Raw genomic sequence first — 55,797 nt, forward strand, 5'->3', positions numbered from 1 at the left:
CCAGAGCGGCATCACGACCTGCGGGGTGTAGGAGACGGCCGTCTCCGCGGCGGCGGCCCCCATCCGCACCCGCAGGTCGCGGTCGGCGATCACCTCGCCGAGCGCGGCGGCCAGGGCGTCCGTGTCGCGCGGCGGCACCAGCACCCCGTCCTTGCCCGGGGTGAGGACGTCGGCGGGCCCGGTGGGGCAGTCGAAGGCGACGATCGGCAGGGCGTGGCCCATGGCCTCGATCATCGCCATCGGCAGCCCCTCGATCCTGGAGCTGAGCGTGTAGACGGATGCCCTGGCCAGCTCGTCGTGGATGCGGTTGCTGCGCCCCATCAGCCTCACCTGGTCACCCAGCCCGGCCTCGTCGATGCGCTCCTGCAACCGCTCCTTCAACGGGCCGGTGCCGAAGATGCGCAGCTTCCATCCGGGATGCTCGCGGGCGACGGTCTCGAAGGCGGTGATCAGCAGGTCGAAGCCCTTCTGGGGCACCAACCGGCCGACGGCGATCACGACGGGGTTCTGCTGCCGGCTGTGCTCGCGGTCGTCCATGTGCACCGCGTTCGGGATGCGCACCACCGGCGTTCCGGGGAGGAGGGTGGTGTACTCCTCGCGGCTGGTCTCGGTCAGCACGGCGATGGTGTCGAAGCGGCCGTAGTGGCGGGCGATCTGCTCGCGCACGGCCTCGTGGTAGGAGGCCAGGTTCATGTGCTCCTGGGCGACCCGGATCACGCTCGCCGGCGTGCGGCGGGCCGAGATCAGGTTGAGCGCCGGGCGCGTGGTGACGAGGACGCCGTCGGTGAGCGAGGAGACGTAGTCGATGACCGCCCCCTCCACGCGCTCGGTGAAGTACTCGGCGGCGAACTCGCCGTACGGGACGATCTTGCCGCGGGCGCGCCGCCACACCTTCCTGGCCAGCGAGTCGGGTACGACGCCGTCGCGCTGGTCCACCAGCGCCGACAGCCCGACCCGGGGGTCGATGGCGAACTGCGGCTCGTCGCGGCGGCGGACCACGCTGACGATCTCGACGTCGTGGCCCGCCTCGGCCATGGCATTGGCCTGGTTGACCACGGTACGGATGGTGCCGCCCATGCCGTACGCGTGCAGCAGCATGTAGCGGATCTTCACGAGAGGTACTCCCAGGTCCGGCACATGACCTTGAGCCCTTCGGGGATCTCCTCCGCCCGGGGCAGCTCGCGGCCCCGTTGCACCATGCCCGACTGGATCTTGTCCTTCCAGTCGCCGAGACCCTTGGTCACCACCTCGGGCCGGCCGTAGGACAGCAGCTCGGGAGCCCAGGGCAGGCCGAGGAAGTCGCAGATGCCGCGCGAGATCCGCTCCGGGTCGGCGGTCAGCTCCTCGTAACGCACGGTCAGGCCGGGCAGCGCGGTGCGGGCCCGCTGCACGGCCTTCATGTACCGCAGCGCGTCGGCCGCGGCCTCGTCGGGGGTGCGCTTGTCAGGGCTGGCCTCGTGCCAGGAGGTCGCGATCGAGGCGGGGTGACGCAGCAGGAAGAGGAACCGGGCGTCCGGCCAGCAGGCGGACAGGCGCTCGTAGGCGAACGCGTTGGCCGGGGTCTTCTCGACGATGAACCGTTTGCCGCTGCGTACCAGCTCGCGGTGGAGCACCCGATCCCACAGCAGATGTTCGAGATCGGCCTTGGTGTGTCCGAGGGCGGACATCGCCCTCTCGGCCAGCGAGGTATCGAATTCCACTCGCAACCGGCGTACGTGCAGCTCATGGGGAGCGTGCAGGTCCGGGTGAGCGTTGAGCATCGCCCGCAGCAGCGTGGAGCCCGACCGGACCGGCGAGATGATGAACACCGGTGCCCGCAGCAGGCGGTCGGTCTCGGGATCGGCCGGCGGACGGAACGGCGTCTCCGGCCGCTTGGCCGGGACCTTCGCCGGCGAGCCCGCCGTTTGCCCTGCTTTACCTACTCGGTTGACCTGGAATCCTGTGTACCTGGCCAGCGCGCCGTTTATTGTGCGCTGCCACTTCATGCCGAGGGAGATTACCCGGCTTACCTGGAGATTGCCTGTGTGATGCACCAGGTCGGAGGGCCTGTGCGGGCGAAATGACGGTTTCGCCGGGCCTGTGGCGTCAGGAGGGGTGAGGGAGGCGTCAGGGAGCGCAGATCACCGAGAACCAGACGACCTTGCCGCCGCTGGCGGCGGCTACGCCCCACTCGTCGGCGATCGCGGCGACGATCTGCAGCCCCCGCCCCGAGGGCGCGTCCAGGTCGGGTGAGCGCTGGGCGGGGATGCCGTCGCCCGGGTCGAAGACCTCGCCGTACAGCCGGTCCGCGCGGGTCTCCAGGCGCAGGGCGTAGGCGGAGCCGCCGTGGCGTACGGCGTTGGTGACCAGCTCGCTCACGATGAGCAGGCAGTCGTCGATGATGTGCGTGAGGCCCCAATGGATCAGGTCGGAGCGGACGAGGGAGCGGGCCTCGCCGACCCCCGCGGGCACGGACGGCAGCAGGTATTCCACCGTGCGGACCGGCGGGGCGGACAGGGACCCTGGCTGGAGGGCCATACGCATCACATCTCTCGACCTTTGGGAGCGCTCCCAATTCCACGATAATCGTTCACCTTCGCTCTTGTGAATGCGTGAGGGGAAGATTCTCGGCGGAAGGGGCGGATTCTCAGGGGATGGGGTCCACGGCTTCTCGGGGGATGCGGCTCACGGCTGCTCAGGGGATGCGGGCCACGGCGCCGAAGTTGCCGGACGAGCTGGGCTCGTCGCGGCAGGCGAGGTCGCCGCCGCCAGGACGCCACTCGGGCACCCACACCAGACCGGGCTCCATCAGGTCGAGCCCCTCCAGCAGGGCCGCCACCTCCTCACGCGACCGGATCGCGAGGTGGGGCAGCGTCATCGCGAGCATGTCGCGGATGGCGGGCAGCAACTCCGGCGGGATGCCGTCGAACGTGGTGTGCAGCAGACCGAGGAAACTGTCGGCGGGAGCGGTGTGACGCAGGCGCTTGATGACGTAGTGGGCGTGCTCGTCGTCGTCGAGGCTGTAGGCCGACAGCAGCAGCACGGCCATGGGGCGGTCCCAGTCGAGGAAGGTCTGCACCACGTGGTCGCGCAGCACGTCGTCGATCTCCCTGGCGTCGCCCTCCACCACGCGCACCAGATCGGTGAACGGTTCGATGGTGGCCTGGGCCATGGCGACGACCATCGGATTGTTCTCGACATACAGCACGCGCGGGTCCGAGGCGGCGGAACGACGGGCCAGATCATGTAACCGATTGCCGGCCGGAAGGCCACTGGGGATGCCACTACCGACGATCATGAATTGGTCGATGCCCTCGACGGTGGCAAGATGGCGAATCATCCGGGAGAGAAACTCGAGCACCGCGCGGGCCGCGTTCGTCAGGGCGGGGGTGGCTTGATCAAAATGGCGCACCGTGTCCTTGTCGGCCAGGAAGTTGTTCTTCCCGCCGGCCGCCGCGTCGAAAAGGCGGGTGATCCTGGCCTGTGTGGTTTCGAGCTTGGCCAAGTTTCGGACAGCACGCTGATGCATGAGCGTTGCCCCTTTCCCCTCGCCGCTACCCTTTTTCCGGTATGCGATCTATGGACCTCACTCGATGACTCGAACCATATGTTCCAACAATTCCAGTGAATGACAACACGATAGACCGGTTATCTTGGGAAATGTTTGTTACCAGAATCATCGTGGGAAGGATCCGCGTCTGGGGGCATCCGTCCGGCTTTGATCAATTTCGCCGGTGAACGGCGGCTGACTGCCGGTTCCGTACCAGGTCAGAAGGGTTGTTCGGCCGCGAATTGGCGATCTAGGATCGCGAATGGGCGCCTCGGGGAGCCCGGTTGAAGATCGTTCCAAGGTGTAGGCGGTCGGGAGATCGTTCCCCGCGGTGAAGATCGTTTCCGCTCCGCGCGGCGGCGTAATCCGGTCATCGTGCCGCCGGCGGCCTCGATCCCGCACCCCGCCGAAACCCCGCCGCCCCCCGAACGCGAAGAACCGCGCCCCGGGGTGGCGGGGCGCGGCTCAGAGTTTCGGCGGCGGCGGGCTCAGTCGGTGCCGAGCTCCATGGCGGCCTGGTCGAGCAGCTCCTCGTCGTCGGAGACATCGCCCGGCGACGGCACCTCGCCACGGGCGGCGATAGCCTCGGCGCCGCCCTCGGGCATCGCGCCGATCAGGTCGGTCGCGGCCACCTGCGTGGCGCCCAGCAGCGTCTGGTGCGGGCTGCCGACCATGCCGAGCCCGGCGTACTGCTCCAGCTTGGCGCGCGAGTCGGCGATGTCGAGGTTGCGCATGGTGAGCTGGCCGATGCGGTCGAGCGGCCCGAACGCGGCGTCCTCGGTGCGCTCCATGGACAGCTTGTCGGGGTGGTAGCTGAACGCGGGGCCGGAGGTCTCCAGGACGGAGTAGTCTTCCCCGCGCCGCAGTCGCAGCGTCACCTCGCCGGTGACGGCCGTGCCGACCCAGCGCTGCAGCGACTCGCGCAGCATCAGCGACTGCGGGTCCAGCCAGCGGCCCTCGTAGAGCAGCCGGCCCAGCTTGCGGCCCTCGCTGTGGTAGCTGGCCAGGGTGTCCTCGTTGTGGATGGCGTTGACCAGCCGTTCGTAGGCGGCGTGCAGCAGCGCCATGCCGGGAGCCTCGTAGATGCCCCGGCTCTTGGCCTCGATGATCCGGTTCTCGATCTGGTCGGACATGCCCAGCCCGTGCCGGCCGCCGATGGCGTTGGCCTCAAGCACCAGGTCGACGGGGGAGGGGAACTCCTTGCCGTTGATCGTCACCGGCCGGCCGCGCTCGAAGCCGATGGTGACGTCCTCGGTGGGGATCTCCACCTCGGGGTCCCAGAACCGCACGCCCATGATCGGCTCGACCAGCTCGATGCCGGTGTCGAGGTGTTCGAGCGCCTTGGCCTCGTGGGTCGCGCCCCAGATGTTGGCGTCCGTCGAGTACGCCTTCTCGGTGCTGGCGCGGTAGGGGAGGTCGCGGTCGAGCAGCCACTCCGACATCTCCTTGCGCCCGCCGAGCTCGTGGACGAAGTCGGCGTCCAGCCACGGCTTGTAGATGCGCAGCGACGGGTTGGCGAGCAGGCCGTAGCGGTAGAACCGCTCGATGTCGTTGCCCTTGAAGGTCGAGCCGTCTCCCCAGATCAGCACGCCGTCGTCGAGCATCGCGCGCACCAGCAGGGTGCCCGTGACGGCCCGGCCGAGCGGGGTGGTGTTGAAGTAGGTGCGGCCGCCGGAGCGGATGTGGAACGCCCCGCAGGACAGCGCCGCGAGACCCTCCTCCACCAGGGCCGCCCGGCAGTCGACCAGGCGGGCGATCTCGGCGCCGTACGCGCCGGCGCGACCGGGCACCGAGGCGATGTCGGGCTCGTCGTACTGGCCGATGTCGGCGGTGTAGGTGCAGGGCACCGCACCCTTCTCGCGCATCCACGCGACCGCCACGGAGGTGTCGAGGCCGCCGGAGAAGGCGATCCCGACCCGTTCGCCTACTGGGAGAGAGGTGAGCATCTTGGACACGAGTAGAAGTATATACATACGACTGCATGACCATTCAATGAGGCTCGCGAAGAAACCGGGCCGGTGTGTCGAAGGTCTCGTCCGGGCGAGCGGGCTCCCGGTGCGCGCCACCGGGGTGCCGAGGTGGCCCGGAGGCAAACTTTAAGTCACTTGCTTGACTCGGTCTCCCCTGCTTGGTTGGCTGATACCGCCTCAAATCGACAGGCGGCGTCACTGTGAGACAGGCCGAACGTCAAGGAAGGTCATCGATGAAGATCACCACGGACGAGGCGGTCCCCGAGTTCCCCGGCGTCAGGGCCGCGACGTGCCCGTTCGACCCACCGCCCGAGCTGCGGGAGCTGCGCCGCCACGGCCCGCTGGCCAAGGTGCGGCTGTGGGACGGCAGCACGCCGTGGTTCGTGACCACGCACGCCGAGCAGAAGGCGCTGCTCGGCCATCCGCAGGTCAGCGCCGACGTCACCCGGCCCGGCTATCCGATCCACACCGCCGGCATGGGCGGGGGCTCGCTCAGCTTCATCCTCATGGACGACCCCGAGCACGCCCGGCTGCGCCGCATGGTGCAGGGCGCGTTCACGGTCAGGCGGGTCGAGGGCATGCGCCCCGCCGTGCAGCGGATCGTGGACCGGCTGATCGACGACCTGCTGGCCGGGCCGAAGCCGGTGGACCTGGTGGAGGCGTTCGCGCTGCCGGTGCCGTCGCTGGTGATCTGCGAGCTGCTCGGGGTCCCGTACGCCGACCACGACTTCTTCCAGGACAACAGCAAGACCGTCATCAAGCGCAGCGTCACGCCGGAGGAGCGCGCGGTCGCGTTCGGGAGCCTGTTCGAGTACCTGGACGGGCTCGTGGGCAAGAAGATCGAGCACCCGGCCGACGACCTGCTGTCCAAGGTGGCCGCCCGGGTCGGCGCCGGCGAGCTGACCCGGCAGGAAGCGGCCCAGATGGGCGTGCTGCTGCTGATCGCCGGGCACGAGACCACCGCCAACATGATCGCGCTCGGCACCCTCGCTCTGTTGCGCCATCCGGCCCAGCTCGCGCTGCTGCGCGAGAGCGAGGATGCCACGCTGGTCGCGGGGGCGGGGGAGGAGCTGCTGCGCTACCTCAACATCACCCACAGCGGCCGGCGCCGGGTCGCGACGGCGGACATCGAGATCGCCGGCCAGGTCATCAGGGCGGGCGAGGGCATCATCATGCCCAACGACATCGGCAACCGCGACCCCGAGGTCTTCCCCGACCCCGACGAGCTGGACGTGAGCCGCGACGCCCGCCGCCACGTGGCCTTCGGCTTCGGCGTGCACCAGTGCCTCGGCCAGCCGCTGGCCCGGCTGGAACTGCAGGTCGTCTACGGCACCCTCTACCGGCGCATCCCCACCCTGGCCCTGGCGGCGGAGATGGAGGAGATCCCGTTCAAGCACGACGGCCAGGTCTACGGGGTCTACGAGCTGCCCGTCACCTGGTGAGAAGGGGCGGACCGGGACCGGGCGCGCGCGGGCGATAATGATCCCGACCCCCGGCCCCGACCCCCGAGGAAGCGCCTTGAGCCGTGCAGCGGAACCCGACGGGAGCTCCGTGAGCCGTTCCGCCGGATCTGACGGGAGCGCCTTGAGCCCGGCGGCCGGACCTGACGCGAGCGCGCTGCTCGACCGCGTGCGCGCGCTGGCGCGCGGCGGCGAGCGGGTGCTGATCGGCATCGCGGGCTGTCCGGGAGCGGGCAAGTCGACGCTGGCCGGTTGGCTGGCCGGCGCGCTCACCGAGACCGGGTTGCCCGCCGTCTGGGTGCCGATGGACGGCTTCCACCTGGCCGACGTCGAGCTCGAACGGCTCGGCCGGCGCGGCCGCAAGGGCGCCGTGGACACGTTCGACGGCCACGGCTACCTGGCGCTGCTGCACCGCCTGCGCGCCGAAAAGAGCGACGTCGTCTACGCTCCCTCGTTCGACCGCGAGATCGAGCAGCCCATCGCCGGCGCCATCCCGGTCCCGCCGCAGGCCAGGGTCGTCGTCAGCGAGGGCAACTACCTGCTCCTGCCCGGTGAGCCGTGGCGGCGGGTGAAGGCCGCGATGACCGAGGTCTGGTACACCGACCTCGACGACCGGATCCGCCTGAAACGCCTGACCGGCAGGCACGTCCGGTTCGGCAAGACCCCCGACGAGGCCGTGCGCTGGGTCGCCGAGGTGGACGAGCCGAACGCCGCGGCCATCCGCGCCACCCGCGACGCCGCCGACCTGCTGGTGGACTTCGACCGGCTGGGCATCTCCTGAGCCGGCCCAGGGCGGTCCTGGCCGCGCACGCCGATTTCCGCCGGCTGTTCCTGGGCAACTCCGTCTCGCTGCTGGGGTCCAGCGTCACGACGGTGGCGCTGCCCCTGACGGCGGTGCTCCACCTGGACGCCTCGGCCACGGAGATGGGCCTGCTCGGCGCGGCCGGGCTGTTACCGCACCTCGTCCTGGGGCTGCCCGCCGGCGTGTGGGTGGACCGGCTGCCGTACCGCCGCACGATCGTGCTGGCCGACGCGGCCAGGGCGCTGCTGCTCGGGGCGCTGCCCGTGCTGGCCGCCCTCGGTCTGCTGCGGATGTGGCACCTGTACGCGGTGGTGACGCTGGCCGGGGTGGCCGGGCTCTTCGAGGCGGTGGCGGCGCAGTCCTTCACCCCGTCGCTGGTCCCGCGCGAGCGGCTGCTGGCCGCCAACAGCACGCTCATGCTGAGCAACGCCACGGTGAACACCACCGGCTCGGCGGCGGGCGGTCTGCTGGTGTCGGCGCTCACCGCTCCGGTCGCCATCGCCGTGGACGCGGCCTCGTTCGCGATCTCCGCCCTGCTCAAGACGCGCATCGGCGTGGCGGGCCGGCCACCGGCGGCGGGGGAGCGAAGCCGCGTGCGGCTGCGCACCGACATCGCCGAAGGGCTGCGCGCGGTCTTCGCCGACCGGGTCATGCGCGCGGTGATCCTGGCCGCCACCGTGGGCGCGCTGGCCGGCCAGGCTCAGGCCGTCGTGCTCGTCCTCTACCTGGTCCACGACCTGAAGCTCACGGCGGGCCTGATCGGCGTCCTCGTCGCGGTCAGCGGCGTGGCGAGTGTCGCCGGCGCGCTGGTGGCCACCCGCGTCACCCACCGCTTCGGCCCAGGGCCGACGTTCATCGCCGGCATGGGCCTGGCCTCCGCCGCCGGGCTGGTGCTCGCCGCCGCGGCCGGCCCGTTCGCCGTCACGCTGGCCGTCCTCGTCGTGTCGCAGGTCCTGCGCGGCAGCGGCCCCTCCCTGTTCGGGGTCAACCAGCAGACCCTGCGCCAGGCCCTGATCGCGCCCGGCCTGCTCTCCCGGGCCAACGCCACCTGGCGGTTCCTGGCCTACGGGGGCCAGGCGCTCGGCGCGCTGCTCGGCGGCGCGGCGGGCACGGCGCTCGGGCCGCGGGCCACGCTGGTCGTCACGTCCTGCCTGATGCTGGCCGGCACCGCGATCGGGCTGGCCTCGCCGCTGCGCTCGCTGCGCGAACTGCCCGGCCGCTAGTGATGCCCGATGGGGGCTAAGACGTACCGGTAGAACTCGTAGCCCGCGAAGGCGATCACCGGCACCCCGAGAGCGATGAGGATCCGGCGCGGCAGCGGCATCCGGAAGGCGGGGGAGGCGATCGACGGCTCCGCATCCCCGGCGGGGACGACCGGTGCCCTGGGCAGCGGCGGGGGGTCGGGGGCCGCCGTCAGCTCGGGATGGCGGCTGAGGTAGTGAGCGGGGAACGAGGTCAGGTGGTAGGCGCCGCACGCCGGGCAGGCCATCCCCGACCAGGGCGGCTGCACGGTCACTCCGGCGCTCAGCCAGACCTGGACCTCGTTGCCGTGGTCGTCGGTCATGTGACGGACAAGGTAGTCCTCCTCCCAGACGTACAGGCAGCGCAGGCACTCGAAAGGCCAGGACTCTCGGGACTCGAACCCGTCGCGCACGAGGAGCCTCCTCGGTCGGGCGATGAGCGGTCACTTCGAGTGTCCGCCCGCCCCCGCCTCGTCATGCAAGCGCAGGTTATGACACGGTGCGCTACAGAATGCTCACCTTGCGTCATGTTAGGGCTGGGGGTTTGCGGGCGCGTTCTGAGCGGTATGTGCGCTACGGAGAGGTGATGGAGCATCACCTGGAGTGGCCGATCGGGGGGTTGGGCCATGACGACATCCACCGCGCTCGACGAGGTGCACATTCTGTGGACCTCGGAGGGGCTGAGCTGCGACGGCGACACCGTGTCCGTCACGGCCGCCACGCTGCCCAGCATCGAGGACGTGCTGCTCGGCCTCGTGCCCGGCCTGCCCAAGGTGCACCTGCACAACAAGGTGCTGGCCACCGAGGTCGGCGACGCCTTCATGGCCGCCTTCCACCAGGCCGACCGGGGCGAGCTGGGGCCGTTCATCCTGGTGGTCGAGGGGTCGATCCCGAACGAGCGGATCAACGGTGACGGCTTCTGGACGGCCATGGGCAACGACCCGGCGACCGGCGAGCCGATCACCGTCAACGAGTGGATCGACCGGCTGGCGCCCAAGGCGTGGGCCGTGGTCGCGATCGGCACCTGCGCCGCGTACGGGGGCATCCACGCCATGGCGGGCAACCCCACCGGCGCGATGGGACTGACCGACTACCTGGGCTCCGGCTTCCGCTCGGCGGGCGACCTGCCGATCGTGAACGTGCCCGGCTGCCCGGTGCAGCCCGACAACTTCATGGAGACCCTGACCTGGCTGCTCTACCAGGCGGCCGGCCTCGCGCCGACGATCCCGCTGGACGAGATGCTCCGGCCCACCTGGCTGTTCGGCAAGACCGTGCACGAGGGCTGCGACCGGGCCGGCTACTACGAGCAGGGCGACTTCGCCCGCGACTACAACTCGCCCAAGTGCCTGGTGCGGGTCGGCTGCTGGGGCCCGGTGGTCAACTGCAACGTCACCAAGCGCGGCTGGATGGACGGGGTCGGGGGCTGCCCCAACGTGGGCGGCGTCTGCATCGCCTGCACGATGCCCGGCTTCCCCGACAAGTTCATGCCGTTCATGGACGAACCCCCCGGCGCGTCGGTGTCGGCGACGGTGAGCGCCGGTTACGGCTCGCTGATCCGCAGGCTCCGCTCCATCACCAACCGCTCGGCCAACAAGGAGCCGAAGTGGCGGCACAACGGGCGCAAGCTGACCAGCGGGTACGACCCCCGCTGGGGCAACTAGGGGGAACGGCAAGGTGACAACCCGTACCGCGGGACGCGGCCAGGCGAAGGGTACCGAGCGCGAACTGGTCGAGATGTCCTGGGACCCGATCACCAGGATCATCGGCAACCTCGGCATCTACACGAAGATCGACTTCAACAACCGCGAGGTGGTCGAATGCAGGAGCACCTCGTCGCTGTTCCGCGGCTACAGCGTGTTCATGAAGGGCAAGGATCCGCGCGACGCGCACTTCATCACCAGCCGCATCTGCGGCATCTGCGGTGACAACCACGCGACCTGCTCGATCTACGCCCAGAACATGGCGTACGGCGTCAAACCGCCGCCGCTGGCCGAGTGGATCATCAACCTCGGCGAGGCCGCCGAGTACATGTTCGACCACACGCTCTTCCAGGACAACCTGGTCTTCGTCGACTACTGCGAGCAGATGGTCAAGCAGACCAACCCGAGCCTGCTGCGGCGCGCCGAGACCACCGAGGCGCCGAACGCCCGCATCCACGGCTACCGCACGATCGCCGACGTCATGCGCGCGTTCAACCCCTTCGAAGGCGACGTCTACCGCGAGGCGCTGCAGGTCAGCCGGGTCACCAGGGAGATGTGCTGCCTGATGGAGGGGCGCCACGTGCACCCGTCCACGCTCTATCCGGGCGGCGTCGGCACCGTCGCGACACCCCAGGTGTTCACCGACTACCTGGCCAGGCTGCTGCGCGTGCTCGACTTCGTCAAGAAGGCCGTCCCGATGAACGACGACCTCTTCGACTTCTTCTACGAGGCGCTGCCCGGCTACGAGGAGGTCGGCCGGCGCAGGGTGATGCTCGGCTGCTGGGGCGCTTTCCAGGACCCCGCCGCCGTCGACTACGACTACCGGAACATGGCCTCCTGGGGCCGCAAGATGTTCGTCACGCCCGGCATCGTGCTCGACGGCGAACTGCTCACCACGAGCCTGGTCGACATCAACCTCGGCATCCGCATCCTGCTCGGCAGCTCCTACTACGACGACTGGCAGTCCGAGGAGACGTTCGTCACCCACGACCCGCTCGGCAACCCGGTCGACCAGCGCCACCCGTGGAACCAGACGACGCTGCCCAAGCCGCAGAAGCGCGACCTGGAAGGCGGCAACTACAGCTGGGTGATGAGCCCCCGCTGGTACGACGGCCGCACCGGCGACCACCTCGCGCTCGACACCGGCGGCGGCCCGCTGGCCAGGCTCTGGGCGACCGCGCTCGCCGGGCTGGTCGACACCGGCACCGTCCGCGCCACGGGCGGCTCCGTGGAGATCAACCTGCCGAAGAGCATGACCCTGCCGGAGATGAGCTTCGAGTGGAAGGTGCCGCGCTGGGCCAACACCATCGAGCGCAACCGGGCCCGCGTCTACTTCGTCGCGTACGCGGCGGCCATGGCGTGCTACTTCGTCGAGCAGGCGATGGGCGAGGTCAGGGCCGGGCGGACCCAGGTGTTCAACGACTTCGACGTGCCCGACGAGGCGATCGGCTGCGGCTTCCACGAGGCCGTGCGCGGGGTCCTGTCGCACCACATGGTGATCAGGGACGGCAAGATCGCGAACTACCACCCGTACCCGCCGACGCCGTGGAACGCCAGCCCGCGCGACAGCTTCGGCACGCCCGGCCCTTACGAGGACGCCGTCCAGGGGCTGCCGATCTTCGAGGAGAACGGGCCCGAGTCGTTCAAGGGCATCGACATCATGCGTACCGTGCGCAGCTTCGACCCGTGCCTGCCGTGCGGCGTGCACATGTACCTGGGCGACGGGAAGGTGCTCCAACAGGTGCACTCGCCGACGTTCGGCGCGGCCGGATAGGCGGCGGGGGCCATGACGGAGCGGATCGAGCGCATCGAGGCGCTCCTCGACGAGGCAGAGCCGGCCGCGATCGAGCTGGTCGGGGAGCTGCTTGAGCTGTACGGCGACGGGCTGGCGCGGGTGATGGCGCTGGCGGGCGAGCCACTGGCGGCGGAGCTGGCCGGCGACGAGCTGGTCTCTCACCTGCTCGTCCTGCACGACCTGCATCCGCTGCCCGTACGGGCCCGCGCCGAGGCGGCGGCGGCCGGGGCGGGGGCCGAGCTGCTGACCCTGGAGGACGGCGTGGCCCGGTTGCGTGTACGCGCCTCGGGCTGCCGCTCGTCGGCCACGGCGGGGGTGGAACGGGCGGTGCGCGCGGCGGCGCCCGAGGTGGAACGGGTGGAGGTCGAGCTGGACGAGCGGCCGGTGATCCCCGTCGAAACGTTGACCGTACGACGCGGGGCGGCGGCGCAGTGAGCGACGCAGCGGGCGGCGGCGCCGTGGTCGGTAAGACGCGTGCCGGCGGCGGCCTGCGCCTGCACGACCTCACCCGCCGCCGGCGCACCACCGCACCCGCCACCGCACCCGCCACCGCACCCGCCACTGCACCCGCCACCGCACCCGCCACCGCACCCGCCACCGCACCCGCCACCGCACCCGCCACCGCACCCGCACCGGACGACGGCGGGCCGGGTGGGGAGGAGCGGTGTGAGTTGTGCGGGGAGCCGGTACCCGAGGGCCACCGGCACCTGCTCGACCTGACCACCCGCGAGCTGTGCTGCGCCTGCCGCGCCTGCCAGGTGCTCTTCGACAACGCCGCAGCGGGCGGCACCCAGTACCGCCTGGTGCCCCGGCGGCGCGAGCGGCAGGACGGCTTCACCTGGTCCGGCCTGAGCGCCCCCGTCCGCACGGTCTTCCTGGTACGCGACTCGGGCGCCGGCCGCAGCGTCATGTACTACCCCAGCCCGGCGGGCGCCGTGGCGGGCCCGGCCTGGGACGACCCGCTCATGAAGCTGCTGGAGCCCGACGTCGAGGCGCTGCTGCTCGACCGCGACCACGGCGCCTGGATCGTCCCGCTCGACGACTGCTACCGGCTCGTCGGCCTGGTCCGCTCCCACTGGCGCGGCCTGACCGGCGGCCCGGCCGTACGCGAACGGATCGCCCGTTTCTTCACCGACCTCAGCGACGACAGGAGCCCCGCATGAGCGCGCGCAAACCCATCAGGACCGGCCATCCGGACGTCAAGCCCGACGCGCCCGCCCACGTCAAGGGCATCAAGGAGGGCAACGCCACCGGCAACTATGACAAACAGGACGGCCACCTGCCCGACGGCCGCTCCACGGCCAAGCGCTCGACCGGCATCAACCCCGGCAAACACGACCCGATCGACCCCAGCATGCCGAACCTGTCGCCCGCCTGACATGCCCTCCGCGCCGCCAGAGCTGAGCATCGAGGTCGAGGGCGTCGAGCCGGCCGGGCCCGCCGCCGTGCCCGCCCTCGACTTCACGCTGACCCTGCGAGCCGCCGGCGGGCACGAGGTCCGCTCGCTCACGCTCGCCACCCAGATCCGCATCGACGCCACCCGCCGCCGTTACGACGAGCGTGACAAGGAACGGCTGGCCGAGCTGTTCGGCCCGCCGGACGAGTGGTCGCGCAACCTGTCCAGCCTGCTGTGGACGCAGACCGTCACCCAGGTGCCCGGCTTCACCGGGAGCACGAAGGCCCGGATCACCGTGCCGTGCACGTACGACTTCGAGGTGGCCGCCGCCAAGTACTTCCACGGGCTGGAGGACGGCGTGGCACCGCTGGACTTCCTGTTCACCGGCACCGTCTTCTACCTGGACGGCGGCCGGCTGCAGGCCGCGCACCTGCCCAGACGGGCCGAGGCGGCCTTCGCGATGCCGGTGCGGGTGTGGCGGGAGCTGATGGAACGCCACTTTCCCGGCGGTGCGTGGGTGCGGCTGGGCCGGGAGGAGTTCGACCGGCTGTACGCGTACAAGGTGCGGCACACGCTTACCGGCTGGGACGACGTGATCCGCTCACTGCTGGCGAAGGGCTGACGACATGACGGTGAGCGGCACGGACGATTTTTTCGAGGCGGAAGGCGGCGGGGCCGAGCACGTCAGGCGGATCGCGCGGGCGGTGCTCTACGAGGGCTACCTGCTGTGGCCCTACCGCGAGTCCTCGCTGAAGAACCGGCACCGCTGGACGATCGGCGGCGTCCATCCAGAAGGGTGCGGCGACCGGTCGCGGATCCGTACCGAGTGCCTGGTCGAGGCCGATCCCGGCGCGACCGTCGCGGTGTCCGTACGGTTCCTGCACGTCGTGGCCAGGATCGGCGCGGCCGGGCGGGGTGAGGAGGCACGCGAGCGCGAGGTACACGTACCGGACCTGACCCTCGGCGGCGACCCGGCCCTCGCGCGGATCGACCTCGCGGCCGGCGAGGAACGCGCGGCGGGGGAGCAGGGCGCGGCGCGGGAGGCGCGCACGGCGGGCGAGGAGCGGGCGGCAGAGGTGGTGCGCCGGTGGGAGGCGCTGTGCGGGCACGTCGAGGTGCGGGCCGAGCGGCTGGGGCCGAGGCTCTTCCGGGTCACGGCCGACGTCGTCAACACCACGCCATGGCCGCCGGGCGGCACGCGGGAGGAGACGACGGCTCGCACGTTCGTGTCCGCGCACGTCGTCCTGCACGCGCCGGACGGGCGCTTCGTCTCCCAGACGGACCCGCCGCCGGACCTGCGCGAGCACGCCGAAGCCTGCCGCAACGACGGCCTGTGGCCGGTGCTGGCGGGGGAGGACCTGCACACCGTGCTGTCGGCGCCGATCATCCTGTACGACCAGCCGCAGATCGCGCCGGAGAGCCCCGGCGACCTGTTCGACGCGACCGAGATCGACCAGCTCCTCACGCTTTGCGTACTGGCGCTGAGCGACGGCGAACGGGAGGAGATCCGGGCCGGCGACCCACGCGCGCGCGAGATCCTCGACCGCTGCACGGCGCTCACCCAGGAGGAGCTCATGCGCCTCAGCGGCACCTGGCGCGGCGGAGGCCCGGCGGCGGCCGGTGAAAGGGGAGGGACACATGGGTGACTTCTGGACCCGGATGGAGGGGCGCGGCCCTTCCGTGGTGGTCGTGGACGGGGTCGAGGTGCGCGCGGGCAGCCGGGTGCGGCTGCGCCCGAGGGGCACCGCCGACGTGCTCGACCTGGTCCTGACGGGCAGGGAAGGCGTGGTGGAGGCGGTCGAGCAGGACGAGGAGGGCGCGTTCCACTTCGCCGTCACCGTGGACGACGACCCCGGCAGGGACCTGGGCGAGGCCCGGCTGCCCGGCCACCGCTTCTTCTACGCGGCCGAGGAGATCGAGCCGCTCGGCGAGCGGACGTTCCGCGTCCTGGTGGCCGGGATCGGCAACGTCTTCCTGGGCGACGACGGCTTCGGCGTCGAGGTGGCCCGCCACCTGTCGGCCGCGCCCCGCGCACCCGGCGTCGAGGTCGTGGACTTCGGCATCCGCGGCATGGACCTGGTCTACGCGCTGCAACGCGACTACGACGCCGCGATCCTCGTCGACGCGGCCCCCCGCGGCGAGCCACCCGGCACCCTCACCGTCCTGGACCCGGTAACCCTCGCGGAACGAGACGGGAGCGCCGGGCAGCCGCTGGAGACACACGGCATGGACCCGGTCAAGGTGCTGCGGCTGGCCGCGGAGCTGGGCCCGGTGCCGCGCCTGATCCGGATCGTGTGCTGCGAGCCGGAGAGCGCCGGCGAGGCGCTGTACGAGCTGAGCGCCCCCGTGCAGGCGGCCGTCCCGGAGGCGGCCGGTCTGGTGAATGCCCTGGTTATGGAAATGATTGCGGAAAGCGCCGGACGGGGCTGCCGCGATCGTGCTCACGGATGAGGTGACGTGGCATGTGGAAGTCGCGGATGGTGCGGTTGCTCCTGCTCTGCGGGCTGGCGGCGATCGTGGTCCACCAGTGGCCGGAGATCCGCCGGTACATCAGGATGGAGCGGATGTAGGTGCACGAGATCGGGCTGTGCGAAGGACTCGTCGATCTGATCCACAACCAGGCGGCGGGCCGGCCGGTGGCCTCGGCCCGGGTACGCGTGGGGGCCAGGCACGCGGTCGTCGAGGAGGCGTTCGGGCAGGCGTTCACCATGGCCGCCGCGGGGACGGCCGCGCAGGACGCGGTGATCGATCTGGTCATCGTGCCGGCCACGATCGAATGCGTGCCCTGCGGCGGGCGGTCGGAGTCGATGGACGCGCTGGCCGCGTGCCCGGCCTGCGGCAGCGGCGACGTGAGCGTCAGCGGCGGCGACGAGCTGGTGCTGGAGTCGGTCTGGTTCGGCGGCGAGGGGACGGCGGCCGATGTGCCTGGGCATTCCCGGTGAGCTGGTCGGCCCGGCCGGCGGGCACGACGACCTGGCCGTGGTCGAGGTCAGCGGGGTACGGCGGAGGGTCAACATCGGGCTGCTCGACGGGCAGGAGCTGAACCCCGGCGACTGGGTGCTCGTGCACGTGGGATTCGCGCTGTCCAAGATCTCCGAGGACGAGGCGCAGGCCGTGCTCGCGTACCTGGAAGGGCTCGGGCAGCCGTACGAGGACGAGATCGACGCGTTGCGCGCGTCGGACATCTCCTGAGGAGGGCACATGCGCTTCGTCGATGAGTACCGCGACGCGGACCGGGCGCGCGCCCTGGCCGCCGGGATCGCGGCACGGTGCCGTCCAGGACGGACGTACGCGTTCATGGAGGTGTGCGGCGGACACACGCACACCATCTACAAGCACGGGCTGGAAGACCACCTGCCGCCGGAGGTGTCACTGGTCCACGGTCCTGGCTGCCCGGTGTGCGTGATCCCGATGGGGCGGGTGGACGACGCCGTGCACATCGCCGGGCAGCCCGGCGTGATCATGACCTCGTTCGGCGACCTGCTGCGCGTGCCCGGCGGTACCGGATCCTTCCTCGACGCCAAGGCGGCGGGGGCGGACATCCGGATGGTGTACTCGCCGCTCGACGCGCTCAAGATCGCCAAGCAGAACCCGGACCGGCGGGTCGTCTTCATGGCCATCGGCTTCGAGACCACCGCGCCGTCCACCGCCATGACCGTGCTGCGGGCGGCGGCCGAGGGCGTGAAGAACTTCTCCGTCTTCTGCAACCACGTCATGATCATTCCGGCGATCAAGGCCATCCTCGACTCGCCGGACCTGCGCCTCGACGGCTTCATCGGCCCCGGCCACGTGTCCGCGGTGATCGGCTGCGAGCCGTACGCGTTCATCGCCCGCGACTACCGCAAGCCGCTGGTCGTGGCCGGTTTCGAGCCGGTGGACATCCTGACCTCGGTGCACATGCTGCTCGGCCAGCTGGCCGAGGGGCGGTGCGAGGTGGAGAACCAGTACGCGCGGGTGGTGCCGTGGCAGGGCAACCCGGTCGCGCTGGAGGCGATCGGGCGGGTGATGCGGCTGCGGCCGCACTTCGAGTGGCGCGGGCTGGGCTTCATCGCCCACTCGGCGCTGGCGATGGCCGAGGAGTACGCGGCCTTCGACGCCGAACGCGTCTTCGACCTGCCCGGGATACGCGTCGCCGACCCGCGCTCGTGCCAGTGCGGCGAGGTGCTGAAGGGCGTGCTCAAGCCCTGGGAGTGCAAGGTGTTCGGCACCGCCTGCACCCCGGAGACGCCGATCGGGACCTGCATGGTCTCCTCGGAGGGGGCCTGCGCCGCCTACTACAACTTCGGCCGCTTCACCCGCGACAGGACCCGCGGGCCGGCCGGCGAGCGAGAGGTGAGCCGCGCGTGACCGCAGAACGGCAGGCGCCCGGCAGCGAGCGAAAGGTGAGCCCGGCGTGAGCACGGAACAGCAGATGCCCGGGGTCGGGCGAAAGGCCGGGCGCGCGTGAGCACGGAACAGCAGGTGCTCGATCGGATCGAGCGGGCCCGGCGGCGCAGGCCGGTCGTCAGGGAGGAGCGCATCACGCTCGCCCACGGCGCAGGAGGGCGGGCCACGCAGACGCTGGTGCAGGCCGTCTTCCTGGACGCGTTCCGCAACCCGCTGCTCGAACCGCTGGAGGACGGCGCCACCCTGCGCCTCGGCGCGGACGAGGAGGGCGTACGGGTCAATCTCGCCTTCACCACCGACTCGTACGTCGTCTCCCCGCTCTTCTTTCCCGGCGGCGACATCGGCGACCTGGCCGTCAACGGCACCGTGAACGACCTGGCCATGTGCGGCGCCCGCCCGCGTTACCTGTCGGCCGGGTTCATCCTGGAGGAGGGCCTGCCGGTCGAGGACCTGCGCATGATCGCGGCCTCTATGGCCGCCGCCGCTGCCGCCGCCGACGTGCAGATCGTCACCGGCGACACCAAGGTCGTCCAGCGGGGCCGCGCCGACGGCTGCTACATCACCACCACCGGCGTCGGCGTCATCGAACGGCCCGTCACGCTCTCGGCCGCCGCCGCTCAGCCCGGCGACGCGGTCCTCGTCTCCGGCCCGATCGGCGCCCACGGCGCCGCCGTCATGCTGGCCAGGGGCGACTTCGACATCGAGGCCGCGATCGTCTCGGACACCGCGCCGCTGCACGGCGTCGTCGCCGGGCTGCTGGACGCCCTGCCCGGCGGCCGGGTCAGGACGCTGCGCGACGCCACGCGCGGCGGCGTGGCCACGGTGCTGAACGAGGTGGCCGCCGCCTCGAACGTGGCCGTGGTGCTGGAGGAGGCGGCGATCCCCGTACGCCCGGAGGTGACCGGCGTCTGCGAACTGCTCGGCCTCGACCCGCTCTACGTGGCCTGCGAGGGCCGTTTCGTCGCTGTCGTGGACGGCGAGCACGCCACCCGCGCCCTGGACGCCCTGCGCGCCCATCCGCTGGGCGAGCAGGCCGCGATCATCGGCACGGTGGCTCCTGAGCCCGCCGCCATGGTCCTGCTCCGCACCGCCGTCGGCGGCACCCGCGTGGTCGAGGTCCTCGTCGGCGACCCGTTGCCCCGCATCTGCTGACCCCCTCACCGACGGCCGGCCACCGCATGCCGGGCGGCCCTGCTAAGGCGTTTCGGCCGCGACCAGTTCGGCGAGCAGGTGGTACAGGGTCGCCTGGGCCTCCTGGATGCGGTGCACCGACGACGACGGCACCACGAACAGGTGCTCGGCCAGCCCTTCCGCGGCCAGCCGCCCACCGCCCGAGCCGGCGAAACCGATCGTGATCATGCCCAGTCGCCCGGCCTCGGCCAGCCCGCGCAGCACGTTGGCCGAGCCGCCGCTGGTGGACAGTGCCAGCGCCACATCGCCCGGCCCGCCGAGCGCGGCCAGCTGGCGGGCGAAGACCACCTCGAAGCCGACGTCGTTGCCGAGCGCCGTCACCAGCGCGCAGTCACAGGCCAGCGAGATCGCGGGCAGGCCCCGTTCGACGAACAGCTCTGCCACGGACTCGGCGTCGGTACTGCTCCCGCCGTTGCCGAACGCGAAGACCCGCCCGCCCCCGCTCAGCGCCGCCGCCACCGCCGACGCGCACGCCGCCAGGCCGGGACCGAGCTCGTCCAGGACGCGCAGCCGCAGCTCCAGGCTCTCGCGCGCCTTGGCCGCCGTGGACGCGGTCAGGTCCAGCGGATCGCGGCGCAGGAAGGGGTAGAGCGTCGTACCGGTCATCGTTCCACCACCGCGATCGCCTCCTTGGCGTGCACGAGCACGGTGTCACCGGGCCGTGCCGCGACGAGCGCCACGCTGATCTCCTCGGTGCCGTCACCGGTGTCGGCCAGTGCCAGCCCGTCGGGCAACAATCGCGCGATCCGCACGGGTACGGCGACGTCGCCGCAGGTCACACAGCGCTCGCAGGCGTCGGCGGCATCGCCGGGAACGTTCACGAGGACTCCAGGAACACGTGGACCAGCTCCCAGAGCAGGTGATAGGTGGTGACATGCAGCTCCCTGGCGATCAGAGGATCCGAGGTGCGCGCGACCAGCACATGATCGGCCACGACACCGCCGGGGTCGGCGGCCAGGACGACCGTCAACATCCCCAGCCCCCGCGCCACTTCCAGCACCCCGCCGTCGCCGATCCCGATGCCGATCGCGATGTCCTCGGGATGGCCCAGCGTGCGAAGCCGGACGGCGTCCACCGCGAGCGCCGGCAGTGCGCGCTTTCCCACGATCACCGGATGGGTGAACTCCACCGCCACGTGCGCCGCGTCCGCCGGGGCGCCGAAGGCCAGCAGCCGCCCGCCGCGCCCGAAGCGCCCGGCCATGGCCTGCGCCGCCCGTACGATCTCCGCCGCGTCCTGTGCCAGCGCGGCACCGGGAGCGGCGCGCTCGGCGCGGGCCCGGCCGAGCCGATCAGAGCCGAGCGAATCAGAGCCGAGCCGATCAGGGTCGAGCAGATCAGACATGTTCCCATTTCAGCCCAGCACGCGGGCGCGCCGCCCGCAGGGACACCTCAAGCTTCGGCCATCCGCCCCCCTGATTACGTCCCCCAGGCCCGTCATGGGGGGCAGCGCCGCTGGCGGCGGCTCCTGAGGCTGCGCTACGGTATGGCCCGGTGTGCCGGGAAGGCTGGTCGGCGGCGTCCTTGGCCGGGTGGCCCGACGGAGGCTCTGCGATGGACGACGACGGCCGGTGCGGCCGGCGGGAGGTGCGATGACGCGCCGTCCCGCCCTGGCGGGCCGCGGCGGGCATCCCACGGTGGTCATCGCCGCCGGGTTCGGCGCCGCCGTGCTCGTGGGCACGCTCCTGCTCGCCCTCCCGCAGGCCACCGCCGAGGGCGACTCCTCCCACTGGCTCACCGCGCTGTTCACCGCCACCTCCGCCGTCTGTGTGACCGGCCTGGTGGTGGTCGACACCGCGACCCACTGGTCGGTCTTCGGCGAGGTCGTCATCGCCCTGCTCATCCAGGTGGGCGGCCTGGGCATCATGACGCTCGCCACCGTGATCACGGTCATCGTCTCCGGCCGGTTGGGCCTGCGCGCCCGCCTGTCCGCGCAGTTGGAGACCAAGTCCGTGGTCGCCTCCGACCTGGGCCACGTGCTGCGCAAGGTGGTGGTGTTCAGCCTGATCTGCGAGGCCGTGGTCGCCGTGGTGCTGGCCGGCCGCTTCGCCATCGGCTACGGCGAGCCGCTCGGCCGCGCGGCCTACCTGGGCGCCTTCCACGCGGTGTCGGCGTTCAACAACGCCGGCTTCGCCCTGTGGCCGGACAACCTGATGCGGTACGCCACCGACCCCTGGATCTGCGTCACGATCGCGCTGGCCGTGATCGTCGGCGGGCTCGGCTTCCCCGTCGTCTTCGAACTGCTGCGCACCTGGCGCCGTCCCCGCCGCTGGTCCCTGCTGACCCGGATCACCGTGGGCCTGAGCACGGTGCTGATCGCGGGCGGCACGCTGGCGTTCCTGATGACCGAGTGGCGCAACCCCGCCACGATGGGCCCGCTGAACGACGGCGACAAGCTGCTGGCGGCCTTCTTCACCGCCGTCATGCCGCGCTCCGGCGGCTTCAACACCCTCGACATCGCCGCGATGAACCCGTCGTCGTGGCTGCTCACCGACGTGCTGATGTTCATCGGCGGCGGCAGCGCGGGCACGGCCGGCGGCATCAAGGTGACCACGCTCGGCTTCCTGCTGTTCATGGTCTGGTCCGAGCTGCGCGGCGAGAGCCACGTCAACATCGGCCACCGCCGCCTGCCCGCCGCGACCCAGCGGCAGGCGCTGTCGATCAGCATACTGGGCATCGTCGTGGTGACGTTCGCGACCTGGCTCATGCTCATCATGACGCCGTACGGATTCGACCGCGTGCTGTTCGAGATCATCTCGGCCTTCGCCACCAACGGCCTGTCCACGGGCATCACCGCGGACACCGGGCTGGCCGGACACGTGCTGCTCAGCGTGCTGATGTTCATCGGCCGCATCGGGCCGCTCACGCTGGGCTCCGCGCTCGCGCTGAAGCAGCGCATCCGCCGCTACGAGCTGCCCGAGGAACGCGTCATCGTCGGTTGAGACGCGCCCGCCAGCCGGTGGTCAGCGGTGGCGTGGCCACACCCGTGCGAGGAGGATCGTCAGCCCGGCGATCCCCCCGCCCGCGTACGCCGCGGCCACCGCGACGGGCAGCGCGGGGAGGAGGAAGGCGCCTGCCACGCATCCGGCGCCCAGCAGCATCATGGCCACGGCGCCCGCGCGCCGCACCCGGTCCCCGGCGGGGTCGGGGCGCGTGGGACGCAGCCGCGGCAGGACGCCGCCGAGGCCCGCGATCACCAGCCCGAACGCGGCCGTCACCACCTGCGGCAGGGGAACGTGGTGACCGGCGGTCTCCAGCAGCAACCCGGTGTGCAAGACGGTGATGAACGGCGGCAGCAGCACGAAGACGGCGTTCGTGGACGCGGCCTGCGCGCGCGGCGAGGAGACGAGCGCGGGCGGCAACCAGGCCCGCAGACGGCCGGCGACCACGGAGGCGAGCGCCATGATCACGGCCAGCGCGACCACGGCCGCCGGCAGCGCCGCCGCCAGGACGATCCGCGGCACCTGAATGCGTCCACGGCGCCCCCTGGCCTCCTGCGTCGTCACCAGCTCCGGCAGCGAGTCCCACAGCGCCCACGCGACGGCGACCATGGCGATCAGGCTGACCACGGTCACCACGACCCCCGCCCACGGCACCCGCCTCACCGCCCCGTCCAGCCCGTCCCGTCCGGCCTCTGCATCGACGTTCATGCCGCCCCCCATCGCTCGAAGTGCTGCGATCGTAGGTTTCGGTGATCAGGGCGGAACATCCGTCATCGGGCACCTGCCGGTCATGTCCGTACCCATGCCGATCGTCACCCGCCAGAACATGACCATCGGCACTCTCAACCGGACGATCGCGGCGATTATGCTGCGGCTATGCAGCAGCCGAGATCGATGCGGGAGCTGGAGCGCTGGGTCGGGTTCTCCGGCGGACGCGCGCCCATCGTGTTCAGCGTGCTGTTCTGGGCCGCGGCCGGCATCTGCGCCGTGGTCCTCGTCGGCGCCCTCCCGGTGATCGACCAGGTGCCGCCGGGCGACCGCGCGCTGTACGCGGTGATCTCCTGGACGGGAGCCGGGGCTCTGGTGCTCGCGGCCGTCCTGTGGCCGCTCCTGCCCTGGCGCAGGGAAGCGCCGCCGTCACGCCGGGCGGCGAGCGTGGCGTTCCTGGTCGTGTCGCTGCCGCTGCTGTCGCCCGGCGGGGCCAGCGCCCCGATCATCGTGGGCCTGGCGGTCGGCAACGCCCTGGTCGTCTTCGGCCTGCGCGGCGCGCTCGCCTACACCGCCGTCGCCGGGCTGCTCGGCTTCGGCGTCAGCGCGTTCAACCCGCGCCAGACGCTGATCGGGGCGGCCGTCAACGGCACGCTCATGCTGCTGCTCTGCCTGGTGCTGCTCCTGGTCGTGATCGCGCTCTTCCAGTCGCACAGCCGCGCGGAGGAGACCCGCCGCCTCCTGGCCGAACTGGAACAAGCCCATGCCGACCTCGAACGCGCCCACGCCGAGCTCGAACGGCATGCGGCACGCTCGCGTGAGCTGGCGGTGGCCGAGGAGCGTGCGCGGATGGCGCGGGACATGCACGACTCGGTCGGCCACTATCTCACCGTCATCAACGTGGGCCTGCAGAACGCCCAGCGCTACCGCACCGTACGCCCCGAGGCCGCCTGGGACGAGGTGAGCCAGGCGCGCGAGCTGACGCTGGAGGCGCTGACCGACACCCGCCGCTGGGTGCGCGCGCTCAAACCCCTGCGCATGGAGGGCCTGAAAGGGCCCGCAGCCTTGCGGGTCCTGACCGAGTCGTTCGGCTCGGACGACACCGGCGTCGCCTTCACCATGACCGGCACCTGGCCCGACGTGGACGAGAACCGCGAGCTGGTCTGCTACCGGGTCGTCCAGGAGGGCCTGACCAACGCCCTGCGTCACTCCCAGGCCCGCCACATCGAGGTCGCACTCGACTGCACGCCGGACCGGGTCCAGGTCTCCGTCACCGACGACGGCACGGGAGCCGCGCCCGGCGCGACCGAGAACGGGTTCGGCCTGCGCGGCCTGCGCGAACGCCTGCACGGCGTCGGCGGCGCACTCGACGTCGCCGGCCGCGCGGGCGAAGGCTTCACCCTCAGGGCGACGGTGCCGCTCTGATGGCCGACCCGACCCGCGACCCGACGCCCAACCCGATGCCCGACCCCGTCGGCGATGGGGCCGCTCTGGTGGGGGCCGTTCGTGTCCTGCTCGTGGACGATCACATCCTGATGCGCGAGGGGCTGCGCAAACTCCTGGAGATCGAGCCGGGCATCGAGATCGCCGCCACCGCCGCCGGCGGCGAGGAGGCGCTGAGCCTGATGGCGCGGACCCCGGACGGCGAGCGGCCCCAGGTCGCGCTCGTGGACGCCCGCATGCCGGGCATGGACGGCGTGACGCTGGTCGCCCGGCTACGAGCCGAGTTCCCCGAGGTCGCGCCGGTGATCCTGACGACGTTCGACGACGACGACTACATCTTCGGCGGCCTGCGGGCGGGCGCGAAGGGCTACCTGCTCAAGGACGTACCGCCGGACGAACTCGTGGCGGCGATCAGACGGGCGGCGCGCGGCGAGACCGTCCTGGGCGGGGCCGCGAGCGAACGGCTGGTCAGCGCGCTGCGCGCGGCGCCCGTACCGGCAGCGCAGGCGGACACGGACGGGCCGCCCGGCGGTCTGTCCGAGCGCGAGTACGAGATCGCCAGGCTCGTCGCCGCCGGCGCGGCCAACCGTGAGATCGCCCGCAGGCTGCACATCACCGAGGGCACCGCCAAGAACCACATCTCCAGCTGCCTGCGCAAACTAGGCCTGCGCGACCGCACCCAGCTCGCGCTCTGGGTGTCAGGGAACGCCCACCCCACAAGCGGCTGACCGACCCCGGCGCCGGTAGGTTCGGCGGATGGCTGACGCGATTTTCGAGCACCCCCGGCTGGCCGCCGTCTACGACCCGCTGGACCCCGACAGGAGCGACCTCGACGTCTACGTCGCCGTCGCCGCCGAGCTGGGCGCGCGTACCGTGCTCGACATCGGCTGCGGCTCCGGCACGTTCGCGCTGCTCCTGGCCGAACGCGGGATCGAGGTGACCGGCGTCGACCCGGCCGCGGCCTCGCTCGACGTCGCCAGGGGCAAACCGGGCGCCGACCGGGTGCGCTGGACCCACGGCGACGCCACGGCCCTGCCCCCGATGCGGGCCGACCTGGCCGTCATGACGGCGAACGTGGCGCAGGCCGTCGTCGAGCCGGACGCCTGGCGCGGCACGCTGACCGGCGCGCGGGAGGCGCTGCGGCCGGGCGGGCACCTGGTGTTCGAGACCCGCGACCCGGCCAGGCGCGCCTGGGAGCACTGGAACAGGGAGGAGACGCACCAGGTCACCGACGTGCCGGGGACGGGCGTGGTCGAGTCGTGGGCCGACCTGATCGACGTCAGCGGCCCGCTGGTGACGTTCAGATGGACGTATGTGTTCGCCGCCGACGGGGCGGTGCTGACCTCCGAGTCCGCGCTGCGCTTCCGCGAGCGGGACGAGATCGAGGCGGACCTGGCGGCGGCCGGATACGTCCTGGAGGAGATCAGGGACGCTCCCGACCGGCCGGGCAGAGAGTTCGTGTTCTTCGCCCGCCGACCCGAAGAGTGAGGGTGCCCCCAAGGCCGCCGTGTGGAGTCCGCCCGGGTTCCCGCATTTCTACCCACGGGAGTCGATGAGCACGTGCACCTCGGTATCGGAGGTGTCGCTCAGTCCGCCGGCCAGGCCGGCTCCAGTAAGCGACGCGATGACCAGAGCCGTCGCCGCGATGATCGTCACGGGTGTGAAGGAACGCCGCGCCCTCGGCGGGAGCGCGGCTGGGACGGCGACAGGAGGAGCGTCCGGGGCAGGCGGGCGTGACCGGCCGGCCTGGCGCGCGGCGATCCCGGCGTGGCAGGTCTGCCAGACCCGCAGATCGTCATCCGCAACACCGCACGCTTTGACGAACGCGACGAGCAGCTCAGGGCGCGGCAGCCGGTCCTTGCCCAGCATGGTCGAGGCGGTGGAGTAGGGCAGGGTGTCACCTGCCGCGGCGGCGCGCCGGTCCAGCTGCCGGAAGCTCAGCCCCGACCACCTCTTCAGCCGCCGCAGCTCGGCCATGAAAGCGGCGGCATCGGCGATCCCGGCCGGTGACGGTGCGGGTGTGGTGGTCATGGTCATCCTCCGGTGATTCTCTGAGCTGGCCGTACGGTGTCCCGCACAACCTCGGACACCTCGACATGTTGATCAGAGCGCGACCCGGTGGTCAAGGTGGTGGCCCCCTCGACGCTCAGGAGGTCGAATGAGGTGGCTTCGTGTGGGTGGCGTGCTCCTTGCCGCCATGATCACGCTGACCGCGTGCGGAAACGGCGCCATGACCTGTCCGGCGAACCCGGGCCCGATCGGCGTGTTCGTCGCCGACACCATGCCGAAGGAGGGCAGCGGGACAGTCATGGCCGCCCGTGGCGGCCGGATCGCGTACTGCGAGGGCTTCGGCCTGGCGGACCGCGCAGCCGGCGTCCGGGCGAGCTGCGACACGGTGTACGACGTGATGTCGATCACCAAGCAGTTCACCGCGGCCGCGATCCTCAAGCTGGAGATGATGGGAAAGCTGCGCGTGACCGACCCGATCAGCCGCCACCTCGGTCCGGTCCCCGCGGACAAACGGCCGATCACCCTGCACCAGCTCCTGACGCACACGGCCGGACTGGCCGAAGGACTCGGCGACGACTACGACGTCCTGTCCCGCGACGAGTTCCTGGCCAGGGCGCTCGCCTCGAAGCCGCGATCGGCTCCCGGCATGACGTTCCACTACTCGAACATGGGCTACGGGCTGCTCGCCGCGATCATCGAGAAGGTCTCCGGGCTCGGCTACGAGAACTTCCTGGCCGAGCACCTGTTCGCTCCCGCGGGCATGACCCGGACCGGGTACGTGCTGCCGAAGTGGGAGACGGGCCGGATCGCGGTGGAGTACGACGACAAGGGAGCCGGCCACGGCAGGCCGATCGCCCACCCGTGGGCGCAGGACGGCCCGTACTGGAACCTGCGCGGCAACGGAGGCATGCTCTCCACCGCCCGGGACCTGCTCCGCTGGCACCGCGCCCTGTCCGGCACCGGCGTGCTGTCGGCGACGGCCAAGGGGAAGATGTTCAGCCCGCAGGTACGCGTGCCCGACTCCCAGGAGTCCTACGGATACGGCTGGGTGATCTCCGACACGGACGCCGGACGAATCGCCTGGCACGACGGCGGCAACTCGTGGTCGCTGGCGAACCTCGCGAGGTCCCTGGACGACGACGTCATGGTTTTCTGGGCCAGTAACCACGCCTACCAGCGAGGGCGGTGGGACTTGGAAGACCTCATGGAACCGCTGACGTGGGGCGTCGCCTGCCGCGCGCGGACCGCGGCGGTACCCACGAGCGGTGGCGCAGGTGGTTGAGCCCGTTATGAATTTCGACCTTAAGGATTCGGTAAGTGCCGTACGGAAGGGTGATCTCAACAGCGAGGCACTGACGAAGGAGACCACAATGAGGAAGCTCGTCGAATCCACGTTCGTGACGCTCGACGGCGTCATCGGCGACCCGCACATCTGGGGCGCCCCCTACTGGGACGAGGACCACCAGGAGTACGCCTCGAAGCTGCTGTTCGAGGCCGACACGCTGCTCCTGGGCCGGGAGACGTACGAGGGGTTCGCCGAGGCGTGGGCCGGCCGCTCCGGCGACGCGTACACCGACAAGATGAACAGCATGCCGAAGTACGTCGCCTCCACCACGCTCAAGAGCGCCGAGGCATGGAACGGCAACCTGATCGAGGGCGACGTCGCCGAGGCCGTCGCGGAGCTGAAGCGGCAGCCCGGCCAGAACATCCTCAAGTACGGCACCGGCGCGCTCGACCGCACGCTCATCGAGCACGGGCTGGTCGACGAGTTCCACTTCTGGATGTTCCCCGTCCTCGCGGGCGGCGGCGACCGGCTGCTCAGCGGCCTGATCGACCTCACCCACCTCCAGTTGCTGCGGACGACCCCGTTCACCTCGGGCATCGTCGTCCTGACCTACGGTCCGAAGCGCTAGGTGCGGCCCTCGCCGTCCTGTACTAGCATCCGACAGGACGGCGGCACTCTCCCGCCGAACCTCCAGAGCGGGCTCCCACGCGGCCCGCCCGAAGCGGAGGCAAAGGGGACGCGAGGAGCCTCGGGAGTCGCGTACCGACCGGTCGGCGATCTTTCGTGGCCGCCACGGGCCGCGGGCGTGGGCCGGGTCCTGGCGATGGTCGCGGGAAGAGTCGTACATGACCAGCAAGAAGCAGCTCAAGGCGCGCGTCAGGGCGCGGATGGCCAAGACGGGCGAGAGCTACACGACGGCCCGCCTGCACGTCGCGGGCCGCGCCGAGCAGGCGAGCGACGGCGGGTGGCGCTTCTCGGGCGGCAGGCATCCGTCCAGCGCCGCCATCGCGTCCGTGCTGGCCAACCAGGGGGCCGCCGTCAGCGAGCCGCTGGTGTTCCTGGCCGGCGGCGGCATCGGGGCCGGCTACATCCTGTGGGAGTTCCGCCACGACGACTCCCGCCACGTGGTGCTGGGCTTCCGCAACCAGTGGCAGTACCACGACCGCTGGATGGCCAAGACGCTCGGGCGGCTCGGGGTGCCGTACGAGGAGCACCGCACCGCCGGGGCCCGAGCCGCCGCGACCAAGCTCAGCGCGGAGCTGGACGCCGGACGGCCCTGCGTGGTGCTGCCCGACCGCTACCACCTGGGCTACTGGCACCTGCCCGCCACGCTCGACGGGTACGGCGGGCACCCCGTGGTGGCCTACCGGCACGACGAGGACGGCGTCTACCTGGACGACCGGGGCCGGGCGCCGATCCACGTTCCCAGGGAGCGGTTCGACGCCGCGCGGGCGCGGGTGGGTTCGTACCGGAACGTCCTGCATGTGCTCCGCCCCTCCGGCCCGCCGGACGAGGCCACGCTGGCCGCCGCCGCACTCGACGGGCTGCGCGACTGCGTGGCCCACCTGTCCGCCGCGTCCGACTCCTTCTCCCTGCCCGCCTGGCGCAAGTGGGCCCGGCTGCTGGTGGACACCCGCAACGCCAAGGCGTGGCCCAAGGTCTTCGCCGACCGGCGCGGCCTGGCCGGCGCGCTGCTGTCGATCTGGGAGGGGGCGCAGCCGGTCGGCATGGACGGCGGGAACCTGCGCGACCTGTTCGCCGACGCGCTGGACGAGGCCGCCGCCCTGCTCGACCGGCCCGCCCTCGCGGAGCCGGCCGCCCGTTTCCGGGAGATCTCGGGGCTCTGGCACGAGCTGGCGGAGGAGGCGCTGCCCGCGCGGGTGCCGGAGTTCGCCCGGATCAGGGAGCTGACGGCCGCCGTCAAGGAGAGCGTCATGGCGGACGGCACGGAGGGCGGGCCTGCGGCGGCATCGGCCGCCGAGGAGCTGTGGGCGGCCCGCGCCGCCGCGAACGACTCCCTCGCCGCCGACGGCGATCCCGGCCCGCTCTTCGCCGCGCTGAGCGCCAGGGTGAGCGCGATCTACGAGGCGGAACGGGCCGCGATCGACCGCCTGTCGGCCCTGCTGACCTGACGACCGGCGAAACCCGGCGACGGGATGGCCGGGTGGTGAGTAGCGGACCTGCCGGAGTGACGGCCGTTCGGTCGCGCGAGGCCGCCGACGTACCGGAGTGACGGCCAATCTCCTCTCTTGGGAGGAAGCGCCGCTTTCGTCCGCGTGCGGCTAGGGTGAGTCGTCGGAGGAGGGAGGGGTCATGCGTACTCGGCTGTCGGCCGCTTTCCTGCTCCTCCTCTCGTGGTTCCTCCCACCGGCCGCCCACGCGCAGGCTGTTGCGCAGATCACCGTCGCGCAGGCCCAGGCGTGGCGGCCCGACCAGCACCATTCCGGGGTACGGCAGCTACCGCCCCCGGCCCCGGCCCTAAGAGCGTGGGCGGGCCCCGGCAGCACGACCGGCACCCCGGCCGCGCTCGCGACCGGCCTCCCGGCGTTCCACGCCCCGTGGGCCGTCGTCGTCGGCGACCCGGCCACCGGCACCCCGCCGGCCCGTCGCCCGCTCGCGGCGGCCGCGCGGGCGCCTCCCTCCACAGTGCGCTGAAGAACGTCTTCTTTCCGCACGTCACGAGCCTGTGGAGGCTTTCATGTTCCGTGCGCCGTTCTGGCGTGCGGTGGCGGCGTGTGCCGTCATCGCGATCTCCTTGGTCATCACCTTCAACGCCGCGCCACGTCTGGGCCTGGACCTGCGCGGCGGCACCCAGCTCGTCTTCGAGACGAAAGACTCGCCCACGGTCAAGGCCGACGCGGCCGCCACCGACCGCGCGATCAACGTCCTGCGCCAGCGTGCCGACGCGCTCGGCGTGGTCGATCCCACCCTGGTCCGCTCCGGCGAGCAGCGGATCATCGTCGAGCTGCCGGGAGTGCTCGACCCGAGACAGGCGGCCGAGGTCATCGGCCGTACCGCGCAGCTCGCCTTCCACCCCGTGCTCGGCGCCGCCGAGGAGGGCGACGGCACGGCGGTGCGCGACGAGAACGGTCAGCCGCTCAAGCTGGGACCCGCCGCCATCACCGGCGACGGCGTGAGCGACGCCGTCGAGAGCAGCGACCCGCAGCGCGGCCCCGGCTGGTGGGTCAGCCTCAGCTTCCGCGACGCGGCGGCCTGGCAGAAGCTGACCGGCCAGGCGGCCTGCCGGCCGCAGGGCGACCCCCAGCGCCGCGTCGCCATCGTGCTGGACAAGGAGGTCATCTCCTCGCCGCCGATGGATCCGTCCGTGCCCTGTGGCCCCGGGATCCCGGGCGGGCGCGCCGACATCACCGGCTCGTTCACCCACGAGGAGGCACGCGATCTGGCCGTGCTCATCAAGGGCGGCGCCCTGCCGGTCCCGCTCGACCTGGTCGAGCAGCGGACGGTCGGCCCGACGCTCGGCGAGGCGGCCATCAAGGCCAGCGCCGAGGCGGCGGTCGCGGGGCTGATCCTGACCGCCGTGTTCATCGTGGCCGTCTACCGCCTGGCCGGGCTGCTGTCGGTGATCGCGCTGCTCTGCTACGGCGTGATCTCGTACGCGGCGCTGGTCGCGATGGGGGCGACGTTCACGCTGCCGGGGCTGGCCGGGTTCGTGCTGGCCATCGGCATGGCCATCGACGCCAACGTGCTGGTCTTCGAACGGGCCAGGGAGGAGTACCAGCAGGCGCCGCGCCGCGGGCTGCGCGGCGCGCTGGACCGGGGGTTCAAGAACGCCTGGAGCGCGATCGCCGACTCCAACGTCACCACCCTGATCGCCGCCGGGCTGCTGTTCTGGCTGGCCTCAGGACCGGTGAAGGGCTTCGGTGTCACGCTGGCCGTCGGCGTGCTGGCCTCGCTGGTCTCGGCCATGCTCATCACCCGCGTGCTCGCCCACGCCGTCATCGGCCGGATCGGGCCGCGCCTGTCCGGTTTGGGCTCGGCGGGGGCGGTCAGGACCTGGCTGACGCGCAGGAACCCGCAGCTCATGCGGGCGGGCAAGGTGTGGCTGGCGGTCGCGGGCACGGTCGCGGCGGTGGCCGTCGCCGGGCTGGCCGCGCGCGGGCTGAACTTCGGCGTCGAGTTCACCGGCGGCCGGCTCGTCGAGTTCGCCACGTCCAGGCCGATCTCGGCCGAGGCCGCCGGGCAGGCGGTGTCGCGGGCCGGGTTCCCCACGGCGGTGGTGCAGGTCAACGGCGACGGCGTCTCCGTACGCGCCGCGAACCTCGGCATCGAGCAGGCCGCCAGGATCGAACAGGCCCTGGAGACCCAGGCCGGAGAGGTGACCAAGACCCGCGAGGAGTTCATCGGCCCCAGCCTGGGCGAGGAGCTGCGCCGCAACGCCCTGATCGCGCTCGGCGTGGCGGTGGCCATGCAGCTCGTGTATCTGGCCGCGCGCTTCCGGTGGACGTTCGGCGCGGCGGCCGTGCTGGCGCTGGTGGTGGACGTGATCGTGGTGGCGGGGCTGTTCGCTTGGCTGGGCAAGCCGATCGACGGCGTGTTCCTGGCCGCGATGCTGACGGTCGTCGGCTACTCGGTCAACGACAAGGTGGTGGTGTTCGACCGGGTCAGGGAGCTGTGGACGGCCCGGCGCGGTGAGCCGTTCGCCTCAGCCGTGAACGGCGCGATCCTGCAGACCATGCCGCGCACCGTCAACACCGGCCTCGGCGCGCTGTTCATCCTGGTCGCGCTCATGTTCTTCGGTGGCGACTCGCTGCGGGACTTCGCCATGGCGCTGGTGGCCGGGATCGTGACGGGCACGCTCTCGTCGGCCTTCGTGGCCGGGCCCGCGGCGATCCTGCTCGGCCGCCTCGACCGGCGCCCGCCGCCCCAGCCGGCCGCCCCGCGCGAGCGCAAGGCACGTACAGGATCGGGGGCGGTGTTGTGACGACGGCGCTGAGGTGACGGCGGGCCGGGCGTGGGGAAGGTGTCCAGACGAGGGAGAAGGGGCTGGGCGAGCGGGGAAGGGGTCCGGCATGGAGGTGCTGAGCAGTCGTGTGCTGTTGCGTCCCCGCGACCCGGCCCGCAGCCGCCGCTTCTACGCTGAGACGCTCGGCCTGGCCGTCTACCGCGAGTTCGGCCCGCCGGACCACCCCGGCGTCGTCTTCTTCCTGGGCCAGGGACTGCTGGAGCTGTCGGGCAGTTCCCCGGACGGCGCCGGGCCCGGTGTGTCGCTGTGGATGCAGGTACGCGACGTCGCCCGCGAGGAGGAACGCCTCCGGCGGGCCGGCGTCACCGTTCTCCGCGAGGCCCGCACAGAACCCTGGGGATTGATCGAGTTGTGGATCGCCGATCCCGACGGTCACCGTATCGTTCTGGTGCAGGTTCCGGCCGACCACCCGTTGCGGCGCGACGCCCGCTGACGCCGGGGCCGCGAGCACCGCGGAGGAGCACGCGCATGACCGCCTACCGGATTCTCGCCGTGGACGACGACCAGACGCTGCAGCGCGCGCTCTGGCGCGGCCTGCGCATGGAGGGCTTCGCCGTCGACACCGTCGATTCCGGGCCGCTCGCCCTGGACAGCGTCAGAGACGCTCCTCCTGACGCGATCCTGCTGGACGTCTCGATGCCCGGCATGTCGGGCATCGAGGTGTGCGCCCGATTACGTGAGGCGGGCACGCACGCGCCGGTGCTGATCCTCGCGGAACGGGACGAGGTCGAGGAGCGCGTGGCCGGGCTGGCCGCCGGGGCCGACGACTGCGTGATCAAACCGTTCGACCTGTACGAGCTGGTCCTGCGCCTGCGCGCGCTGCTGCGCCACATCGCCCCCGCACCCGCCGCCACCGTCGAGGTCGGCCCGCTCACCCTCGACCCCGCCGCCCGCCGGGTCACGCTGGAGGGCCGTGAGGTGCGGGTGACGCGGCGCGAGTTCGGCCTGCTGGAGGTGCTGGCACGCAACGCCGGCCTGGCGATGTCGCGCACGCTGCTGCTCGAACGCGTCTGGGGCTACGACTTCGAGGTCACGGGCAGCCCGGTGGACGCGTTCGTCGGCGGGCTGCGCCGCAAGCTGGAGTCGGACGGCCACCCGCGCATGCTCCACTCCGCCGGCGGCACCGGTTTCATCCTGCGCGAGCCGCCCCGGTAGCCCGCGGCCCGTCACCGAAAGCGACGTCCGACGCGGGCTCGGGCCGCCCCCGCACCACCTCGGGCGCGGCGTAGCCGGGCGTGTAGCTGACCGCGCTGTTCGGGGTGATCGTCTCCGCGCCCCCCACCCGGTACGCGGCCCCGAAGTCGGCCACCTTGGCCGTGCCGTCCCCGGTGACGACCACGTTGCCCGGTTTGATGTCGCAGTGGACGATGCCCTCCGCGTGGAACGCCGCCAGCGCGCCGGCGATCTGGGCCCCGATCCGCGCCGCCGTCTCCGGCGGCAGCGGCCTCCGCCCTTCCAGGCTGCCGCCGGGGACGTGCTCCATCACCAGCCACAGCGCGAGCCCGCGCCGCCCGCCCGCGCGCACGGCGTGGTGCAGGGTGACCACGTGCGGATGGCTGAACCTGGCCGGCGCCCGCGCCTCGGCCCACAGCCGGTCGAGTCCGGCCGTGCCCTCGACTGCCACCCGTTTGAGCGCGACATCGCGGCCCAGCTCCAGATCGCGGGCGAGCCACACCTCGCCGGTACGTCCGCGCGCGAGGGGCCGCGTCAGCCGGTAACGTCCGTCCACGGTCGTGCCCCGGCGTGCCGCGAGCCTCCCCGTTGCGGACCGCCCCTGCATCAAGCGCACGAAAAGAGGCTAACGAGTGAGAGAACGATCACGCAGGGTTTCCCCGGGACCGGTCCCGGAGGCATCGCCGCACCATTGATCAGGGTTACCGATTTCGTAAAACCTCATGACATCTCCGGACAGCAAGGAGGACCATGTCCGCCAAGATCGCCACCGCGCTCGCCGTGACCGCGTCCCTCGTCCTGACCCCGGTCGCCGCGCACGCGACCGCCGCCACCGCCGCCTCCGCGACCGCGACCGCGACCGCCAAGCCGAACCTCCGGGCCTGCTACGACGGCAAGTGCAAGCTCACCCTCACCAAGAGCGTGTCGTTCCGGGTCAGCTCCCGCTTCGGCATCACCCGGCTGGCCATCGCCTTCAACTCCAGCATGGTGAAGGTGCGGGGCACAGGGGCGTACGTGTCGTCGCAGGCGGTGCTCGGCCGCGGCTCCTCCGGCTCGGTCAACGGCATCGGCGTGCGCATCCTGTCGTTGTCGGGCAGCAAGGCGGTGCTGCGCCTGTCGCCCGTGCGTTGAGCAACGCTCGCCGTACGTCGAGTCACGCCCGCGCGCGGCCGTTCCGTACGAGCAGCAGCGCGATGTCGTCCATGCGCCGCTCGATCCCGGCCTGCGCGATGAGCGAGTCGGCCAGGGCGTGCAGCGGGTGGCGCGGCGACGGCGTGAAGCCGGCGGCCAGGGCGGCGATGCAGTCGCCCAGGTCGAGGCCGGGCTCCTCGATGAGCCCGTCCGTGTAGAGCATCATCACGGAGTCCGGTGGGAGCGGTACGTCCACAGTCACGTACTCGGCGTCGGGGTCGATGCCGAGCAGCAGCCCGGGTGGGGTCTCGACGACCTGCCCGGGGGCGCCGGGCCGGCCCAGCACGGGCGGCGGGTGCCCGGCGCTGGCCAGGCAGGCGGTGTGCCGGCGCAGGTCGAAGGCGACGTACAGGCAACTGGTGAAGCGGTCGGGGGCGAGTTCGGTGAGCAGCCGGTTGGTGTGCGCGAGCACCTCGCCCGGGCTGGCCCCGGCGGTCGCGTGGGCGCGGACGGCCGTGCGCACCTGCCCCATCAGAGCGGCGGCGGTCACGTCGTGCCCCTGCACGTCGCCGATGACGGCGGCGACCTTGGTGTCGCTGAGCCGGATCAGGTCGTAGAAGTCGCCGCCGATGTCCATGCCAGGGGTGGCCGGCACATATCTGGCCGCCACGTCCAGGCCGGGCAGGTGGGGGAGTGTGCGCGGCAGCAGGCTCGACTGCAGGCACTGGGCGAGCTGGTGCTTGACGTCGTAGAGACGGGCGCGCTCGAACGCCTGCGCGATCAGCCCGGAGAGGGCGATCAGTGAGGCCCGCTCGTCGGCGCCGAACTCGTGCGGGCGGTCGTAGGCCAGGACGCACGTCCCGATGGGACGGCTCGACGTGATCAGCGGCAGGAACGCCCACGCGCTCATGTCGTCGGAGCACACGGCGTCCGGGTACGCCTCGCGCAGCTCTTCCCGGCTGCCGAAGAACGCAGGCGTCAGCGCGTCCCCCTGGGCCGGCGGGATCGCGCCGCGGCTGTCGAACTCCTCGACCGCCCGCGGGCTGTAGCCGCGCGAGGCGACCACCCGCAGCCGTCCGCCCTTGCCGGTGAGGATGGCCAGGGCCTGGATGTCGTAGACGGGCATGATGTGGTCGGCGACCTGGTCGATCACCTCCTGCGCGGTCATCGCCCGCGCGAGGGAGGTGGCCAGCCGCAGGATGTCGTGCACGGCGATCATCCGGGGCGGGGTCACGATGTCCACCGGTTCGAGCGCGGAGCCGCGCGTCGCGGGGGCCGGGGCGATGCGCACGGTGAGGCCGGACAGCCCGGGACACAGCTCGAACGTCAGCCGCCGCCCTTCGGGGTTGCGGGCGACGAAGCGGGTGATCCGGCGGCTGATGACCGCGGCGCGGTAGCGGCCCTCGTACGCGGGATCGCCCAGCCAGGGCAGCACCTCCCACAGCCGTTTGCCGACCACGTCGGCCGGGCGCAGGTCGAGCAGATCGGAGGCCTGCGCGCTGATCAGTGTCACGCGGCCGTCCACGTCCAGCCCGCAGAACCCCTCGGGCAGCCGGTTGACCAGCTCCAGCGCGACCAGGTCGGCTCTCGGGTCCGCCTCCTGGGACGGGCGCGGGCCGAGGACGCGCGGCTGGGACCCGGCGGTGATGGGCCGGCCGCGTTCCGCCGCACGCTTGATCAGCTCGCCGAGCCGGGCGCAGGTGTCGCTGATGATGTCGAGCTGGCCGGGGTCGAGCTCGTTGACGCGCCCGGCAGGCCACAGCAGGAAGAACCCGCCGACGACGGTGTCACCGGCGCAGACCGGGGCCAGCGCGGCCGCGAACTGGTACGGGAGCGACAGGGCCACGCCGGGGAACTCGCGGGCCAGGTGCTCACGGCCGCTGATCCAGATGAAGCGTTGTTCGCGGACCGCGACGGAGAGCGGAATCGCCTCGGTCAGCCTGATCCGGGCGAACGATCGCGCGATCGAGGTGGGCAGGCCGATCTCGATGACCATCCGCAGCAGGTTGCCGCTCCTGTCGAGGACATAGACCGCGCCGACGTGGGCGCCGGTGCCGGTGACCGAGCTGATCAGCAGCTCTTCGAGGCGGGACGAGTCGTTCGCCACGCCGCGCGCCGACACCTTGCTCGCCGGCACCGTCTCACCACTCCACGCTCATGTGACGGGTACCGGACAACCACCTGAAACCCCCCATACGGGCAGAATACACGCATAAGGCGCAGGGGGCTGATCACACGCCGCCGGGAACAGGGCCGGAGAGCGGGGGCAGCCATAGCACCCGGCCGAAGAGCTGATGCATGTGCGCGCGGAAGCGCCGCAACTGACCGGAGTCGTCGACGCCGCTCCTGAGCCCCTGCCCCTCGAGCACCCCGCTGAGGACGAAGCCGTGCACACACCAGATCATCGTGTACGTGAGGTGCAGCGGATCGGCCTGCACCGGCTCGGTCAGCCTGGTGATGCTCGCCACGAGATACCGCGTCAGCGGCTGGGCGTCCCTCGCCTCCACCTCGAAGATGTCGCTGGCGTCCGACAGCCAGCGATGCATCCACAGCGCGGGCACCTCGGGATGGGCCACGCACATGTCGATGTAGGCGTCGAGGAACCGGTGCAACGCCGGCCCGCGTCCTTCGGGCGGCGTGGCCGCCAGTTCGTCGGTGTAGGGCTGGAGGGCGGAGGCGACCAGCTCACGGATCTGCTCCATGACGTCCAGGTAGAGCTGCCGCTTAGTGGTGACATGTGCGTTGATGGCCGGTATGTCCACTCCGGCGGCGTCGGCGATCTGCTCAAGGGAGGTGCTGTCATAGCCAAGCGCGGAGAAGAGTTTGGTGGCCACCCGCAGGATCAGCTGCCGCTCACCGCCTTCTGGTGGAGAGTCCATGGACGCGACCCTAGGCGGGGTGTGCCGCCGAACCTATGACTTGATCGACAAGTGCCGGTAAAAGCCAGCGGCAGGCGTTCGGTATCGTGCCCGAAACCGACGGAGGAGCCGCCTCACCCCGCCGGCTACCAGGCACTCGCCGACGCCGTACCGGACGCTCTGTTCCGCTGATCCGCAACCGCCCGCACATAACGATTAGCTGTGAGTCTTTGCCCCCTATGTGCCCCTGTCGGTCCCGCCATGGAACGCTACGAGCGGCATGTTCAGCGTTGGGATCAGGTGAGAATCGGGTGGCAAGGACAACCGGGGGATCGTGGTGGCGGCGGTTTGGCAGGGCCACCACCTACGCGGCCGGGGCGAGCGCCCTGGCCGTCGTCATGGCGAGCTGCGGCGCGACGGGTCAGGCGGAGCAGGGGGCCCCGCCGCCGGCGACGGAGAGCAGCGCCGCGCCCGAGACGCGGAGCGCGAGCCCCGCGGCCAAGCCACCGTCGGTGGACGAGGGCTGGCCCCGCTGGGGCTTCACCCACACCGGCGTCAGCGCCAACAACGTCACGCAGGAGTTCGAGCAGGCCGTCGCCGGCAACCTCGCCGGTACGCCGATGCTGCAGAACCAGCACATCATGGGCTTCGGCGCGCTCAACCCCGAGCCGTACCCCGGTCAGTACTTCTGGGAAGACCTCGACAGCCGGATGAACGTCATGCGGCAGTCGCGGGCCACTCCGGTGATCACGCTCTGCTGCGCGCCCGACTGGATGAAGGGCGGCCCTGAAGGCCCCACGGAGGAGTCGGCCTGGGGCGAGCACCTGGAGGACGCCCCCTACCCCGAGCACTTCGACGACTTCGCCAAGCTCTCGGCCGCGGTCGCCACCCGGTACAAGGACGTCAAGTACTTCATGGTGTGGAACGAGTTCAAGGGCTTCTGGAAGGACCACGCCAAGCCCGCGGACTACAAGGGCTACACCCAGCTGTACAACAAGGTCTACGACGCGGTGAAGGCCGCCCGTCCCGACGCGCTGGTCGGCGGGCCGTACCTCGGCTTCGACAGCAACAGCGGCGGCGACTCGGAGCTGCGCGGCGACTGGGGCGTCGTCAACCAGAACGTCCTCGACGCGTTCAATTATTGGTACGAGAACAAGAAGGGCGCCGACTTCATCGTGGTCGACGGCGCCTCGGTCACCGACGCGCACGAACTGCTGCCCGACGAGTTCGGGGCGCTGAGCAAGTTCAGCGCGGTCACCAAGTGGCTGCGCGAGAAGACCGACGACCTGCCGGTCTGGTGGTCGGAGTGGTACTTCGTGCCCGAGGACGGCACCAAGTGGGACGAACCCAAGCGCCTGGCCGTCCAGGCGGCGTCCATGATGGAGTTCGCCCGCAGCGGCGTCGCCACCGCGCTCTACTGGAACCCGCAGGCCAAGCAGGGCCCGTGCCAGGGCTGCATGTGGGAGCCGCGCAGCGGGGCCCTGACGCCGACCGGCCGGCTCGTGACCGGCTTCGCCAAGTGGTTCCCCGCCGGGGCGCAGCTCGAGTCCGTGGAATCGTCCGACCCCGCGGTCAGGGTGCTGGCCCAGCCGGAGCAGCTGCTGCTGGTGAACACGACGGACAAGGCGGTCAGCACGACCGTGGACGGCAAGGAGTTCGCGCTCAAGGCGTACGAGATCAAATGGAGCGGCCGCTGACCTGTCGGGGAGGGCCGGAACTCCGGCCCCGTGCCGATCGTTGACGCGGCGGCAGAAAAACGATCTTCGACAGGGGAGTACAGACCCGTGGTCTTCAAAAGGATGCTGGGCGCGTTCGGCGTCGGCGCGCCCTCGGTGGACACCGTGCTGTCCACGCCGCGGACCCAGCCGGGCGGCACGCTGGAGGGAGAGGTACGGCTCAAGGGCGGTGACTTCGACGCCGAGATCGAGCACGTCACCCTCGGCCTGGTGGCCAGGGTCGAGATCGAGCACGGCGACGGTGAGGCGGCCGGGCTCGGCGAGTTCTCCCGCGCCCAGGTCTCCGGCCCCTTCACGCTGCGCAAGGGCGAGGACCGCGTGATCGACTTCCGGCTGCCGGTCCCGTGGGAGGCCCCGATCAGCGAGATCGGCGGGCAGCCGCTGACCGGCATGGCGGTGGGCGTGCGCACCGAGCTGGCCATCGCCAAGGCCGTCGACAAGGGCGACCTCGACATGGTGGCCGTCGAGCCGCTGCCGTCGCAGCTGCGCATCCTGGAGGCGTTCCTGGGGCTCGGCTTCGCGTTCAAGTCGGCCGACCTGGAGGCCGGGCGGCTGTACGGCGTGCGCCAGGAGCTGCCGTTCTACCAGGAGATCGAGTTCTACCCGTCCGGCCGGTACGCGGGGGTGGTCGGCGAGGTCGAGGTGACCTTCGTGGCCGATCCGGCCGGGCTGGAGGTGGTCCTGGAGGCCGACAAGCGCAGCGGCCGCTACTCCTCCAGCGACGCCATCGGCCGCTTCCACGTCAGCCACGAGGACGCCCTGCACACGGACTGGGCCGGCGAGCTCGGCCGCTGGCTCGACGGCCTCTCCCAGTACGGCCACCCCGGCCCCTCGTACGGCGGCCACCACGGGCATTACGAGCACGATGACCACGGCGGGCACCACGGCGGGCACCACGGCGGGCACCACGGCGGTCCCGGCCTCGGCATGGTGGCCGCCGCCGGCGCCGCTGGGGTGGTCGGCGGGCTCGTGGCCGGTGAGGTCGTCGAAGAGGTCGTGGAGGAGTTCTTCGAAGGGGACGAGGAGGGCGGCGACTGGTGACGCGGGGGTGCCCGGAGTCTCCGCGGTGCCCGGCGCCTCCGCGGCACCCGGGGAGGGAGGGGTGCCCGGCGGCGTCCGTGCCACCTGACCCGCCCGCCACGCACCCCTGACTCCGCTTCACCGATCACGGGCGGCGGCCGTCCGGCCGGATGGCCGCCGCCCGTGGCCGGGTCACTCGCGGCGTTTGACGTACATTCCGGCCGTCAACGAGACCCCCAGCGCGGCCAGCGCGATCTGGATGACCAGCTCGATCCAGTCGACGCCCCCTGTGTCGGCCACGCCGAGCCCGGCGGCGATGGTGGTGCCGATCAGGGCGGCGACCACGCCGATCACGATGGTGAGCCAGATGGGGATGCGCTGGCGGCCGGGAACGACGAGCCGCCCCAGGACGCCGATCACGATGCCGATGATGAGGCCGGAGATGATTCCGGTGATTTCCATGCTGCGCCTCCCAGAAGGCCAGGCGATCTTCCGTCACCGGGTCAACGAACGACCGGGCCCTCAGAGTTTCGTGCCGTCCGCGGGCAGCCGCCTGGCGGCCACGCCGGCCCAGCCGAGGCCGAGCGCCGTGACCATGAGGACGCCCCCGGCCCCCAGCCCGGCCGCGACCAGCCCCGCCGCGCCCGGCAGCAGGATCTGCCCGGTGCGGTTGCCGACCAGCCGCAGCGACATCGCCCGCCCGCGCAGGCCGGGCGGCGCCGACTCGGCCAGCCACGACATGGTCAGCGGCTGCCCCACGCCGAGCCCGAAGCCCAGCACGAGCAGGACGCCCAGCAGCAGCCACAGCGGCATCGGCAGGGGAGTGAGGAGCATGGCCACAGCCGCCGCGACCGTGCTGGTGACCAGGAGCCGGCGCCGCCCGACCGCCTGGGACAGGCGGCCGAGGAAGAAGCGCGAGGCCATGGAGGCCAGGCCGCGCACGGTCAGCAGCAGGCCGACCGTGCCGGCGGCGAGCCCGTGCTCGGTGCCCATGGCCGGCAGGTAGACGAGCGTGATGTCCACGGCGGCCAGCACGACGCAGCTCGTGATCAGCGCGTACGCGAGCCCGGGGCGGCGCAGCAGGGAGCGCACGCCGCCGCTGTCGTCCCGTTCGCCCGCCTCGGGGCGCGGGCTGCGGGCCAGCAGCGCCGACAGCACGACGAGCAGCACGGCCAGGCCGCAGGACCACAGGAAGATGGTGCCGGTGTCGGGGATGGCCCGCTCGCCGCCGAACACGGAGATCAGCACCGGCCCGGCCGCCTGGCCCAGCGAGGCGGCGAACGTGTAGCGGCCGAACGCCGCGTCGTGGCCGCCGCGCCGGGTGGTGTTGGCCACCAGCGCCTGCTGGGCGATGACGCAGCCGAGGTGGCCGGTCCCGAGCAGGATCCCGGCCGTGACCAGCCCGGCGACGGTGTGCCCGAGCGTCAGGAACGCGACCCCCGCGGCCACCAGCGTCAGCGCCCCTGCCACCGCCATGCGCCGCTCGCCGTACCGGTCGGCCGCGTGCCCTGCGGGCAGGGCCAGCAGCAACGGGGCGATGGCGAAGCTCGCGCCGAGCACGCCGAGCCACGCGGGTGGCACGTCCAGCTCGATCGCCCGGTACGACATCGTCGGCCGCAGCACGAACGTGACCACCTGTGTGGTCACCGCGTGGGCCAGCAGCACGCCCAGCGCCCGCCGCCGCTGCCACGGCTCAGACATCGGTCAGCCGTTCCCGCTTCGTTATCCCGCAAAGCACGTATACGACCATATAGGGCCATATTTCGTGCAGGATGGGGCCCTGGGGCCCTCAGCCTCATAGCGCCCGAAGCGGTCGCGCGGCGGGCGGCGCCCGGCAACGGGCCGGCCTGCAATCGGGTTGTAAGTCCGGAGAAAGTGTCCAGAATAAGTTGACTCACTGCCCGATCGAGTCAACCCCCGAGGAGCCGACGTAACCAGCATGACCGTATGGAGTGAGCTGCGCATGACCGCCACTCCTCAGCTCTCCATCTCGATCTCTCCGCACCTCACGGCCGTGGCCATGATCAGCGACGCCCTCGCGGGCCGCCACCGCGGCCTGCCGGACCTCTGGCGCCAGGCGCTCAGGTCTCGCGTCGGCCGGCCAGGCCACCAGGCGGTGCGCTCGCTCGCCGCCCCCGGCTACTCCGTCGTCCCCGACTGCATCGTCCCCAGCACTCCCGCTGCCGGAGACGTCCCCGTGCAGGTCAGCGCCCTGCGCGAGCTGCCGCCCGAGCGCCTGATCGCCGACCTGGAGCAGGCGTTCCACGGCGGAGCGCTGCCCGTGCACTGGCGCTTCGCCGCCGAACAGCCCGCGGCCTGGCTGCACGGCTACGCCGGCGCCCTGTCCGAGGTCTGGAACACCGTCGAACCCCTCTGGCTGCGCGCCCGCCCCCTCCTCGACAGGGAGGTCAACCGGGTGGGGCTGGCCGCCGTCCGCGGCGGGGTCGAACTGCTGCTGGGCTCGCTCAACCACCGCATCGCGTACGGCGAGAGCGGCCTGCTCATCTCGGACGTCGAGTCCAGCCGGTTCGACCTCGGCAACAGGAAGATCGTCCTGGTGCCGATGCTGGCCGGCAAGGACGCCGTGATCGTCAGCCTGGATCACGAGGAGGCCGTGTGGATCGCGTACCCGGTGCCGGGCGCGGAGTCCCTGTGGCGCCGGCCCGCGGCCCCGTCGCGGGACGAGCTGTCGGCGCTCATGGGCCCGGTACGCGCGGACCTGCTGTGCAAGATCGCCCGGCCCATGACGATGAGCATGCTGGCGGTCGACCTCCAGGTCGCGCCCAGCAGCATCACCTACCACTGTGACCGGCTGCGGGCCGCGCGGCTGATCACCAGGGAGCGGCGCGGCCGGGAGGTGTGGGTGGGTCGCACCCGCCGCGCCGAGGAACTGCTGGAACTGTTCCACCGCGCCTGACACGCGAGAAGGGCGCGCCGTCCCGGCGCGCCCCCTCAGTGTCCTATGCTCAGCGCACGCCGAGACGGTGTGCCGATCAGCCCTCGCCGAACTGGTACAGCAGCGGGCCGTCGAGCTTCCAGCCCGGCTCGTCCGCCAGGATCTTGCGGGTGTGCGACTCGATCGCGAGGCGCCACTTGTTGTCGTTCGACAGCCGGAACACCTTCACGTCCCCGCCGGCGCCGGCCGAGCCGGGGGCGTACCCGAGGATGCCTTCATAGCGGAACGCGCCCGAGGTCACCAGGCGCTCCCGCTCCGCCGTCGACCCGGTGACGATGTAGCTGGCCTTCTTCGCCCAGCGCAGCCGGTAGAGCGGCTTGCCGCCGGCGAACGGGGCGGGCGAGAGGTAGTACAGCGGCGTCCGCGTCGTGGACCAGCCGTGCTTGGCGACGGCGTCGCGCTTCTCCGACTCGCTCGCGGTGTAGAAGAACCCGCCGTCCTTGGTCACCAGCTCGTACAGCTTCACCCGCTGCGCGGCGACGCCGGTCGTCTGGGCGGTCATTTGGGCGGTCATTTGGGCGGACGTCTTGGTGATCGTCGCGGCGGAGGCCGTGGCGGTGGCGCCGAGGGGCAGGGTGGCGCCCAGCGCCACCGCCAGCCCGAGGACGGTGGCGCGGGTCATGCGGCCCGAGGACGAGGCCATGGTGGTTTTCCCTCCGAAGTGCTGTTCAGTACGCCGGTCACGCTAACGGCGACCGAACAGCCATTCGGATCACTTCGACGAACCTGAAAGGGGCCCCGGACGGGCTCCGGTCAGAACGTCACCAGCGGATCCCCGACGAAGTCGGCGATGAAGTTGACGAAGAAGAAGCCGAAGAACAGGAAGTTGAGCACGAGGATGACGTAGTGCCAGGGCCTGGGGCGGGCCGGGCGCGGCAGCTTGCTGTTGAGGTACATCAGCAGGAACGGATACACCAGAGCGCCGAGGTTCGACATGTTCGCCGACCACTCCACGAGCCCCACCGGCAGCGACTGGAAGATGATGATCGAGATGACCACCAGCAGCAGGAGCATGAACGGGTAGTAGAAGCGCCGAGGGTCACCCTCGATCAGCCGGCGCAGGCGCGGGCTCGTCGCGTTGGCCGCGTCGGTGGTCACCCGCACCATCGCCTCGAAGATGCCGAGCTGGGTGGAGAACAGGATCAGCACGCCCACCAGCAGCGAGATGTAGAAGACGACCTGCCCGTACTGGTCGCCCAGCGCGGTGGCCACGAACGTGGGCACGTTCGCCCGCGTCGGCTTCTCGCCCGACATCGCGACCGCCTGCGACATGAGCAGGGTGGGCAGCAGCATGCCGAGGATGGCGCCGACGAAGAACACGCCCCACATGTCCACCATGAGCAGCCGGTACCAGCGCCGCCACAAGCTCCGGTTGCGTTCGTCGTCGGGGAAGGTGACGCCGCTGGCCAGGATGGTCGTCCGCTCTCCGCGCAGGCCGGAGATGTAGCCGACCCGGTAGCCCATGCCGTAGCCCTTGTCCCGGTAGTGGCCCATGACGTACCAGTTGAGGCCCGAGGCCAGCGCGGTGAAGCCGGCCAGGCCGCCGAGCTGGGTGGCGGTGATCCCGGCGGGCGGGGCGGCCGGGGTGAGGAAGCCGCGGATGCCCTCCCACCACTGGCTGAACGGCACCACGAGCAGGTCCACCGCCAGCAGGGCGATCAGGATGGTGCCGACCATGACCCAGTTGGCCAGCTCCAGGGCGCGGCTGATGCGGCGGGCGGCGGCGGTGATGAGGAACACCAGCACGAGCAGGCCGATGGCGTACAGCCGCGGCTCGACGTCGTCCGCTCCCGGGGGGACGCCGTGGACCAGCGCGTACACGCCCTGACCCGCCGACGCGGCCCACCCGCCCGCGATGAAGGCGAAGATCACGATGAGCACCGACAGGGGCACCCACAGGGGCCAGCCCGGCGGCACCCGTCCCCAGCCGACGACCGGCGTCTCGCCGGTCGCGAGGACGTAGCGCGAGCACTCGACGTTGTAGAACGTCTGCAGCAGGGCCGACACCACGATGACCCAGCCGACGCCGACGAATCCGTACTGCCCCACGCTGAGGGGGCCCAGCAGCCACTCGCCGCTGCCGATCGAGATGCCCAGGGCGATCAGGCTGGGGCCGACGGCGTACTTGAACAGTTCCTTGATGCCGAGCCGGGGGACTTTGAAGACCTCTTCCGGGGTCGGCAGATCGGTGACTTCGAGATCGGGACGGCTGACTCCGAGTGGGTGCGACATGTCAGTGCCTCCTGCCGTTCAGGGTGATCCCGAAGGGCGGTCATCACAAGACCCAATTGCCCGGTGTTGTGGCCTTCTCGGGCACGTCCGGGATCGGTTCAGACGGGTGGTCAACGTGACGAGTTGTCCACGCGTGGCGTTACGCGACCTAACAGGATTGACTACGTAGAGTGAGGAAGTGTTGCCACACGGTGACTACAGGGGGAGATCATGAAAGGTAAGTTCATAGCGGCAGGTGGCGCCTTCGTCACGGCCGCCGCGCTCGTCGGCATGGCCACGCCGGCCAGCGCCAACCCGGTCGTCTGCGACCTGAGCGTGTCGGACGTGCGTCACTCGCTGCGTATCGACGCATGGGGCGTCTACGCGGGCCGCCGCGACGCCTCGGCCTGCAGCGGCAGCAAGCAGGACGAGGTCGAGCACGAGGTCAAGGACGAGGTCAAGCACGAGGCCGTCGAGCACGAGGCCATGAAGCCCGAGGTCACGCAGTACGAGGACATTGCGTACGAGGACGCGGAGGCCGAGGAAGCGCAGCACGAGAGCGTCAAGTTCGAGGACGGCAGGTTCGAGGACGTCAAGCACGAGGACGTCAAGCACGACGGCGCCGGTTACGACGAAGCCGGCTACGGCGAAGAGGCCGAGGGTGGCTGGGACAACGGTTCCTGGAACCGTGACCACTGGAACCAGGGCGACTGGCACCGCCACGGCCACGGGAACCAGGACAACTGGGACCGTGGCCACTGGGACGGCGGTCACTGGGACGGCGGCCACAGGGACGGCGGCCACTGGGACGGCGGCCACAGGGACGGCGGCCACTGGGACGGCGGCCACTGGGACGGCGGCCACTGGGACGGCGGCCACTGGGACGGTCGCTGGGACGGTCGCTGGAACGGCGGCTGGCACCGTGACCACGACCACGGCTGGGACCAGCGCGGTGTCTGGGCCCCGCGCGGCTGGGTGGGCTACGGCTGGCCCGGCTGGTACGCCCGCTTCTAAGGCCGGACCCGCAGCCGGTCAGAGCCGGTCGTGAAGGTCATTCCGGTTCGGTCCCGGGACACTGCCATGTGACCCGGGACCTCATGGTCACTCCCAGCTCCCCGCCCTCGGCTTCCCGTCGCACCGGGACCCCATGGTCTCTCCCTGTTCCCGCGACCCCGCGACCCCATGGTCTCCCCCTCAAGCCGTCACTCTGCGTAACGATGTCGGCATTCCTGGCGCGGGGACGCGGCGGGCCGCCTGTCGGGCCCGGACCCGTACCCCAGCCGCGGCCCCGGTGCTCAGCGGTCGACGATCTCGTTCTTGCCGATGACCACGACCCCGCCCCTGGTCAACGCGAAGCGCGTGCGGTCGTAGTCGAGGTCGAAGCCGATCCGGGCGCCGTCGGGGATCACCACGTTCTTGTCGATGATCGCCTTGCGCACGATCGCGCCCCGCCCGACCTTGACGTTCTCCATCAGCACGGAGTCCTCCACCAGCGAGTGCGAGTGGAGCACCACCTTGGGTGACAGGATCGACCTGATCGCCGTGCCGCCGGAGACGATCACGCCGGGGGAGACCAGCGAGTCGATCGCCCGCCCCACCCGGTCGCCGTCGTTGTGCACGAACTTGGCGGGCGGCAGCGGATCGTGGCCGGTGAAGATCGGCCACTTGTCGTTGTAGAGGTTGAACACCGGATGCGCCGAGATGAGGTCCATGTGGGCCTCGTAGTAGGCGTCGAGGGTGCCGACGTCGCGCCAGTAGCCGCGGTCGCGCTCGCTGGAGCCGGGGACGATGTTGTTGGCGAAGTCGTAGACGTCGGCGCCGCCCGACTTGACCAGCATCGGGATGATGTTGCCGCCCAGGTCGTGCTTGCTGGTCGGGTCGAGCGCGTCCTCGCGCAGCGCGTCGATCATCGACTGCGTCTTGAACACGTAGTTGCCCATCGAGGCGTACACCTCGTCGGGGGAGTCGGCCAGCCCCACCGCGTCCTTCGGCTTCTCCCTGAACGCGACGATCCGGCGGCCCTCAGGATCGGTCTCGATCACGCCGAACTGGTCGGCCAGCGACAGCGGCTGCCTGATCGCCGCCACCGTCACGTCCGCGCCGGAGTCTTCGTGCTGCTCGACCATCTGCCGCGGATCCATCCGGTAGATGTGGTCGGCGCCGAACACGATCACGTGCTCGGGCATCTCATCGTAGATCAGGTTCAAATTCTGGAAGAGCGCGTCCGCCGAGCCGGAGAACCAGCGCGGCCCGAGCCGCTGCTGCGCCGGCACCGGGGTGACGTAGTTGCCCAGCATCGCCGACAGCCGCCAGGTCCGCGAGACATGCCGGTCGAGGCTGTGGTTCTTGTACTGCGTCAGTACGACGATCTTCAGGAATCCGCCGTTGGCGAGATTGGACAGCACGAAATCGATGAGCCGATACATCCCCCCGAACGGCACCGCCGGTTTCGCCCGATCCGCCGTCAGCGGCATCAGCCTCTTGCCCTCTCCACCTGCCAGCACGACCGCAAGCACCCTCCGGGACCTCATGTCCAGGACGCTACCCTCAAATGGCCGATCTATCGACGAAAGCCCGCACGGTGAACTTCCTGCGTGTCCCGATTTGGTCACCGATGTACGAACCCAAGTGCCCGACCTTGGGCTTGTCGATGTGTTCCCGTTGCCCGCGCCCCCTTTAAGGTCTTCTCATGCGCGTTGATCTGCTCAGCCGGGAGTACCCGCCCGAGGTGTACGGCGGGGCCGGGGTGCACATGGAATATCTGGCCAGGGAGCTGCGGAAGCTGGCCGACGTACACGTGCGCTGTTTCGGGGCCGCGCGCGCCGAGGCGGGCGTCTCGGCCTACCGGGTGCCGGCCGGGCTTGAGGGCGCCAACGCCGCGCTCCAGGTGCTCGGCGTGGACCTGGAGATGGCCGCCGCCTGCGCCGGCGCCGACGTCGTCCACTCCCACACGTGGTACGCCAACTTCGCCGGGCATGTCGCGAAGATGCTCCACGGCGTACCCCACGTGATCACCACGCACAGTCTCGAACCGCTGCGGCCGTGGAAGGCCGAGCAGCTCGGCGGCGGCTACACGATCTCGTCCTGGTCCGAGCGCACCGCCCTGGCCGCCGCCGACGCGGTGATCGCGGTCTCGGAGGGCATGCGGCGCGACGTGCTCGCCGCCTACCCGGAGATCCCGCCCGAGCGGGTCAGCGTGATCCACAACGGCATCGACACGGCCCAGTACGCCCCAGACCGCGCCACCGACGTCCTGGCCAAGCACGAGGTCGATCCCACGAGGCCCTATGTCGTCTTCGTCGGCCGGATCACCCGCCAGAAGGGCCTGGTCCACCTCCTGCACGCGGCGCGCTCCTTCGACCCGGAGGCGCAGCTCGTGCTCTGCGCGGGCGCGCCCGACACCCCGGAGATCGCCGCCGAGGTGACCGAGCTGGTGCGCGGCCTCGACCGCGACGGCGTGCTCTGGATCCAGGAGATGCTGCCCAAGCCCGAGGTGATCCAGCTGCTGACGCACGCCACCGTGTTCGTGTGCCCGTCGGTCTACGAGCCGATGGGCATCGTCAACCTGGAGGCGATGGCCTGCGAGACGGCGGTGGTGGCCACGGCGACCGGCGGCATCCCCGAGGTGGTGGCCGACGGGGAGACCGGGCTGCTGGTGCCGATCTCCCAGGCCGCCGACGGCACCCCGCACGACCCCGAGCGCTTCGCCGCCGACCTGGCCGAGCGGGTCAACGCCCTGCTGCGCGATCCGGCGCGGGCGCGCGCCCTTGGGGTGGCGGGCCGTGAGCGCGCCATCGAACACTTCTCGTGGGAGCGCATCGCCCGCCGCACCCTGAAGCTCTACACGTCACTGACGGGCTGAGCCCAGGCCACAAACACGAGCCCGCCCCGCCGGCGCGGGCCGGCGGGGCGGGCGACGGTTGACGACGGTGGTCAGCGGACGCGTTCGAGGACCACGATCGGGATCTCCCGGTCGGTCTTCTTCTGGTACTCGTCGTAGTCGGGCCAGGTGGCGGCCATGACGCGCCACATCTCCGGCCTCTCCTCCGGGGTGGCGGTGCGGGCGCGGGCCTTGAACTTGTCGCCCTTCACCTGGGCCTCGACCTCCGGCTCCGCTTGCAGGTTCTTGAACCACTGCGGATGGTCGGGATCGCCGCCCTTGGACGCCACGAGCAGGTGGTAGTCGCCGTACTTCTGGTAGATGAGCGGCGTCGTGTAGGGCTGGCCCGACTTCCGTCCCTTGGTGGTCAGGAGCAGGACGGTGGTGTTGTTCCAGTCGTGGCCCTCGGCGCCGTCGGTTTCCTGGTAGCGCCTGACGTGTTCCTTGCCGTAGAGCATGATCCCCCTCTACCCCAGGGCGGCGTGACCTCACCGTTACGCGCCGGGGTCTGTACGGGAAGTTAACGCGGCTGGCACACTGCATTTGTGTAAGCGCTTACAGCCGCGATCATGAAAGCGCTTACATGAAAGGAAAGTCGCATGGACGTGACCATCTACGAAGTCGCCAAGCGGGCGGGCGTGTCGATCGCGACCGTGTCCAGGACGCTGCGCGGCACCGGCCCGGTGGCCGCGAAGACGCGGGAGAAGGTGCTCAAGGCCGTCGAGGAGCTGAACTACACGCCCAGCCGTCTGGGTGTCAGCCTCGCCGAGGGCCGCCACGCCGCCAACGGCATCGTCTTCCCCGACCTGGCCGGCCCGTACTACACGGAGGTCCTGCTCGGTTACGAGGAGGTCGCCTCCGAGCTGGGGCGCTCGGTGGTCATCCTGTCCACCAAGGGCCGCTCGAACGTCGGCGAGCTGGTCAAGGACCTCGCGGGGCGCGTCGACGGCATGCTGATCTTCGGCCACGCCGTGCCGGAGCCGCTGGTCGCCGAGCTGGTCCGGCTCGGCGTGCGGCTGGTGTTCATCTCGCGCGACCCGCTCGCCGGCGCCGACACGCTGCGCAGCGAGAACATCGCCTCCGCGCGGGCGCTGGCGGCCCATCTGACCGGCCACGGCTACGAGCACTTCGCCTTCCTCGGCGCCCCGCTGACCAGCAGGGACGACGTGGACGAGCGCTGGCAGGGGGTCAGGCACGCGCTCGGCGGCGCGATCGAGGCCGTGGACACCGGCCAGTACACCGTGGACTGCGGCTTCGAGGCCGCCAGGTCCCTGCTCAAGGGCAGGAACCGGCCGCGGGCCATCATCTGCTCCGACGACGAGGTGGCGCTGGGGGCGCTGCTCGCCGCCGAGGAGCTCGGCCTGGAGGTGCCCGGCGACGTGGCCGTCACCGGCTGGGACGACATCATGGCCGCCCGGCACGCCCGCCCGGCGCTGACCACCGTACGACAGCCGATGCGCGAGCTCGGCGCCCGCGCCGCCCGCGCGCTCGACGAACTGATCACCGGGACCCGCGACATCCCGAAGCACCTCATCCTGACCACCGAGCTGGTCATCCGCTCCAGCTGCGGTCACCACCCCCAGGAGGTACGAACGTGAACACCACCACCCGGCGCGCCGCCGTGGGCGCGCTGGCTCTCGCGCTCGTGGCGGCCGGCTGCGGCCGCAGTCAGCAGCAGGCGCCCGAGCAGGCGCAGAACGTCACGACCGGCAAGGTCTCGGGGGAGGTCACCGTCTGGGCGATGGGCGAGGAGGGCAAGGCGCTCGGTGATTTCGTCAAGGACTTCGAGAGCGCCAACCCCGGTGTGAAGGTCAACGTGACGGCCATCGGCTGGGACGTGGCGCACGACAAGATCACCGCGGCCATCGCCGGCGGCGCCACCCCGGACGTGAGCATGATCGGATCGACCTGGTCGGGCGAACTGGCCAAGACCGGTGCGCTCGAACCCACGCCCGCCAACCTGGTCGACAAGGCCGCCTTCTTCCCCGGCGCCTGGCAGACCGTGGACGTCAACGGCACCGCGTACGGCGTGCCCTGGTACGTCGAGACCCGCGTCCTGTACTACCGCACCGACCAGGCCGAGAAGGCGGGCGTGAAACCCCCGGCGACGTGGGAGGAGTTCACCGCGTTCGCCAGGGCGCTCAAGGAGAAGGGCGGCGCGAAGGACGGCTTCCAGCAGAGCTACACCCAGGGCGCAGCCTGGCAGGAGGTGCTGCCGCTGATCTGGCAGGCGGGCGGCGAGATCGTCAAGGACGGCGCCTACACCTTCGACACGCCCGAGACGGTGACCGCGCTCAAGCAGTACGCCTCGATGTTCGAGCAGAAGCTGGCCCCGAACAACACGGCCGAGGGCGCCTTCCCGCAGAGCTTCATCAAGGGCGAGATCGGCGGCTTCTTCTCCGGCCCGTGGATGATCGGCGTGCTGAACAACGACGGCGGCGCCGGGTTCGGCGACAAGTTCGACGTCGCCCCCTACCCCAAGGGCCCGGTGTCGGCGACGAGCTTCGTCGGCGGCTCCGACATGGCGGTGTTCAAGAAGGCGAAGAACCGCGACGCGGCCTGGACGTTCATCAAGTGGCTGAGCGAGCCGCAGGTGCAGGCGAAGTGGTACACGAAGGTCAAGGCGCTGCCCGCCGTCCAGGCCGCCTGGCAGGAGCCCGCACTCAAGGCCGACAAGCAGCTCGCGGTCTTCGGCGAGCAGCTCAAGGACGCCAGGACGCCGCCGCCGTTCCCGACCTGGGAGCAGGTGGCCAGGGTGCTGGAGAGCGAGCTGGAGAAGCTGGCCCGCGGCACCCAGACGCCCGAGCAGACGGCCAAGTCGATCCAGTCCCAGGCCGCCACCATCGGCACCGGCCTCTGAGCCCGTGACCGTCCGCACGAAGCCGGCGCCGGTCGCGCCGGCGCCGATCAGGATCAGGGGCGCGTTACGCCAGTCGGGCATCGGCTGGCTCTTCATCACGCCGTTCGTGGTCCTCTTCGCGGTCTTCTACCTCGGGCCGCTGCTGGTCGGCATCGGCATGAGCTTCACCGACATGCGCAGCACCGACGTGAGTGACCCGCTGGCCGTCGACCCGGTCGGGGTCGAGAACTACCTGCGGCTCATGAACGACGGCGCCATGCGCAGGGCGGCCCTCAACACCGTCGTCTTCGTGCTCACCACGCTGCCGCTCGCCGTCGGCCTCGGGCTGGCCGCGGCCGTGCTGCTCAACTCCGGCATCGCCCGCTTGCCCGCCGCGTTCTTCCGCCTCGGCTACTACCTGCCCAACATCACCAGCATCATCGGCATCGCGGTGGCCTGGAAGTTCCTGCTGGAGCCCGAGGCCGGGCTGGTCAACCGGCTGCTGGAGCTGGTGGGTGTCCAGGGCCCCAACTGGCTGCAGAACGAGAGCACCGCGCTGCCCTCGATCATCGTGATGACGGCCTGGCGCAGCTTCGGCTTCAACATGATCGTGCTACTGGCCGCGCTGCAGAGCATCCCCAGAGAGCTGTACGAGGCCGCCGAGGTCGACGGCGCGGGCCGCTGGGCCCGCTTCCGCTCGGTCACCGTGCCCTCGCTCCGCCCCGTGCTGCTGTTCTGCACCGTCTACAGCTCGGTCGGCTTCATGCAGTTCATGGAGGAGCCCCTGGTCATGACCAGGGGCGGGCCGCTCAACTCCACCCTGTCGGCCTCACTGGTGATCTTCAACCAGTTCGGGGTGGGCAACTACGGCTACGCGGGCGCCGCCTCGACGGTGCTGTTCACCGTGATCGTGGCGCTGGCCGTGCTGCAACTGAGGCTCGGGAGGCGCAGATGAGGCACGGAAGCACCCGCCGCCAGCGGGCGGTCGTCTACCTGGGGCTCGGCGTCGGCCTGGCCCTGGTCGCCGGACCCTTCCTGTGGACGGCACTCAGCTCGGTCAAGCCGGAACAGGAGATCAGGCGCGACCCGCCGACGTTCTGGCCCCAGACGTGGACGCTGGACAACTTCGCCGAGCTGTTCGACCGGGTCGACATCGGCACCGCGTTCGTCAACAGCACGTTCATCGCGCTCGTGCTGGTCGCCACCAACCTGCTGTTCTGCTCCATGGTCGGCTACGCCTTCGCCAAGCTCCGCTTCCGGGGCAGGAACGTGGCCTTCGCGCTGGTGCTGGTGCAGCTCGCGATCCCGGCGATCGTGCTGATGGTGCCGCAGTTCGTGCTGATCGCGAAGCTGGGCCTGGTCAACACGTTCGTCGGGATCATCCTGCCCACCGTGGTGACGCCGCTCGGCGTGTTCATGATGCGGCAGTTCATCTCCGACCTGCCCGACGAGCTGATCGACGCGGCCCGGGTCGACGGCGCCAGGGAGTTCCGCATCTTCTTCCGGATCATCCTGCCGCTGTGCGGGCCGCCGCTGGCCACGCTCGGCCTGATCACGTTCCTCGGCGCGTGGAACAACTTCCTGTGGCCGGCCGTCGTCGCGCAGAGCGAGGACATGTACACCCTGCCGGTCGCGCTCAACATCCTCAACGGCCACGAGGGCACCCACTACAACCTCCTGGTCGCCGGATCGGTCGTGGTGATCGCGCCGATCCTCATCCTGTTCGTCTTCCTGCAGCGCTTCTTCATCCAGGGCATCGCCACCACCGGCCTCAAGTAGAGGAGCACCTCATGCGTAAGACGGTCCTGTCCGCTCTGCTCGTGCTGTCCTTACCCGTGCTGTCATCCGTGCCTTCAGGGGCCGCGCAAGCTGCCGCCACTCCACCCGTCCACGGCGGCACCGACGCGGTCCTTCTCCGTTACGCCAAGGACACGTGGCGGTCGATGGACGCCATGGCGGTGCCGGCCACCGGCCTGCCCGCCGACAAGGTGACCGGCGACCTCAAGACCCGCGCCAAGGTCACCTCGCCGACCAACATCGGCACGTACCTGTGGAGCACGCTCACCGCCCGCGACCTGCGCCTGATCAGCGGCGCCGACGCCACCGCGAGAGTGGGCCGGGTGCTCACCGCGCTGGAGCGGATGGAGCGCAACGCCCCCACCGGCCAGTACTACAACTGGTACGACCCGGCCACCCTCGCCGTCATCACCACCTGGCCCGACTCCGGCGACGTCGTGCGCCCCTTCGCCTCCAGCGTCGACAACGGCTGGCTGGCCAGTGCGCTCATGATGGTCCGTACCGCCGTCCCCCGGCACGCCGCTCGCGCCGACCGGCTGGTCAACTCCATGAACTTCCGCGCCTACTACGACCCGGCCGCCCGCCCCGACGCCGGCACCGGCCTGCTGCGCGGCGGCTTCTGGCCCGACCCGCCGATCGAGTGCAACGTGGAGAGCGACTACGCCGGCACCGGCACGACCGTCTACTCCACCTGCCACCACTACGGCGCCCCCGCCGAGACCCGGATCGGCCAGTACGTGGGCATCGCGCTCGGCCAGCTGCCCCGCGAGAGCTACTTCGGCCCGTACCGCACCTTCCCCGACAACGGCTGCGACTTCGGCTGGCAGGAACAGAAGCCGGTCGGGTCGTGGAAGACGTACCTCGGCGTGAACGTCTGGGAGGGCACGTACGGCTACCGCGGCATGCGGTTCGTCCCGAACTGGGGCGGTTCGATGTTCGAGGCGCTCATGCCCGACCTGGTCGTCCCCGAGGCCAAGTGGGCGCCGAAGAGCTGGGGGCGCAACCACCCGGTCTTCGTCCGCGCCCAGATCGAGCACGGTCTGCAGGAGGCCCGCTACGGCTACTGGGGCTTCTCGCCGTCCAACGACCCCCACGGCACCTACCGCATCTACGGCGTCGACCCGCTCGGCATGGACGAGCCCGGCTACACCTCCGACGAGGAGGAGACCCGCGTCGACTACGGCTACGAGGGCTGCCGCCCCGCCCAGCCGGAGCCGACGAGCTACGGCAACGGCGTGGTGACGCCGCACGCCAGCTTCCTGGCGCTCCCGTACGCCAGGAACGCCGCCCTGGCCAACCTGGCCAAGCTGCGGGCCGGCTTCGACGCCTACGGCCCCGGCGGTTTCTACGACGCGAT

57 protein-coding genes (2 of these 57 only partly in view) are annotated in these 55,797 nt (G+C 71.1%); 37 read left to right on the forward strand and 20 right to left on the reverse strand.

Translation table 11 applies throughout. The features are described from left to right. The 5 genes from AB0C28_RS26775 to argG form a co-directional block, all read right to left on the reverse strand. Positions 1-1,113: the 5' portion of a glycosyltransferase family 4 protein gene (locus AB0C28_RS26775; protein ID WP_357850427.1), read on the reverse strand. It extends 60 nt beyond the left edge of the window; only the first 1,113 of its 1,173 coding nucleotides appear in the window; it begins with the start codon at positions 1,111-1,113; its stop codon lies off the left edge, out of view. After that, positions 1,110-1,985: a sulfotransferase gene (locus AB0C28_RS26780; RefSeq protein ID WP_358078211.1), complete on the reverse strand. Its 876-nt coding sequence runs from the start codon at positions 1,983-1,985 to the stop codon at positions 1,110-1,112. The genes AB0C28_RS26775 and AB0C28_RS26780 overlap by 4 nt, the downstream gene beginning before the upstream one ends. Positions 1,986-2,106: 121 nt before the next feature. Then, on the reverse strand, positions 2,107-2,523 hold the full coding sequence (locus AB0C28_RS26785) for an ATP-binding protein (protein WP_358078214.1): 417 nt from the start codon (positions 2,521-2,523) through the stop codon (positions 2,107-2,109). A gap of 151 nt (positions 2,524-2,674) precedes the next feature. Further along, complete coding sequence (locus AB0C28_RS26790) at positions 2,675-3,484, reverse strand: SAM-dependent methyltransferase (protein WP_357850436.1); 810 nt, start codon at positions 3,482-3,484, stop codon at positions 2,675-2,677. Between the two features lie 533 nt (positions 3,485-4,017). Beyond that, positions 4,018-5,484 (reverse strand): argininosuccinate synthase, encoded by a 1,467-nt coding sequence (gene argG / locus AB0C28_RS26795; protein WP_357850439.1) that lies wholly within the window; start codon positions 5,482-5,484, stop codon positions 4,018-4,020. Between the two features lie 248 nt (positions 5,485-5,732). On the opposite strand from argG, the gene AB0C28_RS26800 reads away from it, so the two are divergent. The 3 genes from AB0C28_RS26800 (at position 5,733) to AB0C28_RS26810 (ending at position 8,984) form a co-directional block, all read left to right on the forward strand. After that, positions 5,733-6,941 carry a cytochrome P450 gene (locus AB0C28_RS26800; RefSeq protein ID WP_358078217.1) on the forward strand — a complete coding sequence of 403 codons (1,209 nt, stop codon included), beginning with the start codon at positions 5,733-5,735 and terminating at the stop codon, positions 6,939-6,941. A gap of 142 nt (positions 6,942-7,083) precedes the next feature. Beyond that, a complete protein-coding gene (locus AB0C28_RS26805; RefSeq protein ID WP_358078220.1) occupies positions 7,084-7,740 on the forward strand; it encodes a nucleoside/nucleotide kinase family protein in 657 nt (218 codons plus the stop codon). A gap of 17 nt (positions 7,741-7,757) precedes the next feature. Further along, on the forward strand, positions 7,758-8,984 hold the full coding sequence (locus tag AB0C28_RS26810; RefSeq protein ID WP_357851386.1) for an MFS transporter: 1,227 nt from the start codon (positions 7,758-7,760) through the stop codon (positions 8,982-8,984). Here the strand turns inward: AB0C28_RS26810 and AB0C28_RS26815 are convergent. Continuing rightward, on the reverse strand, positions 8,981-9,415 hold the full coding sequence (locus tag AB0C28_RS26815; RefSeq protein ID WP_358078223.1) for a hypothetical protein: 435 nt from the start codon (positions 9,413-9,415) through the stop codon (positions 8,981-8,983). The two genes, AB0C28_RS26810 and AB0C28_RS26815, sit on opposite strands and share 4 nt — an antisense overlap. A gap of 213 nt (positions 9,416-9,628) precedes the next feature. Between AB0C28_RS26815 and AB0C28_RS26820 the strand changes: the two genes are divergently transcribed. The 12 genes from AB0C28_RS26820 (at position 9,629) to hypE (ending at position 19,431) form a co-directional block, all read left to right on the forward strand. Then, positions 9,629-10,663 (forward strand): hydrogenase expression protein HypE, encoded by a 1,035-nt coding sequence (locus AB0C28_RS26820; RefSeq protein WP_357850451.1) that lies wholly within the window; start codon positions 9,629-9,631, stop codon positions 10,661-10,663. Between the two features lie 13 nt (positions 10,664-10,676). Beyond that, positions 10,677-12,476, forward strand: a complete 1,800-nt coding sequence (locus AB0C28_RS26825; protein WP_358078226.1) for a nickel-dependent hydrogenase large subunit — start codon at positions 10,677-10,679, stop codon at positions 12,474-12,476. A gap of 12 nt (positions 12,477-12,488) precedes the next feature. After that, complete coding sequence (locus tag AB0C28_RS26830; RefSeq protein WP_346113751.1) at positions 12,489-12,932, forward strand: hypothetical protein; 444 nt, start codon at positions 12,489-12,491, stop codon at positions 12,930-12,932. Continuing rightward, positions 12,929-13,660, forward strand: a complete 732-nt coding sequence (locus AB0C28_RS26835; protein WP_358078229.1) for a DUF5947 family protein — start codon at positions 12,929-12,931, stop codon at positions 13,658-13,660. Before AB0C28_RS26830 ends, AB0C28_RS26835 begins: the two co-directional genes overlap by 4 nt. Then, complete coding sequence (locus AB0C28_RS26840; protein ID WP_357850460.1) at positions 13,657-13,875, forward strand: hypothetical protein; 219 nt, start codon at positions 13,657-13,659, stop codon at positions 13,873-13,875. The genes AB0C28_RS26835 and AB0C28_RS26840 overlap by 4 nt, the downstream gene beginning before the upstream one ends. Position 13,876: 1 nt before the next feature. Then, positions 13,877-14,515, forward strand: a complete 639-nt coding sequence (locus tag AB0C28_RS26845) for a DUF6084 family protein (protein WP_357850463.1) — start codon at positions 13,877-13,879, stop codon at positions 14,513-14,515. Between the two features lie 4 nt (positions 14,516-14,519). After that, positions 14,520-15,539 (forward strand): hypothetical protein, encoded by a 1,020-nt coding sequence (locus AB0C28_RS26850; protein ID WP_358078232.1) that lies wholly within the window; start codon positions 14,520-14,522, stop codon positions 15,537-15,539. Beyond that, positions 15,532-16,344 carry a hydrogenase maturation protease gene (locus AB0C28_RS26855; RefSeq protein ID WP_358078235.1) on the forward strand — a complete coding sequence of 271 codons (813 nt, stop codon included), beginning with the start codon at positions 15,532-15,534 and terminating at the stop codon, positions 16,342-16,344. The genes AB0C28_RS26850 and AB0C28_RS26855 overlap by 8 nt, the downstream gene beginning before the upstream one ends. 119 nt (positions 16,345-16,463) lie before the next feature. Further along, on the forward strand, positions 16,464-16,835 hold the full coding sequence (locus AB0C28_RS26860) for a hydrogenase maturation nickel metallochaperone HypA (protein ID WP_358078238.1): 372 nt from the start codon (positions 16,464-16,466) through the stop codon (positions 16,833-16,835). Beyond that, positions 16,813-17,085: a HypC/HybG/HupF family hydrogenase formation chaperone gene (locus tag AB0C28_RS26865; RefSeq protein WP_346113759.1), complete on the forward strand. Its 273-nt coding sequence runs from the start codon at positions 16,813-16,815 to the stop codon at positions 17,083-17,085. Before AB0C28_RS26860 ends, AB0C28_RS26865 begins: the two co-directional genes overlap by 23 nt. Before the next feature lie 9 nt (positions 17,086-17,094). Next, positions 17,095-18,240 (forward strand): hydrogenase formation protein HypD, encoded by a 1,146-nt coding sequence (gene hypD, locus AB0C28_RS26870; RefSeq protein WP_357850475.1) that lies wholly within the window; start codon positions 17,095-17,097, stop codon positions 18,238-18,240. Between the two features lie 96 nt (positions 18,241-18,336). Next, positions 18,337-19,431 carry a hydrogenase expression/formation protein HypE gene (hypE, locus tag AB0C28_RS26875; protein ID WP_358078241.1) on the forward strand — a complete coding sequence of 365 codons (1,095 nt, stop codon included), beginning with the start codon at positions 18,337-18,339 and terminating at the stop codon, positions 19,429-19,431. A gap of 42 nt (positions 19,432-19,473) precedes the next feature. Here the strand turns inward: hypE and AB0C28_RS26880 are convergent, their stop codons facing one another. Genes AB0C28_RS26880 through AB0C28_RS26890 form a run of 3 tightly spaced genes read right to left on the reverse strand, consistent with a single transcriptional unit; the run spans position 19,474 to position 20,812 of the window. Further along, positions 19,474-20,076 carry an SIS domain-containing protein gene (locus AB0C28_RS26880; protein WP_357850481.1) on the reverse strand — a complete coding sequence of 201 codons (603 nt, stop codon included), beginning with the start codon at positions 20,074-20,076 and terminating at the stop codon, positions 19,474-19,476. Next, entirely contained in the window at positions 20,073-20,291 is a 219-nt protein-coding gene (locus tag AB0C28_RS26885) for a HypC/HybG/HupF family hydrogenase formation chaperone (protein WP_357850484.1), read from the reverse strand. The genes AB0C28_RS26880 and AB0C28_RS26885 overlap by 4 nt, the downstream gene beginning before the upstream one ends. After that, positions 20,288-20,812 carry a phosphoheptose isomerase gene (locus AB0C28_RS26890; RefSeq protein ID WP_358078244.1) on the reverse strand — a complete coding sequence of 175 codons (525 nt, stop codon included), beginning with the start codon at positions 20,810-20,812 and terminating at the stop codon, positions 20,288-20,290. Before AB0C28_RS26890 ends, AB0C28_RS26885 begins: the two co-directional genes overlap by 4 nt. Positions 20,813-21,059: 247 nt before the next feature. Between AB0C28_RS26890 and AB0C28_RS26895 the strand changes: the two genes are divergently transcribed. Further along, entirely contained in the window at positions 21,060-22,409 is a 1,350-nt protein-coding gene (locus AB0C28_RS26895; RefSeq protein WP_358078247.1) for a potassium transporter TrkG, read from the forward strand. A 21-nt stretch (positions 22,410-22,430) separates the two neighbouring features. Here the strand turns inward: AB0C28_RS26895 and AB0C28_RS26900 are convergent, their stop codons facing one another. Beyond that, the gene (locus AB0C28_RS26900; protein WP_358078249.1) at positions 22,431-23,117 is read right to left on the reverse strand and encodes a hypothetical protein; all 687 of its coding nucleotides are present in this window, start codon (positions 23,115-23,117) and stop codon (positions 22,431-22,433) included. A 168-nt stretch (positions 23,118-23,285) separates the two neighbouring features. On the opposite strand from AB0C28_RS26900, the gene AB0C28_RS26905 reads away from it, so the two are divergent. From AB0C28_RS26905 to AB0C28_RS26915, 3 genes are all read left to right on the forward strand, one after another. Next, positions 23,286-24,542, forward strand: a complete 1,257-nt coding sequence (locus AB0C28_RS26905) for a sensor histidine kinase (RefSeq protein WP_357850496.1) — start codon at positions 23,286-23,288, stop codon at positions 24,540-24,542. 68 nt (positions 24,543-24,610) lie between these two features. After that, positions 24,611-25,288, forward strand: a complete 678-nt coding sequence (locus AB0C28_RS26910) for a response regulator transcription factor (protein ID WP_358078608.1) — start codon at positions 24,611-24,613, stop codon at positions 25,286-25,288. A 28-nt stretch (positions 25,289-25,316) separates the two neighbouring features. Beyond that, on the forward strand, positions 25,317-26,048 hold the full coding sequence (locus AB0C28_RS26915) for a class I SAM-dependent methyltransferase (protein WP_358078252.1): 732 nt from the start codon (positions 25,317-25,319) through the stop codon (positions 26,046-26,048). Positions 26,049-26,096: 48 nt separating this feature from the next. Here AB0C28_RS26915 and AB0C28_RS26920 read toward each other — a convergent pair whose 3' ends face one another. Further along, positions 26,097-26,591 carry a helix-turn-helix transcriptional regulator gene (locus AB0C28_RS26920; protein WP_358078255.1) on the reverse strand — a complete coding sequence of 165 codons (495 nt, stop codon included), beginning with the start codon at positions 26,589-26,591 and terminating at the stop codon, positions 26,097-26,099. A 127-nt stretch (positions 26,592-26,718) separates the two neighbouring features. Here AB0C28_RS26920 and AB0C28_RS26925 point away from each other — a divergent pair, with 127 nt between their 5' ends. The 7 genes from AB0C28_RS26925 (at position 26,719) to AB0C28_RS26955 (ending at position 33,994) form a co-directional block, all read left to right on the forward strand. After that, positions 26,719-27,852 carry a serine hydrolase domain-containing protein gene (locus AB0C28_RS26925; protein WP_358078258.1) on the forward strand — a complete coding sequence of 378 codons (1,134 nt, stop codon included), beginning with the start codon at positions 26,719-26,721 and terminating at the stop codon, positions 27,850-27,852. A gap of 88 nt (positions 27,853-27,940) precedes the next feature. After that, complete coding sequence (locus AB0C28_RS26930) at positions 27,941-28,483, forward strand: dihydrofolate reductase family protein (protein WP_357850508.1); 543 nt, start codon at positions 27,941-27,943, stop codon at positions 28,481-28,483. Between the two features lie 217 nt (positions 28,484-28,700). Then, positions 28,701-29,987: a BtrH N-terminal domain-containing protein gene (locus tag AB0C28_RS26935; RefSeq protein ID WP_358078261.1), complete on the forward strand. Its 1,287-nt coding sequence runs from the start codon at positions 28,701-28,703 to the stop codon at positions 29,985-29,987. Positions 29,988-30,168: 181 nt separating this feature from the next. Next, positions 30,169-30,510, forward strand: coding sequence for a hypothetical protein (locus AB0C28_RS26940; RefSeq protein WP_358078264.1), 342 nt, complete (start codon positions 30,169-30,171; stop codon positions 30,508-30,510). A gap of 43 nt (positions 30,511-30,553) precedes the next feature. Continuing rightward, positions 30,554-32,797, forward strand: coding sequence for a protein translocase subunit SecD (secD, locus tag AB0C28_RS26945; RefSeq protein WP_357850517.1), 2,244 nt, complete (start codon positions 30,554-30,556; stop codon positions 32,795-32,797). 88 nt (positions 32,798-32,885) lie between these two features. Continuing rightward, positions 32,886-33,272 carry a VOC family protein gene (locus AB0C28_RS26950; RefSeq protein WP_106249696.1) on the forward strand — a complete coding sequence of 129 codons (387 nt, stop codon included), beginning with the start codon at positions 32,886-32,888 and terminating at the stop codon, positions 33,270-33,272. Between the two features lie 35 nt (positions 33,273-33,307). Beyond that, positions 33,308-33,994, forward strand: a complete 687-nt coding sequence (locus AB0C28_RS26955) for a response regulator transcription factor (protein WP_357850521.1) — start codon at positions 33,308-33,310, stop codon at positions 33,992-33,994. On the opposite strand, the gene AB0C28_RS26960 is transcribed toward AB0C28_RS26955, so the two are convergent. Next, the gene (locus AB0C28_RS26960; RefSeq protein WP_357851392.1) at positions 33,969-34,619 is read right to left on the reverse strand and encodes a serine/threonine-protein kinase; all 651 of its coding nucleotides are present in this window, start codon (positions 34,617-34,619) and stop codon (positions 33,969-33,971) included. The genes AB0C28_RS26955 and AB0C28_RS26960 overlap by 26 nt on opposite strands. A 143-nt stretch (positions 34,620-34,762) precedes the next feature. Here AB0C28_RS26960 and AB0C28_RS26965 point away from each other — a divergent pair, with 143 nt between their 5' ends. Continuing rightward, complete coding sequence (locus tag AB0C28_RS26965; RefSeq protein WP_358078267.1) at positions 34,763-35,143, forward strand: hypothetical protein; 381 nt, start codon at positions 34,763-34,765, stop codon at positions 35,141-35,143. Positions 35,144-35,165: 22 nt separating this feature from the next. On the opposite strand, the gene AB0C28_RS26970 is transcribed toward AB0C28_RS26965, so the two are convergent. Further along, the gene (locus AB0C28_RS26970; protein ID WP_358078270.1) at positions 35,166-37,280 is read right to left on the reverse strand and encodes a SpoIIE family protein phosphatase; all 2,115 of its coding nucleotides are present in this window, start codon (positions 37,278-37,280) and stop codon (positions 35,166-35,168) included. Between the two features lie 94 nt (positions 37,281-37,374). After that, positions 37,375-38,022 (reverse strand): TetR/AcrR family transcriptional regulator, encoded by a 648-nt coding sequence (locus AB0C28_RS26975; RefSeq protein ID WP_358078273.1) that lies wholly within the window; start codon positions 38,020-38,022, stop codon positions 37,375-37,377. A 290-nt stretch (positions 38,023-38,312) separates the two neighbouring features. Between AB0C28_RS26975 and AB0C28_RS26980 the strand changes: the two genes are divergently transcribed. Next, positions 38,313-39,698 (forward strand): xylan 1,4-beta-xylosidase, encoded by a 1,386-nt coding sequence (locus AB0C28_RS26980; RefSeq protein ID WP_358078276.1) that lies wholly within the window; start codon positions 38,313-38,315, stop codon positions 39,696-39,698. Between the two features lie 87 nt (positions 39,699-39,785). Further along, positions 39,786-40,778, forward strand: coding sequence for a sporulation protein (locus AB0C28_RS26985; protein WP_358078279.1), 993 nt, complete (start codon positions 39,786-39,788; stop codon positions 40,776-40,778). A 171-nt stretch (positions 40,779-40,949) separates the two neighbouring features. On the opposite strand, the gene AB0C28_RS26990 is transcribed toward AB0C28_RS26985, so the two are convergent. Next, positions 40,950-41,219 carry a GlsB/YeaQ/YmgE family stress response membrane protein gene (locus tag AB0C28_RS26990; RefSeq protein WP_357850538.1) on the reverse strand — a complete coding sequence of 90 codons (270 nt, stop codon included), beginning with the start codon at positions 41,217-41,219 and terminating at the stop codon, positions 40,950-40,952. A gap of 60 nt (positions 41,220-41,279) precedes the next feature. Beyond that, positions 41,280-42,458, reverse strand: a complete 1,179-nt coding sequence (locus AB0C28_RS26995) for an MFS transporter (RefSeq protein WP_357850541.1) — start codon at positions 42,456-42,458, stop codon at positions 41,280-41,282. 238 nt (positions 42,459-42,696) lie between these two features. Between AB0C28_RS26995 and AB0C28_RS27000 the strand changes: the two genes are divergently transcribed. Next, positions 42,697-43,674 (forward strand): hypothetical protein, encoded by a 978-nt coding sequence (locus tag AB0C28_RS27000; protein ID WP_357850544.1) that lies wholly within the window; start codon positions 42,697-42,699, stop codon positions 43,672-43,674. Positions 43,675-43,750: 76 nt separating this feature from the next. On the opposite strand, the gene AB0C28_RS27005 is transcribed toward AB0C28_RS27000, so the two are convergent. Both AB0C28_RS27005 and AB0C28_RS27010 read right to left on the reverse strand, forming a co-directional pair. Beyond that, positions 43,751-44,356, reverse strand: coding sequence for a hypothetical protein (locus AB0C28_RS27005; protein ID WP_358078282.1), 606 nt, complete (start codon positions 44,354-44,356; stop codon positions 43,751-43,753). Positions 44,357-44,466: 110 nt separating this feature from the next. Beyond that, positions 44,467-45,945, reverse strand: coding sequence for an Nramp family divalent metal transporter (locus tag AB0C28_RS27010; protein WP_357850550.1), 1,479 nt, complete (start codon positions 45,943-45,945; stop codon positions 44,467-44,469). 210 nt (positions 45,946-46,155) lie between these two features. Between AB0C28_RS27010 and AB0C28_RS27015 the strand changes: the two genes are divergently transcribed. Then, positions 46,156-46,938, forward strand: coding sequence for a hypothetical protein (locus AB0C28_RS27015; RefSeq protein WP_358078285.1), 783 nt, complete (start codon positions 46,156-46,158; stop codon positions 46,936-46,938). A 281-nt stretch (positions 46,939-47,219) separates the two neighbouring features. Here the strand turns inward: AB0C28_RS27015 and glgC are convergent, their stop codons facing one another. After that, positions 47,220-48,455 (reverse strand): glucose-1-phosphate adenylyltransferase, encoded by a 1,236-nt coding sequence (gene glgC, locus AB0C28_RS27020; RefSeq protein WP_106249675.1) that lies wholly within the window; start codon positions 48,453-48,455, stop codon positions 47,220-47,222. Between the two features lie 158 nt (positions 48,456-48,613). On the opposite strand from glgC, the gene glgA reads away from it, so the two are divergent. Then, positions 48,614-49,786 (forward strand): glycogen synthase, encoded by a 1,173-nt coding sequence (gene glgA, locus AB0C28_RS27025; protein ID WP_358078288.1) that lies wholly within the window; start codon positions 48,614-48,616, stop codon positions 49,784-49,786. 71 nt (positions 49,787-49,857) lie between these two features. Here the strand turns inward: glgA and AB0C28_RS27030 are convergent, their stop codons facing one another. Then, positions 49,858-50,262 carry a nitroreductase family deazaflavin-dependent oxidoreductase gene (locus tag AB0C28_RS27030; protein ID WP_357850559.1) on the reverse strand — a complete coding sequence of 135 codons (405 nt, stop codon included), beginning with the start codon at positions 50,260-50,262 and terminating at the stop codon, positions 49,858-49,860. Between the two features lie 141 nt (positions 50,263-50,403). Between AB0C28_RS27030 and AB0C28_RS27035 the strand changes: the two genes are divergently transcribed. The 5 genes in view from AB0C28_RS27035 to AB0C28_RS27055 are tightly spaced (at most 11 nt apart) and all read left to right on the forward strand, a layout consistent with a single transcriptional unit that may run on beyond the window. Beyond that, positions 50,404-51,402, forward strand: coding sequence for a LacI family DNA-binding transcriptional regulator (locus AB0C28_RS27035; RefSeq protein WP_357850562.1), 999 nt, complete (start codon positions 50,404-50,406; stop codon positions 51,400-51,402). Beyond that, positions 51,399-52,664, forward strand: a complete 1,266-nt coding sequence (locus AB0C28_RS27040) for a sugar ABC transporter substrate-binding protein (RefSeq protein ID WP_357850565.1) — start codon at positions 51,399-51,401, stop codon at positions 52,662-52,664. The genes AB0C28_RS27035 and AB0C28_RS27040 overlap by 4 nt, the downstream gene beginning before the upstream one ends. 4 nt (positions 52,665-52,668) lie before the next feature. Next, complete coding sequence (locus tag AB0C28_RS27045) at positions 52,669-53,598, forward strand: sugar ABC transporter permease (protein ID WP_358078291.1); 930 nt, start codon at positions 52,669-52,671, stop codon at positions 53,596-53,598. Beyond that, positions 53,595-54,422 (forward strand): carbohydrate ABC transporter permease, encoded by an 828-nt coding sequence (locus AB0C28_RS27050; protein ID WP_357850571.1) that lies wholly within the window; start codon positions 53,595-53,597, stop codon positions 54,420-54,422. The genes AB0C28_RS27045 and AB0C28_RS27050 overlap by 4 nt, the downstream gene beginning before the upstream one ends. A gap of 11 nt (positions 54,423-54,433) precedes the next feature. Then, on the forward strand, positions 54,434-55,797 hold the 5' portion of the coding sequence (locus AB0C28_RS27055; RefSeq protein ID WP_357850574.1) for a glucoamylase family protein. Its footprint extends 175 nt past the window's final position; the window shows 1,364 of its 1,539 coding nt (coding positions 1-1,364); its start codon is at positions 54,434-54,436; its stop codon lies beyond the right edge, outside the window.

Source organism: Nonomuraea sp. NPDC048892, assembly GCF_040649735.1.
GTDB classification, from domain to species: Bacteria; Actinomycetota; Actinomycetes; order Streptosporangiales; family Streptosporangiaceae; genus Nonomuraea; species Nonomuraea maheshkhaliensis.

Bases quoted from the DNA above. Each gene is read 5' to 3' on its own strand.
- AB0C28_RS26780 (WP_358078211.1), bottom strand. From the start codon at position 1,985: ATGAAGTGGCAGCGCACAATAAACGGCGCGCTGGCCAGGTACACAGGA.
- AB0C28_RS26785 (WP_358078214.1), bottom strand. From the start codon at position 2,523: ATGCGTATGGCCCTCCAGCCAGGGTCCCTGTCCGCCCCGCCGGTCCGC.
- AB0C28_RS26800 (WP_358078217.1), top strand. From the start codon at position 5,733: ATGAAGATCACCACGGACGAGGCGGTCCCCGAGTTCCCCGGCGTCAGG.
- AB0C28_RS26820 (WP_357850451.1), top strand. From the start codon at position 9,629: ATGACGACATCCACCGCGCTCGACGAGGTGCACATTCTGTGGACCTCG.
- AB0C28_RS26830 (WP_346113751.1), top strand. From the start codon at position 12,489: ATGACGGAGCGGATCGAGCGCATCGAGGCGCTCCTCGACGAGGCAGAG.
- AB0C28_RS26840 (WP_357850460.1), top strand. From the start codon at position 13,657: ATGAGCGCGCGCAAACCCATCAGGACCGGCCATCCGGACGTCAAGCCC.
- AB0C28_RS26845 (WP_357850463.1), top strand. From the start codon at position 13,877: ATGCCCTCCGCGCCGCCAGAGCTGAGCATCGAGGTCGAGGGCGTCGAG.
- AB0C28_RS26850 (WP_358078232.1), top strand. From the start codon at position 14,520: ATGACGGTGAGCGGCACGGACGATTTTTTCGAGGCGGAAGGCGGCGGG.
- AB0C28_RS26855 (WP_358078235.1), top strand. From the start codon at position 15,532: ATGGGTGACTTCTGGACCCGGATGGAGGGGCGCGGCCCTTCCGTGGTG.
- AB0C28_RS26865 (WP_346113759.1), top strand. From the start codon at position 16,813: ATGTGCCTGGGCATTCCCGGTGAGCTGGTCGGCCCGGCCGGCGGGCAC.
- hypD (WP_357850475.1), top strand. From the start codon at position 17,095: ATGCGCTTCGTCGATGAGTACCGCGACGCGGACCGGGCGCGCGCCCTG.
- AB0C28_RS26880 (WP_357850481.1), bottom strand. From the start codon at position 20,076: ATGACCGGTACGACGCTCTACCCCTTCCTGCGCCGCGATCCGCTGGAC.
- AB0C28_RS26890 (WP_358078244.1), bottom strand. From the start codon at position 20,812: ATGTCTGATCTGCTCGACCCTGATCGGCTCGGCTCTGATTCGCTCGGC.
- AB0C28_RS26895 (WP_358078247.1), top strand. From the start codon at position 21,060: ATGACGCGCCGTCCCGCCCTGGCGGGCCGCGGCGGGCATCCCACGGTG.
- AB0C28_RS26900 (WP_358078249.1), bottom strand. From the start codon at position 23,117: ATGAACGTCGATGCAGAGGCCGGACGGGACGGGCTGGACGGGGCGGTG.
- AB0C28_RS26905 (WP_357850496.1), top strand. From the start codon at position 23,286: ATGCAGCAGCCGAGATCGATGCGGGAGCTGGAGCGCTGGGTCGGGTTC.
- AB0C28_RS26915 (WP_358078252.1), top strand. From the start codon at position 25,317: ATGGCTGACGCGATTTTCGAGCACCCCCGGCTGGCCGCCGTCTACGAC.
- AB0C28_RS26920 (WP_358078255.1), bottom strand. From the start codon at position 26,591: ATGACCACCACACCCGCACCGTCACCGGCCGGGATCGCCGATGCCGCC.
- AB0C28_RS26925 (WP_358078258.1), top strand. From the start codon at position 26,719: ATGAGGTGGCTTCGTGTGGGTGGCGTGCTCCTTGCCGCCATGATCACG.
- AB0C28_RS26930 (WP_357850508.1), top strand. From the start codon at position 27,941: ATGAGGAAGCTCGTCGAATCCACGTTCGTGACGCTCGACGGCGTCATC.
- AB0C28_RS26935 (WP_358078261.1), top strand. From the start codon at position 28,701: ATGACCAGCAAGAAGCAGCTCAAGGCGCGCGTCAGGGCGCGGATGGCC.
- AB0C28_RS26940 (WP_358078264.1), top strand. From the start codon at position 30,169: ATGCGTACTCGGCTGTCGGCCGCTTTCCTGCTCCTCCTCTCGTGGTTC.
- secD (WP_357850517.1), top strand. From the start codon at position 30,554: ATGTTCCGTGCGCCGTTCTGGCGTGCGGTGGCGGCGTGTGCCGTCATC.
- AB0C28_RS26950 (WP_106249696.1), top strand. From the start codon at position 32,886: ATGGAGGTGCTGAGCAGTCGTGTGCTGTTGCGTCCCCGCGACCCGGCC.
- AB0C28_RS26955 (WP_357850521.1), top strand. From the start codon at position 33,308: ATGACCGCCTACCGGATTCTCGCCGTGGACGACGACCAGACGCTGCAG.
- AB0C28_RS26960 (WP_357851392.1), bottom strand. From the start codon at position 34,619: ATGCAGGGGCGGTCCGCAACGGGGAGGCTCGCGGCACGCCGGGGCACG.
- AB0C28_RS26965 (WP_358078267.1), top strand. From the start codon at position 34,763: ATGTCCGCCAAGATCGCCACCGCGCTCGCCGTGACCGCGTCCCTCGTC.
- AB0C28_RS26975 (WP_358078273.1), bottom strand. From the start codon at position 38,022: ATGGACTCTCCACCAGAAGGCGGTGAGCGGCAGCTGATCCTGCGGGTG.
- AB0C28_RS26990 (WP_357850538.1), bottom strand. From the start codon at position 41,219: ATGGAAATCACCGGAATCATCTCCGGCCTCATCATCGGCATCGTGATC.
- AB0C28_RS26995 (WP_357850541.1), bottom strand. From the start codon at position 42,458: ATGTCTGAGCCGTGGCAGCGGCGGCGGGCGCTGGGCGTGCTGCTGGCC.
- AB0C28_RS27000 (WP_357850544.1), top strand. From the start codon at position 42,697: ATGACCGTATGGAGTGAGCTGCGCATGACCGCCACTCCTCAGCTCTCC.
- AB0C28_RS27005 (WP_358078282.1), bottom strand. From the start codon at position 44,356: ATGGCCTCGTCCTCGGGCCGCATGACCCGCGCCACCGTCCTCGGGCTG.
- AB0C28_RS27010 (WP_357850550.1), bottom strand. From the start codon at position 45,945: ATGTCGCACCCACTCGGAGTCAGCCGTCCCGATCTCGAAGTCACCGAT.
- AB0C28_RS27015 (WP_358078285.1), top strand. From the start codon at position 46,156: ATGAAAGGTAAGTTCATAGCGGCAGGTGGCGCCTTCGTCACGGCCGCC.
- glgC (WP_106249675.1), bottom strand. From the start codon at position 48,455: ATGAGGTCCCGGAGGGTGCTTGCGGTCGTGCTGGCAGGTGGAGAGGGC.
- glgA (WP_358078288.1), top strand. From the start codon at position 48,614: ATGCGCGTTGATCTGCTCAGCCGGGAGTACCCGCCCGAGGTGTACGGC.
- AB0C28_RS27030 (WP_357850559.1), bottom strand. From the start codon at position 50,262: ATGCTCTACGGCAAGGAACACGTCAGGCGCTACCAGGAAACCGACGGC.
- AB0C28_RS27035 (WP_357850562.1), top strand. From the start codon at position 50,404: ATGGACGTGACCATCTACGAAGTCGCCAAGCGGGCGGGCGTGTCGATC.
- AB0C28_RS27050 (WP_357850571.1), top strand. From the start codon at position 53,595: ATGAGGCACGGAAGCACCCGCCGCCAGCGGGCGGTCGTCTACCTGGGG.